This is a genomic window from Microvirga arsenatis (assembly GCF_009910705.1).
In the GTDB taxonomy this organism is placed as follows: Bacteria; Pseudomonadota; Alphaproteobacteria; order Rhizobiales; family Beijerinckiaceae; genus Microvirga; species Microvirga arsenatis.
Genome location: NZ_JAAAXJ010000019.1, coordinates 1 through 56,415, shown reverse-complemented (window position 1 = coordinate 56,415; position 56,415 = coordinate 1). Strand labels below are relative to the sequence as shown.

Below are 56,415 nucleotides of genomic sequence, written 5' to 3'. Positions count from 1 at the left end.
TGATGGGCGAAAACCAGTTGCCGAAGGTGATCGCCGGTGTCAGATTCCAGGACGGCGCCGAGATTACAACGATGCCATCACACAACGTCGCCTGATCAGCCTCGTCACCCAAAATCCGTCATAGCTCGGCCATGCTTCATCGAACCAAGGAGCCATCCGCCTTACTCCGCCATGACCGACTTCAGATCAAGGGTCACCATCCGCAGCAGATCCTCGTCCTTCATTTCGGTCAGGTTGATCTCGTCTCCACCAGCCAGCAGATCGTCCGACAGGCCCTTCTTCGCCTCGATCAGCGCGTCGATCTTCTCCTCCACTGTACCCTGACAGACGAATTTGTGGACCAGCACGTTGTTCGTCTGTCCGATCCGGAAGGCGCGGTCCGTGGCCTGGTTCTCCACCGCCGGGTTCCACCACCGATCGAAGTGGACGACGTGAGACGCCGCAGTCAGCGTCAGTCCTGAGCCTCCCGCCTTCAACGACAGGACGAAGAACGGCACTGTCTCATCCTCCTGGAAGGTTCGGACCAGTGCCCGGCGGTGCTTGACCGCGGTGTCGCCATGCAGGATCAACCCGGGCCGGCCGAAGATCCTGCCCAGATACGCCGCCAGAGGCGCCGTCATCTCGCGGAACTGGGTGAAGACCAGCATCTTCTCCTGGCGGGCAGCCACCACCTCGGCGATCTCGCGCAGGCGGGCCCACTTGCCGCTGTCTGCCTCGGCCCACTTGCCATCGTTGAGCCACTGTGAAGGGTGATTGCAGATCTGCTTCAGCCGCATCAGTGTCGCCAGCACGATCCCCTTGCGCCGGATCCCCTCAGCATCCTGCAGGGCCTCAGTCAGATCCGCCACTGTCCTGGCGTAGAGGGCGGCTTGCTTGCGGCTTAGCAGGCACAGCGCCTTGACCTCCGTCTTGTCCGGCAGGTCGGTGATGACAGTCTTGTCGGTTTTCATTCGCCGCAGGATGTAGGGCCGGACCAGATCACGCAGCGGGCCATAGGGGTTGTGCGGCCGCTCGGCCATGGCCTTGGTGGTGCGGCCGAACTCCTTTGCGCTGCCGAGCAGGCCGGGATTGATGAAGTCGAAGATCGACCACAGGTCGCCGAGGTGGTTTTCCACCGGCGTTCCGGTCAGGGCGATCCGGGATTCAGCCTGCAGGGCCTTGGCCGCCCGGGTCTGCTTGGCGTTGGGGTTCTTGATCGCCTGCGCCTCGTCCAGCACCACGAAGCGCCAGGACGTTGCGCCCAGCACCGGCAGGCGCAGCAGCGAGCCATAGCTCGTGATCACCAGGTCCAGATTAGCTAATCCCTCGGCTGCCATCTGATTGAGGTCTTCAGCCGACATCGCCGAGGGATGCACGATCCTCGCGTTCAGCCCGGGGGCGAAGCGCTCGATCTCCGCCGCCCAGTTGGCCAGCAGTGAGGCCGGAGCGACCAACAGGCTCGGCTTGCACGCGGCTCCCTTTCGCTTCTGGATCAGCAGTAGCGACAGGACCTGGATCGTCTTGCCCAGCCCCATGTCGTCGGCCAGGCAGGCGCCAAGCCCAAGCCCGCTCAGGAGATGGAGCCATTCGACGCCGGCTTGCTGGTACGGGCGCAAGCGTCCCTTCAGGGCCGGGCCAGGATCAACACCGGCACCGTCAGGGTTGCGCAGCGCCGTCAGCGTCTCAGTCAGCCACGCTCCGGCCGTGATCTGCGACCACTCGGCAGCTACGGCAGGCTCGTCGTCCCCGGTGGCCTCAGTGCCGGCCAACAGGCGCATGGCCTCGGCAAAGGTGAGCCCCTCCTGCTCGGCAAGGTCCTGCACCTCCTTGAAGCGGCGCATCGCGCGGTCCAAACGCGGACGATCGATCTCGACCCATTGGCCGCGCAGCAACACCAGGGTCTCGGTGCCAGCAAGCAAGGTGGCCATCTCCTTTGCGGTGAGCGGCTCACCCTCCAGGGTCACGTCCATGTGGAAGTCGAGCAGAGCGTCAAGGCCTGTCCCGGATGGCGGGCGGGCGCCAACCGTAGCGGTGACCTGCGGGCGGGATGGGCGGCCTTCGCGCCAGTGAGCGGGCAGGCGCACGATTACACCGGCGCTTTCCAGGTCGGGCACGCTGTTCAGGAGCCGTGCGGCCTCCGCTGAGCTCCAGCGTACGGGATGAAAGATCTCTCCGGTATCGACCATGGCCTTGAGCCAGCCAAAGTGCTCCGCCGCCCGCTGCACAGGCACCAGCAGCGACAACAGCTTGTCCCGATTGGCAGCGCCGGCGTATTCGCGCAAGGCCTGACCGAGCGGCACATGCTGGGCTCTCGCCTGGGCCGACAGGCGCGTGGTGTAGGTGGCCAGGAAGGCAAAGGGCCATTCCGGGTCGCGGCGGTTCTCCGCCAGATTGAAGTGGACACGGCCGATCAGGTTCCAAGCCGGGTTCAGCATCTTGAGGAAAGCCTGCAGATCAGTTCCGGCTGCTATGAACGACGCCGTAAACGCGGTGCCAAGATCGACCCACAGCCGACGCAGGACATCAGCAGTCAGGTATTCTGCCCCCGGCATCATCGGGGCCGTCAGCACGAGCGTTGCGAGTTCAGCCTCGGCCGGCAGGGCAATGGCGGACAGGAAAGCGGCGGACCGTCCCTCTCCTGCCCCACCCGACCCATGAAGACAGACCGCCTCCAGATAGCGGACGGCGAAATCGCGCCACCAGATGAAAGCTGGTGGTAAGGATTGGCCGATCGCGCCCGCGCCAAGCTGCAACAACCCATACCCGGGACTACGGCCAAAAGCCTCGGTCAGCCGTAAGGCTACTTTGTCATCCAGGATGGGCGCGTCGTCTGCTTCCTCCAGCAGGAGGTGCCCACGCGGGGTGAGACGCAACTGCATCCGGGGCATGATGGCTGAGCGAGCTCCGAAACGATTCAATTCGCGCTGTCCGTTCTACAAAAACCACAGGAGCCAGTGAACCCGGCTGAGGGCCCTTCACAAGAAGCACGAGAATTTGACGGGCAGTTGGCGCCGCTGAAAAGGGCATGGCACCATGGCTCACAGGAATGCGCCACAAATGCTCATGCTCTCCGCCTGTCGCACGAGGCTTCACCCTGTCGCGCCATGATCGTCCTGTCCCGCGGCGGGTGTCTCGGCGGCACGTCGCAGGATCCCGTGCTGCCGATCAAAAAGGAGCATGATTTTATCTGGTGCCAGCGCGTCCGGCCAGAAGGTAAAGCCGGCGTGCTGCTGCAGGAACGGATCCCGTCCGCATTCCGGGACCAGGCATTCCCGCTTGCCCTTCGGGCAGTGCGAGAAGGGGCAGAGCCAGCCGCGATAGGGCGTCCTCGTCCTGGCAGCGGCCTTCCTGGCGCGGGAGACCCTGAGTTTGATGACAGGAGAAAGCGCATCGAAAGAGGTCCTCAACCGGGCCCGCTCCGTTATCGCCTCAGATCAGCGCGTCAACAAAATCGAGGAGGTGCCGTCCAACAGGTGCTGGACTTTTGAGAGGGTGGCGTAGTCTCCGGGTGCTGCAACCCACACAGCGGGATTCGGGCGTAGGAGCGCTCCGGCTCCGCGGGAGACCGCGCCATGACGGACCTTTCAGCAAGACCCATTCTGTGCATCCGGCCGGCCAGCCCGAGGCCCGGCTTTTCGACAAATGGATCGAGACGGGCGTGCGCGAGCGGGTGCGGGACTGGATCGTGGCCCTCATCAATGCCGAACGGGAGGCGCTCTCGCCGCCCTACTATGGCCGCAAGGGGCATCACGACCAACCCGCCGGTGCTTGCGGCTGTTGCCATGGCCGCCGCTCGCGCACGCTCACCGGCACCTTCGGCTCCACCGAGATTACCTGCCGCAGGCGCGCCTGCAGGGCGAGGATGGCCGCACCAGCGAGCGGAGGAGCGCCACCCTGCGCGCCTATCAGCGCCGCACCAAGGCTGCCGATGCGCTGATTGCCTCGGCCTATCTGGTCAGCACCAACACCCGGCAGGTGCGCCGGGCGGTGGCTGCCCTGTTCGGCGGCGTCAGCAAGGACACGGTCAGCTGAGTCTGGCGCAAGGTGCAGGCCGACTGGCACGCCTGGAATCAGTGCTCGCTTGCCGGCGAGCCGATCGTGCGGCTGATCCTCGACGACACGGTGGTGCGCGTCCTGCGCGTCCGGCTCGACAAGGAGGCCACCTCCATCTCGCTCCTGGTGGTGATCGGCGTCCGTAAGGACGGGCAGAAGGTGCTGCTGTCGGTCAGGAACATGGGCGGCGAGACCACGTCTGGCGCGCCGTGCTCGACGATCTGGTCGCGCGCTAGCTGCGCCGGCCGGCCTCTGTCATCGTGGATGGCACGCTCGGCCTGGAGCAGGCGCTCGCGGCGGCGTGGGAGGGCGTTCCCGGCAGCGCTGCACGGTACAAGCACCGCAACCGGCTCGCCTATGCCCGAAGCACCTCTCTGACGGAATCACGGCGGATTACACCGCCATGATCTATGCCGCCACAGTCGAGGAGATCCAGGAGCGCCGCCGAGCCGTCCTCCACAAGTGGCGGCTGCGGCATCGGGCGGTGGCCGACAGCCTCGAAAAGGCGGATGAGGCGCTGTTTGCCTTCACGAAGCTGCCGCCATGCTGTTCTGGGCTCTGCTGTCGTCGCGTCAGATCCCCATGAAGGTCGACGGCTGGAAGACGCTTTCCCAGGCCTCAGCCCCAAAGGAGCCGATTGACCTCGCGGCCTGCCCCAATACGATGTTCATGCCGGAGATCGCGCGACCCGAGTTTCCACACGACTCGCGGCGGCACCCGCCTCAGAGCCCAAGCTAAGCCACTGAAATTATCACATCACCTGTCTCACACCAAAGTGCCCAGTGACACGGCCGGCTGTTCCGAGAGTGCTTTGTAGCGGGAACCGCGTGGGCCAGGGCGCGTTGCACCGTGACAAGGCAACAAGCGTTAGGAACAAGTGATGCAGATGCGCAAGCTTGGCTCGGAGGGGCTCGAGGTCTCTGCGCTTGGCCTTGGGTGCATGGGGATGTCCGAATTTTATGGCGGTCGCGACGAGGCCGAGGCAGTCGCGACGATCCATCGCGCACTCGAGCTTGGCGTTACATTCCTCGACACCGCCGACATGTATGGCCCCTTCACCAACGAAATACTGGTTGGCAAGGCGATTGCCGATCGCCGCGACCAGGCTGTGCTTGCGACCAAGTTCGGGAACGTCCGCAGTGAGAACGGCGAATATCTCGGCATTCGCGGAGATAAGGAATATGTACGCCAGGCCTGCGACGCGTCACTGAAGCGGCTGGGGGGCGACCACATCGACCTTTACTACCAGCACCGGGTCGACCCCAACACGCCGATCGAGGAAACGGTGGGCGCCATGGCCGAACTTGTGAACGCCGGGAAGGTCCGCTACCTCGGGCTGTCGGAGGCCGCGCCGGAGACGATCCGCCGTGCCCATGCCGTGCATCCGATCTCGGCTCTCCAGACCGAGTATTCGCTCTGGAGCCGCGAGCCGGAGGAGGAGATCCTGCCGACCGTGCGCGAACTCGGCATCGGCTACGTCGCTTACAGCCCGCTCGGACGCGGCTTTCTCACCGGCCAGATCCGCCGCATCGAGGATCTCGCCGAGGACGACTACCGCCGCAACGCGCCGCGCTTCCAGGGCGAGAACTTCCAGAAGAACCTTGATTTGGTGGCCGAGATCGAGACGATGGCACGCGAGAAGGGCTGCACGCCCTCCCAACTGGCGCTCGCGTGGCTCCTCGCCCAAGGAGACGACATCGTTCCGATCCCGGGGACCAAGAAGCGCGCGCGGCTCGAGGAAAACGTGGGGGCGATCGACGTGCGGATCACGGCTGAGGATCGCGTCCGGATCGACCGCATCCTGCCGCCCGGGGCTGCCGCAGGGACGCGCTATGCCGCACCTCAGATGCAGGCGCTGAACCGTTGAGCGGCGGGCGTCTCGAGGGCAAGGTGGCAATCGTCACCGGCGGCGGGCGCGGGCTCGGCCGAGCCATGGTGCTAGGCCTCGCGGCGGCGGGCGCGCGGGTCGTCGCGACTGCAGCGCGCGAGGCGGCAGAGATCGAAGCGGTGGCTGGCGAGAGCGGGAGCAGCCGCGTCATTCCGATGATCGCTGATGTCGCACGCGAGGAAGACTGCGCTCGCATCGTCGCGCTGGCGCGCGACAGGTTCGGTCGGCTCGATATGCTCGTCAACAACGCCGGTCGCGGGATGAAGTATATCAGCGAGCGCTTTCTGACCGAGCCCACCCGGTTCTGGGAGATCGATCCGGACGTCTGGCGCATGGTGATCGACACCAACGTGAACGGGCCGTTCCTCATGGCCCGGGCAGCGGCGCCGGCGATGATCGACGCCGGTCGCGGGCGGATCGTCAACATCAGCATGAATCACGCCACCATGCGACGGCGCGGTTTTTCGCCCTACGGCCCCTCCAAGGCGGCGCTGGAGTCCGAGACCATCATTTGGGCGCAGGATCTTGACGGCACAGGCGTCACAGTGAACGCTCTGCTTCCGGGCGGCGCGACGGCGACCGGCATGATACCGGAAGGCCTCCCGCAGGAGGCGAGAACCGGACTGCTCGATCCCGCAATCGTTGTCCCACCACTTCTCTGGCTTGCCTCGGAGGCCTCCGATGGGGTGACGGGGCGGCGCCTCGACGCCTCCCGATGGAGGCGAGAGCTATCGGAAGCCGAGGCGGCCAAGGCGGCAATGGACGATGCCGGATGGGCCATCGCCTGACGCCGGGAGGTTCGTCTCCCGCCGACGCGGTGCGTCCACCGCGGTCAGTGGTCGCGGCGGTGAGCAGGGCGGTTTGACCGGGGAGCGGGGCTGATGGAGCACAGGAAGGTTTCGAAGCGGATCCTCACGGCGGCGGGTCTGGTCACCATGGTCTCCCCTTGGATCGCCGACATGGGGCGCACGCACATGCGCAATCCGCACTGGCCCCCACACGCCAAGCAGCACGATGCGCAGACCATCGCGCTTGGGACGGTGCTGGGCGCCGCCAGCGTGTAATTTCGTCCATCGCCGGACCGGCGACTGGCGAACGAACCTTGCGGCCATCGGCACCCTCGGCGCGGCTTTCTGGATCGGACAGGCGGCGAGCATCCTTTTTCCGGGCACGGCGCCCGCCGATCCGGACTCGGAAAGCGACGGGCGGGTGGCCGGAATTCCCGGCCAGCTGATCGCCGACGCCGTCATGGTGCCGCTCGTCGCCCTTGCCTGCCTGATCGGGGCGCGAGACGAGGGAACCTGAACGGAACGCAGCCGCCGGCAGGATGCTTCGTGACCTCCCGGCTCCCGCGGAACCCAGGCTTGCTCAATCCTGAGAGCGGGCACTGTCGGTTGTCGCCTCGGCAGCCGCGAACAGCTCGTCGTCACTGATCTCCTGTCTCGCGGCCAGAAGGCTGCATTGCAATCGGTCCGCCAATGCTGCGGTCACCGAGGGATTGAGCCAGCGGCGCACGAACCCGTAGCGATGGTGTCCAACCACGACGAGGTCGGCCTGCACATCCGTTGCAACTGCGACGATGCGGTCAACCGGCTCGCCCGCTTCCAGACGCGCGCGCGGCGAAAGCCCCATTCGCCTCAGTCGCGAAAGTCCTTCGTCGAGAATCCTGCGGTAATCGTCCATGTCGTAAGGCGGTGCATATGGAACCGCGATTCCCGCCATCGACACGCCGACGCTCATGTCGACGACCGCCAGCAGCACGACGTTTGCCCCGCAGATCTGCGCCAGCCGGGCGCCCTCCCGTAGCGCAAGCCGGCCCTCCGTCGAGCCATCGTAAGCCAGAACGATCGTGCGGTACATCCGATGGGGTCCTGCTTGCCAATCGACGCCTCGGCACATATATAGCATCCTATTTGATAGGGAGCAATCAAGGTGCATGACGGAAGACGTGGAATTCGCAATGGAGCTCGGGAAGGTGGCCCGCCGCTGGCGGACCCGGCTGGACTCGCGCCTGCGCGCCAGGGGACTCACCCAAGCGCGCTGGGTGGCGCTTCTGGCGCTCTCGCGGGCGGACGGCCTGACCCAGCGCGACCTCGCTGCAACACTGGGCGTTGAAGGACCGACGCTGGTCCGAATCCTCGACGGGCTCGAGGCGCAGGGGCTGATCGAGCGTCAATCCTGCCCGGATGATCGGCGGGCGAAGCGCGTCCGCCTGACCGAGGCCGCGGATCCGGTGCTGCGGGAGATCCGAAAGATCGCCGATGCGACACGGAGGGAGCTTCTCGAAGGGATCGCCACCGACGACCTGTCCGTCGCCCGACGGGTTCTTGCGCTCATTGCCGAACGGTTGGAGCAGACCGAGTGAACAAGATTACTGAACTCCGCAGGGACGCCGACGAGAGAAAGCTCGACCGTACTGAGCCAATGCCGGAGGTCGCGCCCGCTGTGCCGCTCGAGGCGGCGGAGGCACCGCCTGCCCGGTGGCGCAGGCGCCCGCTGCGCATCGGCATTCTCCTGATGGCAATCGCGGCGCTCGCCGTCTTCGGCGGTCGCTGGCTCGTGGCGCGCTGGTCCCATGTCTCGATTGATGATGCTCGCATTGCCGCCAGCCTTGTCACGGTTTCCAGCGAAGTCAGCGGCGAGGTACTGGCGATTCCGGTCACGGCGGGCGAGCGCATCGAGGCAGGCGAACTGCTGGTGTCCCTTGATCCCGAGCCGGCCGAGCTCGTCATTGCCGGCACGGAGGCGCGAATCGCCGCGCTCGACGCGCAGGTCGAGCAGCTTCGTGCCCAAAAGGACATGATCCGCTCGCAGATCGAGAGCCGCCTTGCCGCAGCGCGGGCCCAGATCACCGCCGCCGAGGCGAACCACGCCGCGAGCGAGGCGGAATTGCGCAACGTACAGAGCCATTTCGACCGGATCGCCACGCTGGCAAGCCGGCGGATCGCGACGCCGCAGGCCAAGGAGGACGCGCAGGCTAGGCTCGATACCGCGCGTCAGCAGGAGCTGGCGGCGGCGGCCGCCATCGAAACCGCCCGGGCCAATCTGGACGTAGTCCAGTCCGACGCCGGTCAGCTCGCCATCATAGACCGCCAGATCGCAAAGTTGGCGGCCGAGAAGACCGGCCTGGAGGCGGAGCGGGCGCAAAAGCTGATCGACCTGCGAAGCAGTAAGGTGTCGGCGGCGTTCGCCGGCGTGGTGGATGCGACCTTCGTCGATCAGGGCGAATACGTCACGCCGGGCACCCGGCTTCTCATCTACCACCGGCCGGACGAGGTCTGGGTGGACGCGAATGTGAAAGAAACGGACTTCCGCAAGATACGCGTCGGCGCGCCCGCGACGATCTCGGTCGACGCCTACCCTGGCCGTGAGTTCCGCGGCGAAGTCGAGCGCGTCGGCGGCGCCGCAACCAGCCAGCTCGCGCTGCTCCCAAGCCCCAACCCCAGCGGTAATTTCACAAAGGTGACACAGCGGGTGCCGATCCGAGTCTCGATTGACACCGGGGGCGAGGTTCTGTCGCCTGGAATGATGGTGGTGTTGAGCATCGATGTCGGCAACTGAGGCACTTTTCCAACGCTACGGTCCGGTCTACCGGGCCTATGCGACCGGCACGGTGATGATTGCGACGATTTCGGTCGTGCTCTCGACGACGATCGTGAATGTCGCGATACCTGACGTGATGGGCGCCTTCGGTATCAGTGCTGTGCAGGCGCAGTGGCTCTCGACCGGCTTTCTCGCGGCGATGACCGCGACGATGCTGCTCGGCGACTGGGCCGACCGGGCCTTTGGGCTGCGGCTGTCGCTGAACGTGGCGCTCGCGGTTTTCCTCGGAGGATCGGTGCTCGGGGGGCTCGCGCCGAATCAGGGCGTCCTGACGCTGGCGCGCGTGGTGCAGGGAGCGGCCGCGGGCGTGGTGCAGCCATTGAGCATGATCCTGCTCTTCCGCGTCTTTCCGCCCGACAAGCGCGGCGCTGCGATGGGCATCTTCGGCATCGGCGTGGTGCTGGCCCCGGCGCTCGGCCCCTGGCTCGGCGGCCTGCTGATCGACGCGTTCGACTGGCGCTGGGTGTTCTATCTCGGCCTGCCGCCGAGCGTCATGGCGATTGTGCTCGCGAACCTGTTCGTGCCGGGCCGCGATGCGGTTGGGCCGCGCCCTGGCTTCGACTGGACCGGCCTCGGGCTGCTTGTGGTGTTTCTCGCCTCTCTGCTGAACGCGCTCACCAACGCGCAGCGGCTCGGGTGGAGTTCGGACCCGATCCTGCTCCAGTTCGCCATCTCTGCTGCTGCCGCGGTCGGCTTCGTCGCCTGGGAGCTGCGTACGGCGAAGCCGATGCTCGACCTGCGGCTCTTCCGCAACGTGCCCTTCGCCTCGGCTTCCGTTGTCGCCTTCGTCATGGGCGCCGGGCTCTTCGGCTCGACCTACCTGGTGCCGCTGTTCGTGCAGACGATCCAGGGCCTCACGCCGACCCAGGCGGGGCTCCTGCTTATGCCCTCGGGTTTCGTGCTGGTGTTCATCTTTCCGCTGGCGGGGCAGCTCTCCGACAAGCTGCCGGCCACGCTGCTTATCGGGGGCGGCATGGCGCTCTTCGCTTGGTCGTCCTGGCTGACCGCCGCCGTCGAGATCAATACCGGATTCTGGACGTTGGCGTGGTGGACGATCCTGTCGCGGGTCGGGCTCGGCTTCGTCTTCCCGGCCATCTCGGCCGGGCCGCTGAAGACGCTCCCCCGCGAGCTGATCGGGCAGGGCTCGGGCGCTATGAATTTCATCCGACAGCTCGGCGGCGCCTTTGGTGTCAACCTGCTCGCGGTGTTTATGGAGCGCCGCACGATGCTGCACGCCGACGCCTTCGCAGCGACGCAGACGAGCGACAATCCCGCCACAATGGCGCTCCTGCAGGAGGTCGGCAGCATCGTGCACACCGCGGGCCTGCCCGACACCCAGGCGATGGCGGCAGCCTCGCAGTTCCTAGCGCAGATGGTCGTCATCCAGGCGAACACCGCAGCATTTCGCGACGGGTTCCTGGTGGTGACCCTGATCTTTGTGATTGCGCTGATCCCAACCGCCATCATGCACTACGCCTCTACGCGAGCGACGTCCTCCCGAGCGGTACACCCGCCCTCCGGAGGCGGGCCCAGTGATCCTGTCCAGCAGCAGAGCCGCACTCCATTGCCCGATTGAAAACTGACTGCTCCTTTCGAGGAGCCGGCCACGGCGGCCGGCGACCTCGTTTAGGCGACACCATTGCATTGGTACTGTCAAGTTGGCCAGAGTTCTGGTCTATGGCAGGATCTCGGGCATGAGCACGACTGGACTTGCACCGCGAAAGATACTGCTGGCGAATGCGTTGGAGCGGTTGAGGGGAGGTCTGCGTTCAGGCTGTAGGGGCTTGGGTCCAGACCTGGAGGGTTCCATGTCGCTTCGCCCCACCGTGAGTGGTGATGTTCCAACTTCGACCGCGACCGTCGCCCGTGCAGCCTTTCCCCAAGGCAATCCCTATCTGCGCTTGCGCGACCACCTTGGGACGATCTTCACCGACGCCCAGTTCGCGCCGCTCTTCGCCCATCGCGGACAACCGGCGGAATGCCCATGGCGGCTGGCGCTGGTGACCCTGCTCCAGTTCGCCGAGAACCTGTCCGACCGGCGGGCGGCCGATGCTGTCCGCGGTCGCATCGACTGGAAGTATCTCCTGGGATTGGAGCTGACCGATCCTGGTTTCGACGCTTCGGTTCTAAGCGAGTTCCGCGGCCGTCTCGTGGCAGGAGGCGCGGAAGAGCAACTGCTCGACACTCTCCTGGCGCTGTGCCGTGACCTGAAGCTACTGAACGCCCGGGGCCGGCAGCGCACCGACTCCACCCATGTGCTCGGAGCCGTCCGCTTCCTGAACCGCCTCGAATGCGTGACCGAGACCCTGCGGGCTGCCCTGAATGCCTTGGCGATCGCGGCCCCCGAGTGGCTGCGCGCTGAGGCGGATCCTGCCTGGCTGGAGCGCTATGACCGGCGGGCTGGCGATCACGAGGTGCCGCAAGGCGAGGCGAAGCGGCGCGCCCACGCCGAGCAGATTGGTCGTGATGGTCATCAGTTGCTTGCGGCCATCATGGCTCCTGGTGCGCCAATTTGGCTGCGACAGATCCCGGCTGTTGAGTTGTTGCGGCAGGCCTGGGTCCAGAACTTCTGCCTGATGGACGATGTTCCGACCACAGGGACGGAGGCGCCACTTCGGGTGCGGTGGCGGACCGACCAGGAGGGGTTTCCACCCTCCTTGCTGATGGTCGCCTTGAACGAAACTGACAAACCGTGCATTTTCCGGACCAATGCACCCCCAAAGCACACGTGAGGCGACAAGGGCGGCAGCAAGATAACCAGTCCAAGTGTGAAGCCACAGAGGCTGGTCTGTGTACCAGTTGAAGAGGACCGCAGCGGCGAGCAGCCAGTGGATAATGCGGATAATCGGATCCCAAACCGAAATTTTGGCGGCCGTCATGAGGATCTCCTGACTCCAAGATCCTATAGACGTCAGGCCCACCGGTATGAAGCAGCTACTGAACACAGCGATGCAAGGTGTCGCGGCAGGCTTGGCTGCAGATTGTCGCAGATCCAATGAGATTTCCCATTTACACTGCTTGACCTTACCACGGTGGGAAGCCTTAAGCACTTCGGGAATGTTGCAGAGCTGAGGATTTGGATGCTCTTACGCGCCATTCCGTCCGGTTGGATCCCGACCCAAACCTAGTCCGGTTCCCGCTTGTCGAATCCGAACTTTCGTGACACATATCTACCCCTAGTAAACAGGAGCTCCCCTCACTTGCGACTGATGGGCACCATCATTGTTGCGCTGCTTGCGATCACCATGGCGATCCTTCCGATCTCTGGGCCGCAGGGGGCTGCACAAGCTGCACATCAGCACACTGTGTTGACCGCGATTGGGCATTCGCATGGAGAAGCGGACGGAGATCATTCACACGCTGATCAGCAGGTGTCTTTCGACACTGGTGCTTTAGGCATTTCAGATGATCAAGATCCCGACACCCAAGACTGCACGGGTGTGATCTGCTGCAGCATGGGCACTTGCCATGCCTTTCAGATCCCTGCACCACAGAACCTCCACTCTCCGGCCGTCTCGCAGGTCTCTATGGCTATGACCCGCGACGAGCAGGTTGAGGAAATCACCATCGGCGGCCTCGACAGGCCCCCCCGAACCGTCTGAGCCAGGCGCGGGCCGCTAGGGCCCGCACGAATCGGCGCGCCCGCTCCTGAGAGCTGGCTGCGACCGTCCTGAAGCTCGAACCGGTCACCCTTTCCAGAACGCGATCAGAACGTCAGGCCCGTGATGGATGGACCCGTTGTCCGCCAGCAGGCGACCCCGATTCAGAGCCGCCCTGTAGAGGTCCGCCCGGAGATAGACCCCATGATTAAGCTAATTCCCTTTGTCGCCCTTGGCCTCGGCCTTGGCGCGTGCGTGCCCACCACCCCTCCCGCTTACCTGGCCGCGCCCGCCGATCCCGCCGTTGGCACCCGAAGCCCCGGCTACACCGCCGTGACGGCCGGTATCCGCAGTTACGACGTCGTTGAGCCTGGCGACTGGCGCGAGCTCAACCGGCGGGTCGCACCCGGAGCCGGGACTGATCCCGAGCGGGGCGACTCGGACGACGCCGCCCGGCGGGGACGATGACCCATGCCCAGAACCATCACGACATCAGCCGCCCGGGGGCGGCGCGGCAAGGCACGCGCAAGGAAGGCACCAGAATGAATCAACAAGAGTGCACAAGGGGATCGATATCACGGCCAGGGCTGCTTGCGGGCGTTGCCCTCAGCCTGCTTCTCGGGGGCTGCGTCTCGTTCTCGGCGGATGGTGGGCTGTCGACGGCACAAACGCTCGCCTACACCGAACTCAACAAGGACGTCGTCAAGGTTTCCACCGAGGCTGAGGCTCTCGCAATCCAGCAACGCGTTGAAGACCTCCTGAAACGCCCTCTCACCGCGGACAGTGCCGTCCAGATTGCCCTCCTGAAGAACCGCGGCCTGCAGGTTGCCTTCAACGAGCTTGGCGTCTCAGAGGCCGAATTCATCCGGGCCACCTTACCGCCGAACCCGACCGTGTCCCTGTCGCGTCTCGGCGGCAGCCTGGAACTCGAGATCGAGCGGCAGATACTGATCGGGCTGTTCGAGCTGGCGACCCTTCCGGCGCGAGCCGCCATCGCCGAACAGCGCTTCCGAGCGGCCCAGTTCCGGACCGCCGAGGCCGTCCTGCGGCTCGCTGCCGAAACCCGCCGCGAATACTATCGTGCGATCGCGGCCAACCAGCAGGTCGCCTTCATGCAGCAGGCGCTCGGAACGGCGGAGACGGCGTCCGAACTCGCCAAGCAGCTCGGCGAGAGCGGCGCCCTCAACAAGCTGGAGCAGGCCCGCGAGCACGCCTTCTACCAGGAGCTGGGAGCCCAGCTCGCCCGCGCCCGCATCGAGCAGAAGGTCGCCCGCGAACGCCTGATCCGGCAGCTCGGCCTCTGGGGACGCGACATCGACTTCCGCCTGCCGAACTCGTTGCCGCCCCTGCCGGCCCGCATCGCCAGTGCCAAGGACATCGAGCGCCGGGCCTTGGAGCAACGCGTCGACCTGCAGGCCCTGCGTCACGACCTGAATGCGGTCGCAGGGCAGTACGGCCTGACCAACGCGACCCGCTTCGTGACCGATATCGAGCTCGCCGGCCTCTCCAGCTACGAGCGCGCGAAGTCCGTCTCGGTCGACCACGGGGAGGTCGAGATCGAGAAGGAGAAGATCAACAGGCGTGGGCTCGAGGTCGAGTTCACGATCCCGATCTTCGACTTTGGGGCCACGGCGACGCGCGGCGCGCAGGAAGCATACATGGCGGCAGCCAACCGTCTCGCGGAGCGAGCCGTCAACGTCCGTTCGGAGGCCCGCGAGGCCTACCTGCGCTACCGCGGCAACTACGATCTTGCCCGCCATTACCAGAGCCGGGTCCTGCCGTTGCAGAAGAGGATCCAAGACGAGGCCCTGCTTCAATACAGCGGCATGCTTGTTGACGTGAGCCAGCTCATCCTCGACGCGCGTGCCCGCATTCTCAGCAACGTCGACGCCATCAACGCCCGCCGCGACTTCTGGATTGCCGCGACCGATCTCAAGGCCGCCCTCGTGGGTGGCGGGGTGAGCGGCGGCGAAGGAGGCGGGGAAGCCACTACCGCTGCGGCCGGCGGTGCGGCCGCCGGCGGCGGACACTGAACCCTTGAGGACGAACCCATGACCGACTTTTCGCGAAGAGGTTTCCTTGGCGCCGGGGGCTTGGCCCTCGCCGGAGCCAGCATGATCAGCGGACGCACGCAAGCGGCGAGCCTGCCCGAGGCGCCGATCATGACCGAGGCCACGATGCAGCCGCCGCTGTACCCGAAGAGCGGGCCGGACTACCAGCCCGTCGTCACCCTCAACGGCTGGACCCTGCCCTGGCGGCAGAACGGCGACTGGAAGGAGTTCCACCTGGTCGCCGAACCCGTCGTGCGCGAACTCGCCCCCGGCATGAAGGCGCATCTGTGGGGCTATAACGGCCAGTCGCCCGGCCCAACGATCGAAGCGGTCGAGGGAGACAAGGTGCGCATCTTCGTGACCAACAAGCTGCCGGAGAACACGGCGGTGCACTGGCACGGCCAGCTCCTGCCGAACGGCATGGACGGCGTGGGCGGCCTGACCCAGCCGCACATCCCGCCGGGCAAGACCTTCGTGTACGAGTTCATCTGTCAGAAGTCCGGCACCTTCATGTATCACCCGCATTCCGACGAGATGGTCCAGATGGCGATGGGCATGATGGGCTTCTTCGTCGTGCACCCGCGCGATCCGGCCTTCCGCCGTGTCGACCGCGACTTCGTGTTCCTGCTCAATGCGTTCGACATCGAGGCCGGAAGCTACGTCCCGAAGGTCAACACGATGCTCGACTTCAACCTCTGGTGCTGGAACTCGCGCGTCTTCCCCGGCATCGACCCGCTCGTGGTGCGTCAGGGCGACAAGGTGCGCATTCGGTTCGGCAATCTCACCATGACGAACCACCCGATCCACATGCACGGCTACGACTTCAAGGTCACGTGCACGGACGGCGGCTGGGTGCCGGAGGCAGCGCAGTGGCCGGAAGTCTCCGTGGACGTGGCCGTCGGGCAGATGCGCGCCTTCGAGTTCGTGGCCGACGCGCCAGGCGACTGGGCGATTCACTGCCATAAGTCGCACCACACCATGAACGCCATGGGCCACGACGTGAAGACCTATATCGGCGTGAACATGAAGAAGACGGCGGCGGCCATCAAGAAGGTCGCGCCGGGCTACATGCCGATGGGCTCGGCCGGCATGGGCGAGATGGGCTCGATGGAGATGCCGCTGCCCGACAACACGCTGCCGATGATGACGGGGTTCGCCCAGTTCGGGCCTGTTGAGATGGGCGGCATGTTCTCGGTCGTGAAGGTGCGGCCCGGTCTGGCGGCCGACGACTACAAGGATCCGGGTTGGTACAAGCACCCGGAGGGAACCGTTGCCTATGAGTGGACCGGCGAGAAGCTCGCCGAGCCGGCTCGGGCGACCTCACCCGACAGCGGCGTCAAGGCGACGGAGTTCCGCGCCATCGACCGCCGCAAGCGACCGGTCCGCGCAGCCAACGCAACCGGCCACGAAAATCACTGATCCCTACAAGAACCAACGCCGAAGGAGCAACAATCATGGTTCGTACACTTACCCTCGCGGGCGCGCTGGGCGCGCTCGCCCTCTCCTCCACGCTCGCGTTCGCCGGGCCTGGAGAAGCCGGCCACAGCCACAAGTCGTTTGCAGCGGGCGAGCCGGGCGACCCGAAGAAGCCCGTCGCCCGGACCATTGAGGTCACCATGAAGGAGACCGAGGACGCCAAGATGCTGTTCGAGCCCGACCGGGTTGAGATCAAGCGCGGCGAGCAGGTGAAGTTCGTGCTCAAGAACACCGGGAAGGTGGACCATGAGTTCATGCTCGACTCGGTCCAGAACAATGCCAAGCACAAGGTGGCGATGGAGCAGAACCCGGATATGGAGCATGACGATCCGAACGGGAAGCGGCTCGCACCGAGCACCTCCAACGAGATCGTCTGGCGCTTCACCAAGGCCGGCACGTTTGAGTACGCCTGCCTGATCCCGGGCCACTACGAGTCCGGCATGAAAGCCACCGTCATCGTCAAGTGACGGCGCCATCTCCCACCACAACCCTCCATAGGAGTTCGACATGAAGCGTATCACTATCAGCCTCATTGCCACTCTCGCCCTGACGGGCGCTGCCCTCGCCCAGAGCCTGCCGACGGTCTCCGGCACCGTCGAGAAGGTGGACACCGCGCAGGGCAAGATCACCATCGACCATGGCGCCATCCCGAACCTCAACATGGATGCCATGACAATGGTGTTCCGGGCCCAAGACCCGGCCCTGCTCAAGGATGTGAAGGCTGGAGATAAGGTCCAGTTCACCGCCGACCGCGTGAACGGCCAGATCTCCGTCACCTCGATTAAGAAGGGCAAATAAGGCCCCAGCCGCCCCGCAATCGGTGCCCGAGACCCATCGATGCGGGGCGGCTCACCCGCTTTAGGAGAACTGCGATGAAACGCATGATCGCCACCCTCACGGCCACTGCATTGGTTTTTGTCGGCCCAATCCTTTCTGCGCAGGCCCAGCCTGCCAAAGGGGCACCGGCCGCCTATGAACGCGTCCGTGAGGTCATGAACGACCGGTTCAAGGACATGAAGCTCACCGGCGATCCCGATAAGGATTTCGCCGCGATTCTCATTGCCCACCATGAAGACCTGATCTTCCTCGCCCGAACCCAGCTAGAGCACGGCGCGGACGAGCAGCTCCGCCGGGTCGCACAGAAGATCCTTGATGAGGAGCAAAAGCAGATTTCCGAACTGAAGGAATGGCAGGTCCGCAATCGGCAGGCGGATTATCGCGCCCGCCTGGACCAGCCGCCTCATGGATCCGGACCACTGGATCAGCGCGGGGCCCAAACAGCGCAGGCCACTCCGGCTCCAACTGCACCGGCACCCGCAGCCGCACCGGCGCAACCCGCGCCAGCCGCAAGCCAAGCCCCGATGGTTTCCGGAACGGTCGAGAAGGTCGACACGGCCCAGAACAAGATCACGCTTGATCACGGTGCGATCCCGAATCTCAACATGGATGCGATGACGATGGTGTTTCGCGTCCAGGATCCCGCACTCCTGAAGGGCGTGAAGGCCGGCGACAAGGTTCAGTTTCAGGCTGACCGCGTCAATGGTCAGATCTCCGTGATCAGCATCCGGAAAGGTCGCTAGCCACCTTGTTCCGCCTGCTCATATCAGGCGGGTCGCCGGCCGCTGCGTTAATGGAACCACCGCAGTGGCCGGCGACAACCAACAGTAGAATCAGGATATTTTCAGTGCTTACATTGCGTAATTTTGTTGTTGGAGCTGCCGCCGCCGCTGCAGTCTCAACCGTTTCCATTTTCCTGCCTTGCTCCGCGGTTGCTGATGACGAGGGCGCCGTTCTCGGCGAGGTTGCGCTTTCCAATATCGCGGCCACTCCGGCCCGCGCCGGTGAAACAACCATCATCACCTTCTCGATTGAAAACGCAGGGACCGACCGCATCCTCATCACCGGACTGCAAATGCCAGGTGGCGAGCCGGCGCGGATCATGGGATCCTTTGGACAAGCCCAAAGCGGTGACATCGGATCGTTGCCGGTCAGGGCCGGCGCAACTGAGCAATTGGATGGCAGAAGGATCTGGATCGAGGTCGGCCCACTGACCCAGGATCTTGAGCCGGATTCCACCATCAACGCGCGGCTCGTTCTCGACACCTTTGAGAGCCCGCTGTCGCTCCACGTTGGGCCGGTGGCCACAGGCTCGACTGCCAAAGCTAACACTCCGAGCATTGTGGGGGCAGCCGAAACTCCTGCAACGACTTCAGACCGCCGCGTTGGATGCTGAACCTGTCCCGCCTCGTCGGCCCGTACGTACCGGAGGCTTGGTTGGCGACTGGAGCCAGCCAAGCGAGCAAGGATCAACGGCGATCCGACGACCTGCCGGAGTATTTGGAGAATGACTTCGACCGGCAGGCACTCGTGCCGCGGTTTCTGGTTCTGGCGATCCTCGGCGCGGCGGCGTTGCTGGAGTATGGCCATGGCCACCGGGAAGGTCATTGGATCGTCCTGGCAATCTACTGGCTGACGACAATCGCACTGGCGCTATCGTCACGTCTCACCGCCAGTTGGGCGTGGTTGCCGTGGGTTGCCACGGTGACGGATGCAGGACTGGCGGTCTACGTGATCGCTGATCATCTGCCCCGCGATGCGCATGACATGCTTCTTGCGACCGACGCTGTCAGTCTGTTCCCCGCCTTCCTGCTTCTCATCCAAACAGGCTTGCGGTTGCGGCGTGACCTTGTGGCCGCATTCGCTGGCATTGTACTCCTTGGATGGATCGCATCGTTCACGCTGCTCGTCGGACCTGAGGCCCTGCCAGCCCCAAGAAGCCCAAGCGCGTTAGCCGCGCGGCAGGCACTTGCATTCATCTCGTTTGCAGCAGCGGCTGGGTTTGTTTTTTATGCCGTGCGCCGAATGCGGATGGCCTGGTCCACCATTCTGCGGGCTCAATGGGACCAAATGCTCCTGTCACGTTTCCTGCCTGAAGGCGTGGCGACCGAAGTGGTCACAGGCGATGAGGCGGCGGAAATCGCGGAGCGTCATGCCTGTCTCCTGCTGGTTGATATCCGTGGTTTCTCCGCGTTGACCCAAAGTCGACCAAGCCAGGAGGTCATCAGCGATCTCATGGCCTTCAGACGTTTCGTCCATGGAGCCGTTTCTCGCCATAACGGCATTGTCGACAAGTATCTCGGCGATGGCGTGCTTGCCGTCTTCCTCCATGGAACACCCGAACAGCAAGCTGCTCATGCGTTTGAGGCAGCATGCGAGATCCTGCGCCCGTTGGACACATGGAAGAGCCACGCGCATGCTCCAGCCGGCGTTCACGTCATCGCGACGCTGCACTGCGGCTCCGTTCTTGCTGGTGTTTTCGATGACGGCAGGCGCGCTGAGTTCACAGTGCTGGGGCCGGCAATGAACGCGCTGCCACGCATGGAACGGCGGTCCAAAGAAGCCAACCTCGGTGTGGTCGTGTCCAAACGGTTCTTGCGCCTTCTGCCACCGTCCGCTCAGGCCAGGATTGACGCTCGACCGGTGGAAAGACGTCCAGGAGACGAACAATTACCCGATATTCTCTCAGTGCGCTTCATGCACCCAGGTGCTGGGGTTCATCGGGGCACATCGGGTTGAACCACGTCTTGGAATATGGCGGTCTTCTGCTCGCAGCGTTCCTGTCGGCGACGGTTCTGCCGTTCCAATCCGAAGTCGTTTTGTTCGGGCTCCTTATCACGGAGCATTACCAGTGGTGGCTTCTTATCCTGGTGGCCAGTGTCGGGAACACCCTTGGTTCGGCCGTGAACTGGCTCTTGGGACGCCTGTTGTCCCAATTTGAGAGTCGCCCGTGGTTCCCGCTCAAGCGCGAGACGATTGCGCGGGCCGAAGGGTGGTACCATCGCTATGGACGCTGGTCCCTGCTCCTGAGCTGGCTCCCCTTTGTCGGTGATCCCCTCACAATTGTGGCCGGCGTGTTGCGCGAGCCGTTCCTGATCTTCGTCGCCATCGTGGCTGTCGCCAAGACAGCCCGATATTTCGCTGTGGCAGCCATGACGTTCGGCTGGTTCTGAGATGGTGCATTCCACGCGAGCAAGCAGAGACGGTGAAACGGGAACAAAACCGCACAACAAACGCGAACTGATCGGCACCAGGCGACTGTGGGCAGTGATTGAGACCCGAACGCCCTGTTGTCCGACTTGCTCTCGGCGGCCTCCGGCGTGCGGCGGCCAAGAGCAAAATTTGGCCACGCCTCTTCAACGAAGGAGAAGTTCATGCGCTCTATTGCTATGTCCGTTGCCCTGCTGCTCGTCGGGCTCAGCCATGCCCAGGCTCAGGATGCTGCCGCCGGCGAGAAGGTGTTTGCGCAATGCAGAGCCTGCCACCAGATCGGAGAAAGTGCAAAAAACGCCGTAGGGCCCATGCTGAACGGGCTTATCGGGCGTCATTCGGGTTCTGTCGAGGGCTACAACTACTCTCCTGCTAACAAGAATTCAGGCCTGACCTGGGATGAAGCCACTTTCCGGGATTACATCAAAGATCCTCGCGCCAAGGTACCAGGCACCAAAATGATCTATGCAGGCCTGAAGGACGAGCAGAGGGTTAATGATTTGATCGCCTATCTCAAGCAGTTCGATGCGAGTGGAAAAAAGGTCACTCAGTAGCCTCAATCGACTTTCATATCGAACGGCAAAGCTACAGACCAGATCGGGCGAGGAGTAGGCCCGATCTGGGCCCCGGTTCAAGTGCGTCAGCCAATCACCGGGAAGCCCTCATGTCACATCGTGCAATCCTCAGGCTTGTTTCGTCAGTGATCACCTTAGGCCTCTCCGGGGCCATGGCACACGACTGGTACCCGGTCGCCTGCTGCAGCCAGAGGGACTGCAGGCATCTGGAAGAAGCCAAGGGTGAGACAGTTCTTGAAACACCTGGAGGATGGCAGCTGTGGGACGGCCGGACCGTGGCAAGAGGTACGGCGAGGCTCTCGCCCGACAGCCTGTTCCATCTCTGTGAGCTCCCCGACAGGCGCATCATTTGCTTCTTCGCTCCGCCAGGAGCCTCCTAAAGGTGAAAAGCCCTGTTCGGATCGGTTGGATGCGGCTCAAAATGTTCTTGCGAAGTCGTTTCCACTTGCGCCAGATCAAGGCCTCCCAGCATGCAACCTGTTCTACTGCGACCCCGAACACGAAGAGTGAGGGCTATGGCACTGAACGAACTTGAATTGACGTCTGCTGAGCTCCCGCTCCAGGCCGTTGACAAACCGACAGTCGGGTCGCGCGACCTTCCGTTCTTGACGCAACAAGCGGGCCACTGGCAGGAACCCACACTGAACCTTCAGCCGGTCGGCGTGCAAATGGCACAGCGCGATTTCTGGATGTACATGAAAGACGTCGGTGAGCGGTCAATCCTGTTCCTGGACACGCTCCGGCAGCGGGCCGACAACATGCTGGCCCACGACCGTGCCGGCAAGCCCCCTCTTCTTGATTTCGACTACGAGATCATACTCGATGCTGGCCACTTCAAACCTCCAACAAACTATTCACTCCTGCGTATCACCCGGGTGGGCGGGGATTGCCTCGCGGACTGCGTCGACTCGACGAAACCCCCAGTCGTCGTCTTCGACCCGCGTGCCGGGCATGGTCCCGGGATCGGTGGCTTCAAGCGCGACTCCGAGGTTGGTTTGGCGCTCCGCGCTGGGCACCCGGTGTACTTCGTGGCATTCGCGCCTGAGCCGGTCCTGGGCCAGACCCTGCTCGATGTCCTGCACACGCTCCGACGCTTCGTGGAGGAGGTCGCCAACCGTCATCCGGGCCGAGCGCCCATCCTGTACGGCAACTGCCAGGCCGGATGGGCGATCACGATCTTGGCCGCCGACTGCGCCGGCTTGGTCGGTCCAGCGGTCCTGAACGGTTCGCCGTTGTCGTACTGGGCAGGGGAAGCGGGCATCAACCCGATGCGGATCGCCGGTGGCTTCGTCGGCGGCGCTTGGCTCGCCCATCTGCTGGGTGACCTCGGCCAGGGGCGCTTCGACGGCGCCTGGCTCGTCCAGAATTTCGAGAACCTTAAGCCAGAGGCAGTCTGGGAGAAGTACGCCAACCTGTTCGCTAACATCGAGACGGAACGCGAGCGGTTCCTGGAGTTCGAGCGCTGGTGGAACGGCTTCTACTTCCTGAGCCGGGAGGAGATCGTCGCCATCGTCGAGAACCTCTTCGTCGGCAACCGGCTGGAGGAAGGCCTCGTGCAGGTCTGCGACGGGTGCCATGTCGACCTGCGGCAGATCGGGAATCCGCTGGTGATCTTCGCTTCCTACGGCGACAACATCACCCCGCCGCATCAGGCGCTCGGCTGGATCCCCGCCGTGTATGCCAGCACCGAGGACCTGAAGCAGGCAGGGCAGAGGATCGTCTACCTGACCAACCCGCACATCGGGCATCTCGGGATCTTCGTCTCTGCCAAAGTGGCCAACCTGGAGCACCGCGCGATCCTTGAGAACCTCTCCCGGGTCGGGGAGTTGGAGCCAGGTCTTTACGAGATGCGGATCGGATTGCCCGCGACCAATGCCGAACAACAGGGCACCCGCGAGGTTACCTTCGAGGAGCGGCGCGTCGAAGATCTCGACTTTGGATATCCGCGCCGTTCGTTCGAGCACGTCCGTGAGATATCGGAGGCGAACGAGGCAGCCTACCGGATGCTCTGGAGCTCCTGGATCCAGGCCGCTGTAACGCCCTGGTCCGCGGCCATGGCCGAGGTGTTGCATCCCATGCGCGTGAGCCGCACGATGTTTTCCGAGGACTTCAGCCCCTGGATGCGAGGCGTCCGCATGCTGGCGGCAATGGAGCAGGATCACACGGCGCTCCCGTCGGAGAACCCGTTTAAGGCGGCCGAGGCGGCCTGGTTTTACGACGTCACCCGCATGATTGAGGCCGGTCGAAGGATCCGGGACGCTTGGGCGGAGCGCCTGTTCGCGACCGCCTTCGGCGGAGGGCTCTCCTCCCCGCCGCCGGCCCGTAGGCACTCTGACCAGAACGCTTGACCTTCCCATCGTGGGAAACCTTAGGCTTCCCGTATCGCATAGAGGCACCAGCGGAGAACCGCCATGACCCACAGCCCAACCACCAAAGAGCACGGTCGCGAGGGGCATTCCCACCATCATGACCATGGCGCTCACGCCGGTCACCACCATCACCGTGAGCCTGGGGCGGCTGCCGGGAAGGTAAAGGATCCGGTCTGCGGGATGATGGTCGATCCGCATACGACCGTGCATCGGGCCCAGTACGAGGGCAAACCGTATTACTTCTGCTCGTCGGGCTGTCAGTCGAAGTTCATGGCTGAGCCCGCCAAGTATGTTGAGCCGGCAACAGCCCGGAAGGCAGAGGCCGTGCCCGAGGGCACGACCTACACATGCCCGATGCATCCCCAGATCCGCCAAGCCGGTCCCGGCTCCTGCCCGATCTGCGGCATGGCGCTCGAACCCGTCCTCGCCACCGCGGAGACGGGACCCAGCCACGAGCTCGTCGACATGACGCGCCGCTTCTGGATCGGCCTTGCCCTGTCACTGCCCGTGGTGGCGTTGGAGATGGGCGGCCATCTGTCCGGCCTTGGCCACTACATCAGCCAGCAGACCTCGAACTGGATCCAGATGCTGCTCGCGACCCCAGTCGTGCTGTGGGCCGGCTGGCCCTTCTTCGTGCGCGGCTGGCAATCGGTTGTCACGCGCAACCTGAACATGTTCACCCTGATCGCCATGGGCACGGGCGTGGCCTGGGTCTACAGCATGGTTGCGACCCTGGTGCCCGACGTCTTCCCGGCGGCCTTCCGCGGCCATGATGGCTCGGTCGCCGTGTACTTCGAGGCGGCATCCGTGATCACGGTGCTCGTCCTGCTCGGGCAGGTGCTCGAACTGCGCGCCCGCGAGACCACCAGCGGGGCCATCCGCGCCCTGCTCGACCTCGCGCCGAAGACGGCCCGCAAGATCCTGCCCGACGGCACAGAGCAGGAGGTCCAGCTCGATACCGTGCAGGCGGGTGATCGCCTGCGGGTGCGCCCGGGCGAGAAGGTTCCGGTGGACGGTGCCGTCCTGGAGGGGCGCAGTGCCGTCGACGAGTCGATGGTGACCGGCGAGTCGATGCCGGTGACCAAGGAGGTCGGTGCAAAGGTGATCGGCGGCACCATGAACCAGTCCGGCGGCCTGGTCATCGAGGCCCAGAAGGTCGGCCGTGACACGATGCTGTCGCAGATCGTGCAGCTCGTGGCCGAGGCCCAGCGCAGCCGCGCCCCGATCCAGCGCCTGGCGGACCAGGTCTCGGGCTACTTCGTGCCGGCCGTGATCGGGGTGGCGGTCCTGGCCTTCATCACCTGGGCGATCTGGGGACCTGAACCGCAGTTCTCCTATGGCCTCGTGGCCGCCGTGGCGGTGCTGATCATCGCCTGCCCATGCGCACTAGGCCTTGCCACGCCAATGTCGATCATGGTGGGCGTCGGGCGCGGCGCCGGGGCTGGAGTGCTGATCAAGAACGCGGAAGCCCTGGAGCACATGGAGAAGGTCGATACGCTGGTCGTCGACAAGACCGGCACGCTCACCGAGGGCAGGCCTGCCGTAACGGCCATCGTGCCGGCACAGGGCTTCACCGAGGCCGAGGTGCTGCGCCTGTCGGCCAGCGCCGAGCGCCCGAGCGAACACCCGCTCGCCCTGGCCATCGTCGAGGCGGCCGACAAGCGGGGGATCCCGACCGCCCCAGTCTCGGACTTCGACTCTCCCACGGGCAAGGGTGCGCTCGGCACCGTAGAGGGCCGGCGCATCGTGCTCGGCAGCGCCAAGTTCCTGGCCGAACACGGCATCGACGTCAGCCCCCTCGCCGAGCAGGCCGACAGGCTGCGCGAGGACGGCGCCACGGCGATCTTCGCGGGCATCGACGGGAAGGTGGCAGGCGCCATCGCCATCGCCGACCCGGTGAAGGCGACAACGCCCGAGGCGCTGGCTGGCCTGAAGGAAGAGGGCATCCGCGTCGTGATGCTGACCGGCGACAACTGGACGACCGCGAGAGCGGTGGCGCGCCGGCTTGGGATCGACGAGGTTGAGGCCGAGGTCCTGCCCGACCAGAAGAGTGCCGTGGTCGACAAGTTTAAGCGCGAGGGCCGCGTCGTCGCCATGGCGGGCGATGGCGTCAACGACGCTCCGGCGCTGGCTGCGGCCGATGTCGGCATCGCGATGGGCACCGGCACCGATGTGGCGATGGAAAGCGCGGGCGTGACCCTGCTCAAGGGAGACCTGACTGGCATTGTGCGGGCGCGGCGGCTGTCGCGGGCGACCATGCGCAACATCCGCCAGAACCTGTTCTTCGCCTTCATCTACAACGCCTTGGGCGTGCCGGTGGCGGCCGGCGTGCTGTACCCGTTCTTCGGCATCCTGCTGTCGCCGATCATCGCGGCCGCGGCCATGGCGCTGTCGTCGGTCAGCGTGATCGGCAACGCGATCCGTCTCCGCGCAGTGCGGCTGTGATGGCCCGGCCGGGCGGGTCTGCTCAGGATCCGCCCGGGCCTTCCCGCAGTTTGACTTGGCGCAATGTTCCCGGCGCCTGGCCTGCTAGTATTTCCGGCATGAACTGGATTCGGAACCAATCCTGGCTTGTGCTGGTGGCCATGCTCCTGCTGGCAGCCAACACGATTGTTCTGGCCGCCGGCCAGGCTGCCGCCCCGGATCCCTCGTTGCCGGCGCACGCTGCGCATCTGTCGTCAGGCTCTCTGGGTCACGACGCCGCCGGCCCGGCCGCTGATCGTCACCATGACAGCGCACGGTCGGAGGGGGCTGATGCGGCCCACATGCTGGGTGGCCTGCCTTGCAATGCGGTCTGCCCAGTCGGCTCTTCGGGCTGCGGTCCGGCGCCATTGGCCTGCCATGCCAGCAGCCTTCTCCAGCGGGACGCCGGAACGCTCTGCATCCGGCACAGGGATGACCTGATGCTGTCCGGGCTGGATCCGGATGCACAACTCAGACCGCCCAAGCCAATCGCGTGACACTCCTGAATCCTTGGTTTCCGGGCGCTCCCTGCGGAGTATCCCGCAGCAGAGACCAAGGGCCGCTTCGACCGAACTCCAGAAGGACAACCCGATGTCCACACGCATCTTTCAGATTGCACTCGCCCTCACGGTCTCCCTCGGCGCCGCCGGCGCCCGGGCCGACACGATCTTCGTCGCCAACGAGAATGGGCAGAGCGTCTCCATCATCGACACCGAGACCTCCAAGACCACCACGGTCGCAATCCCGATCTCGCCGCACAACGTCGACCTCACCCGGGATGGCCGGCTTCTGCTGGCGACGGGCATGGCGGCAGGCGGCTCCGGTGGCCATGCCGCCCACGGCGCGGCGGGCGGCGGGCAGCTCGTTCTCATGGACGTGTCGGATGGCGCGCCGGCCTCCCCGACCGTCGTGACGGTGGGAGGGCACCCGGCGCACGTGGTCCCTGACGCTCAGGGGCGTTTCGCCTACCTGAGCGATGCCGAAACCAACTCGGTGGTGGTGGTCGATCTTGCCGCCCGCAAGGTTGCAGCGCGCATCCCCGTGCAGAACTACCCGCACGGGCTGCGCCTGTCGCCGGACGGTAGCCTGCTGGCTGTCGCGAACATGAAAAGCGGCACGGTCTCCTTGGTGGACCCACGCAACCCGGAGAAGGTCGAGCATGTCGCCGTCGGCGAGCGCCCGGTCCAGGTCGCGTTCGCCCCGAGCGGCCGCGTCCTCGTGGTCTCCCTCAACGGCGAGGACAAGGTCGCCATCGTCGACGTCGCCTCCCGCAAGGTGCTCCGGAAGGCCTCCGTCGGGCGCGGGCCGGTGCAGGTCTTCGTCACGCCGGACGCCAAGACCGCCCTCGTCGCGAACCAGGGCTCGGCGGCGAAGCCGGACAACCGGGTGTCGGTGATCGCCCTGGAGACCGGCAGGTCGGTCAAGAACCTGACGGTTGGCAAAGGCGCCCACAGCATCGTGATCGACCCCGACGGGGACACCGCCTACGTCACCAACACTTACGCGGACACCATTTCAGCGGTCGATCTCGACACCCTCTCGGTCGGGAAAGCCTATCCGGTCGGAAAGGGACCGAACGGCATCGCGGCCCGCTAGGCCTCTTCGGAATGGATGGCGGGCCGGGCAGGCGGATTTCGAGGCACTGCCGGCACCGCCGGGCGCGAACCTGGCCTTGAGCCAAATCAAGGCAGCCTTCGCGCTCAAGGTTCAAAGTCAGCATCGTCTGGATCGGGAGATCTCACATGACCACCACGCCAACGGTCACCTCAACGCCGCCCAAGACCTGGAGGACACGCCTGGTCGGCACCCCCTTGGGATGGGCCCTCGCGCTCGCGGCAGCCGCGCTCGGCGTCTACCTCTTCGTGAGCCACACGGGCCACGTCGTGGCCGCCCTGCCTTACCTCCTCTTGATGGCCTGTCCGCTGATGCACCTGTTCATGCATCGGGGCCACGGCCATCATCACGGCAAGCGCGAGTGACCGTCGTCAAGTCTGAGCGGCTGCGGCTGGCCGAGCTCACGTCGGGCGTGGGCGCGGTCGTCCTCGGCATCGGGCTTGGGGTCCTGGCTGCCGACCACCTCGACCGCGTCGGCCTCCCGCTCCTGCTGGTTGGCGCGGCGGTCCACGCCTGGGGCATGTTCGACAAGCACCGGCTGGAGCGCCAAGCCGACGCCCCGGCCGTCTGGTGGGCGCCCGTTGCCTATTGGACCTGTTGGGGCCTTCTTGGATTGGCAGGGCTGGGTGCGGCAGGACGCGCCTCTGGGTTGTTGTGATCCCTGCACCGCCACCACAAGGAGGATGCTCCACCGCCGTGTGAGCGGTGGCACGCACCGCCCGCGCAGCTTGACAGAAATGCCATCCGTTTGATCCAGCGCAATCACGGCATCCCGGGGTCCGGGTAGGATCGGCGCAAAGGAGAGATTCATTGAAGGCTGTGTGGACCCACTTACGCCGCTATGTCACGGGCCTTGTGCTCGTGGCCATGGCCTCGTTCGTGCTGCACGGCGGGGTCCTGGCAGGCTTGGGGGGGCCATGATGCGGGCCACACGCGAACTGAAGCGCATGCCAGCCACACGAAAACGGCCGATCAGCCGCACCAGGACTGCGCCGGCGGCTTTGTCGTCGAAGCGCCCGACGGTTGCGCCCCTGGGGCCGACGGCGGGGCCGATGGCCCCCATAGCCTCCATTGCGGCAGCGTCTGCGGGCTTGTCTTGCCCACCGCCGCCGGCCCTGCCGCCGTCCTGGCTGCTGACACCGTTCCCCTGAGCCTGGAGAGCCAGCTGGGATCGGGCATCGACCCGACTGGCCTGAAGCGTCCCCCACGAACCCCCGGCATCGCCTGATTGAGCGACCGGCCTGAGCCGTGTCGCTTCCCACGACGTGCTCATGACTGGGGTTCTTCCAATGCTTACCCGTTTCACCGGCGCCCTGCCGCGCCTCCAGGCTGTCCTGTGTGGCCTGGGCTTCCTGACTACCCTCGTTCTCGCTCCGGCGGCGCTGGCCCACGGCGGACACGACCATGGTGCTCCGCCGCCAACGGCGGTGGCCACCTCCAATCCGCGCATCGCCGTGCAATCGGACGCCTACGAGCTGGTCGGCATCCTGCGCGGCGAGCGGCTCGGGCTTTACCTCGACCGGTTCGGCACCAATGAACCGGTGGCCGATGCCAGGATCACCGTCACCGTCGGCGGCCAGGACGTGGAGGCCGAGAAGGCGTCGGACGGCACCTACGCCGTCACGTCGCCGGACTTTACCAGCGAGGGGCCACTTGAGCTTGTGTTCGCCGTGAGCGCTCCAGCCGGGGACGATCTCCTGATCGGGACCCTTGTCCTTCCCATCAGGCCCGTAACCGCCGCGGCCCTTCCCGCAGACACCACAGCAGCTCTGGCCCTCCGGGCGGCGCCGGGCCTGCGGGTCGGCGGCGTGGAGATCGGGCAGCCCTACGCTGTGGCCGGCGTCGTCGGACTCGGGTTCCTGCTCGGCCTGGCCGCCCGGAGCCGCAGCCGGCTGGTTCCGGTGACCAGCCTCGCGCTCATCGCCGTCCTGGCGACCACCGCCTACGCCTTCAGCCACGAAGGTGAGGATCATGGCGCTGGGGACGCCAAGGCCGCCCTGCCCGCGGGCGACACCCCGCGCCGCCTGCCCGACGGCACGGTGTTCGTGCCGAAGCCGAGCCAGCGCCTGCTCAACGTGCGGACCAGCGTCACAACGCCCGAGGAGGCGCAGAAGGCGATCACCCTGGTCGGCCGTGTGATTGCCGACCCGAACCGCTCAGGTCTCGTGCAGAGCATCAACGGCGGGCGGATCATTGCCCCGGAGGGCGGGCTGCCGCGCCTTGGCCAGACAGTCAGGAAAGGCGATGTGCTCGCGCTCGTTGAGCAGGCTGTGGGCCAGGCGGATCGCACGACCCTCTCCGAGCGGATCGGCGAGATCGAGCAGGAGATCGCCGTCGCCGAGACCAAGCTCAAGCGCGTGCGCCAGCTTTCGGATCGCGGCGTCGCGCCGCCGAGCCAGGTCACCGACGCCGAGATCGAGCTGGAGGGGCTGCGCCGCCGACGCGAGATCGTGCGCCAGACCCGGATCGAATCAGAGGTCCTGCGCGCCCCCATCGACGGCACCATCGCCGCCGCACGGGTGGTCCCCGGCCAGGTGGTCGCCTCCCAGGACGTGGTCTTCCAGGTCCTCGACCCGAAGGGCCTCTGGGTCGAGGCGCTCGTCTACGGCGAGATCGATCCCGCCAAGGTCACCGCCGCCAGCGCCACTGCCGTCGACGGCACGCCCCTGAGGCTCGCCTTCCAGGGGTTCAGCAAGGCGCTCCAGCAGCAGGCCACAGTCGTTCAGTTCGCCGTCGAGAACCCGCCGGGCAACCTGTCGGTCGGCTCGCCGGTCACGGTCTTCGCGCAGAACGGGGCTTCCGTCAGGGACATCATCATGCCCCGGGATGCCGTCGTGCGCGGCGCCAACGGCGAGGCGGTCGTCTGGCGCCACACGGATCCCGAGCGCTTCGAGGCGCGGCCGGTGCGAACCGAACCCTTCGATGCCACCCGTCTCGTGATCCGGGCCGGCGTCGCCGAGGGCGAGCGGATCGTGATCCGCGGCTCCGAACTCATCAACCAGATCCGGTGAGGCGGCGATGTTCAACTTCCTCGTCAGCAGCAGCCTCAAGAATCGCCTCTTCGTCATCGCGGCGGCGCTCGTCCTCGTCGCCTACGGCTCGTGGATCCTGCCGCGGGTGCCGGTCGATGTGTTCCCCGACCTCAACCGGCCGACCGTCACCCTTATGACCGAGGCGGAGGGCCTCGCACCACAGGAGGTGGAGCAGCTCGTCACCTACCCGCTCGAAACAGCCATGAACGGTATGCCGGGCGTCACGCGCGTCCGGTCCGTCTCGGGTGTCGGCCTGTCCATCGTCTATGTCGAGTTCGACTGGAGCACGGACATCTACCGGTCGCGCCAGCTCGTGGCCGAGCGCCTGGCGCTCGTGGGCGAGCAACTCCCAACCGGCGTCACCCCGCAGATGGGGCCGGTCACCTCGATCATGGGCGAGATCATGCTGGTCGCCGTCACCAGCGACACGGTCTCACCCATGGAGGTGCGCGAGATCGCCGACTTCATCATCCGGCCCCAGCTCCTCACCATCGCGGGCGTCGCCCAGGTGATCCCCATCGGCGGTGAGGTCCGGCAGTACCGGATCGTGCCGAACATCGCGGCCCTGCAGGCGCTTGAAGTCTCGCACGAGCAGATCGAAGCCGCGGTCACGCGCTTTGGCACCAACACCGGCGGCGGCTTTGTCGACCAGCACGGGCGCGAGTACCTGATCCGCAACGTTGGGCTCACCAAGCGCCTGGAGGACCTGCGCAACACGGTGGTCGTCCACCGGGACGGTCAGCCGGTCTTCCTGCACCAAGTGGCGCAGGTCGACTTCGCCCCGCGCGTGAAGCGCGGCGACGCGGGCTTCCAGGGCAAGCCCGCCGTGATCGTGTCGATCCAGAAGCAGCCCGGCGCCGACACGGTCGACCTTACCGGCAAGATCGAAGCCGCGCTGGCCGAGATCCAGAAGACGCTGCCGCAGGGCGTGTCGGCCACGAACCTGCAGTTCCGGCAGGCCACCTTCATCGAGACCTCCATCGGCAACGTCAAGCGGGTCCTGCTGGAGGCCGCCGCCGTTGTGGCCGTGATCCTCGTCCTGTTCCTGATGAATGCCCGGGCGACGGCCATCTCGCTCTCAGCAATCCCGATCTCCATCCTGGTGACAGTCGTGGTGTTTCAGGCCTTCGGGCTCACCATCAACACGATGACCCTGGGCGGGCTCGCCATTGCCATCGGCGAACTCGTCGACGACGCGGTGGTCGATGTCGAGAACATCCTCCGCCGGCTCAAGGAGAACCGGGAGCTTCCAGACCCCAGGCCCGCGCTGGAGGTAATCGCGGCCGCAAGCCAGGAGGTCCGTTCCGGCATCGTCTACGCCACGATGATCATCATCCTGGTGTTCATCCCGCTCTTCGCCCTGTCGGGTATCGAGGGGCGCCTCTTCGCCCCGCTCGGCGTGGCCTACATCGTGTCGATCCTGGCCTCGCTCGTCACCTCGATCACCGTGACGCCGGTGCTCGCCTACTACCTGCTCTCCGGACGGGTGAAGGGCCACGAGCACGACAGCCTCATTGTGCGGCACCTCAAGCGCGGCAACGCCGCCCTGCTGCGCTGGGCCTTCGGGCACCGGGGTTTCCTGTTCACCACCGTGCTGGTCGGCGTTGGCGCGGCCGCCTACGGCACCACCCTGCTGCCGCGGGCCTTCCTGCCGCCGTTCAACGAGGGCACTCTCACCATCAGCCTCGCCTACAACCCCGGCATCGCGCTGGGGGAGAGCAACCGCCTCGGGCTAGTGGCCGAAGGTCTGATAAAGGACGTGCCCGAGGTGATCTCGGTCGGACGCCGCACGGGGCGGGCCGAACTCGACGAGCATGCGGAGGGCGTGCACTCCTCCGAGATCGACGTCGACCTGAAGCGGTCGGAGCGCTCGAAGGAACAGGTGATGGGCGACATCCGCGCCCGCCTGGCCGTCCTGCCGGCGACGCTCAACGTCGGCCAGCCGATCTCGCACCGTCTCGATCACATGCTCTCGGGTGTGCGCGCCGAAATCGCGCTGAAGATCTACGGCGAGGACATCGACACGCTGCGCACCCTGGCGGAAGGCCTGCGCGAGCGGCTGTCGGGCGTGGAGGGGCTCGTCGACCTCCAGGTCGAGAAGCAGGTGCGCATCCCGCAGCTGCGCATCGACGTCGACTACGAGAAGGCCGCCCTCTACGGCCTGACCCCGGCGACGGTGACGCAAGGTCTGGAGACGATGTCGAACGGGCGCACGGTGTCACAGATCGTCGAGGGCAGCCGCCGCTTCGACGTGGTGATGCGCCTGTCCGACCAGGACCGCTCCACCACCGGCCTCGGCGACCTGCTCATCGCCACTCCGACCGGCCACGTGCCGCTGCGCATGATCGCCGCCGTCCAGGAGACGGACGGACCGAACCAGCTGCTGCGCGAGAACGGCCAGCGGCGGATCGCGGTCCTGGGCAACACGGACGGCCGGCGCGACATGGCGGCCATCATCGCCGACATCCGCCGCATCACCGGAGAGACGCAGTGGCCGCAGGGCTACGTCACCCGCCTGGAGGGCACCTTCCAAGCGCAGGAGGAGGCCACGCTCCGGATCGGGGCGCTCTCCCTCCTGTCGCTCGCGATGGTGTTCGTGGTGCTCTACAGCCGCTACCAGTCGCCGGCGCTGGCGCTGATCATCATGGGCAACATCCCGCTGGCGCTGATCGGCAGCGTGATCGCGCTCAACATCGCCGGGCAGCCGCTCTCGGTCGCCTCGATGATCGGCTTCATCACCCTTGCCGGCATCTCGGCCCGCAACGGCATCCTGAAGGTCTCGCACTACATCAACCTCGCGCTCTACGAGGGCGAGCAGTTCGGCAAGGACCTGGTGATCCGCGGCAGCCTGGAGCGGCTGACCCCGGTGCTGATGACGGCGCTCTCGGCCGGCCTCGCGCTCATCCCGCTCCTGATCGGAGCGGACGAGCCCGGACGCGAGATCCTGCACCCGGTGGCGGTGACGATCTTCGGCGGGCTGATCTCGGCGACCCTGCTCGACACCTTCCTCACCCCGGTCCTGTTTCTGACCTTCGGCCGTAAGGCCCTGGAGCGCATCCAGACCAGCCGCGAGGGCAAGGCAGGAGCCCTCACCCCTGCGGAAGCCTTCTGATCCACAACACAAGGAGAACCACTGTGAAGCATCTCATCCTCGCCCTGGCCATTGCAGCCTCGCCACTGGCGGCCGCTGCTCATGAGACTGCGAAGGGCCCGAACGGCGGCCCGGTCGTCGACAGTTCCGGCCACCACGTCGAGATGGTCGCCAAGGATACCAGCCTCGTCGTCTACCTCACCGAAGGGGCTGACAAGCCGCTCGCGTCCGCGGGCACCAAGAACGCCCGCGCCATCGTGCAGGACGGCGGCAACACGGCGACCGTCCCGCTCCAGCCGGCCGAGCCCAACAAGCTCGTCGGCGCCCTGGCCCAGCCGCTCGGGTCGGGCGCCCGCGTGGTCGTCTCGGCCACCATGGCCGACGGCCACACCGTCCAGGCCCGCTTTGCCGGCAACTGATGCCTCAGCCTCAACCGAACGTCTCACGCGCAACGGAGCCCTGCGATCCGCAGGGCTCCATCACCGGACTGGTTGAAGGTGCGAGACCGGCGTCGATGCACCCGCCCTGGTCAAGTCGTCGCCGCGCGGCGGGCTGACCGGAGGCCAGCTCCCGCAGCACGCGGCCTCAGAACCCGTCCCCGACTAACCTGCGCATCCTGCTCCGTTTCCCCGCTCCCCGGCGTGGCCAGGTCATCGAGGATCGGGCACTCGGGACGCGCGTCGCCATGGCAGTGGCTTGCCAGATGGCGCAGCGTGCGCGTCATGGCCTGGAGCTCCGAAATCTTGGTCTCCAGATCGCTCACGTGCTGCATGGCAAATGCCTTCACGTCGGCGCTCGCGCGGCTCTTGTCGCGCCACAAGGCAAGCAGCTCGCCGGTGGCTTCGACCGAAAAGCCCAAGTTCCGCGCCCGCTTGATGAAGCGCAGGTCGTGGACGTCGCGCTCGTCGTAGTCCCGGTAGCCGTTCTCGCGTCGGGCCGCCTTGGCGAGCAGCCCGATGGACTCGTAGTAGCGGATCATCTTGGCCGAGACGCCCGAGGCCTCGGCGGCTTTTCCGATGTTCATCTTCACCTCCCCCTTATTCCGCCGGCGCCAGGCGGGCCGGCACCGTCCGTGATGTCGTGCTGCCTGCCGGAAGCGGCGGCACGAAGCGGCGCAGGCGCAGGGCGTTCGTGAGCACGCTGACGCTGGAGAACGCCATCGCCAGGCCGGCGAAGATCGGCGACATCAGGATCCCGAAAGCCGGATAGAGCGCGCCTGCCGCGACGGGGATCAGCACCACGTTGTAGCCGAAGGCCCAGAACAGGTTCTGCTGGATGTTGCGGATCGTGGCCTGGCTGAGCGCGATGGCATTCGCCACGTTGCGCAGGTCGCCCGACATCAGGACCACGTCGGCGGCTTCGATGGCGATGTCCGTCCCCGTACCGATGGCAAGACCGACGTCGGCCTGCGCCAACGCCGGCGCGTCGTTGATACCGTCGCCGACGAAGGCGACCTTGACCGATCCGCCCGCCTGAAGGCGCTTCACCACCTCGGCCTTGTCCGTCGGCAGGACCTCCGCAACGACGTCATCGATCCCGAGCCGCCTGGCGATGGCCCCGGCGGTGCGTCGGTTGTCGCCGGTGATCATCACTACCTTCAGGCCCAGCCTGTGCAAGGCCTCGATGGCGGCGGGCGTGGTGTCCTTGATCGGATCCGCGACAGCGATCACGGCGGCCAGCTGCCCGCCGACCGCGGCGTAGAGCGGCGTCTTGCCCTCATCGGCGAGGCGTGCGGCCACATCGGCAAAGATCGAGATGTCCAAGCCGAGCTGACGCATCAGGCGGTCGGCCCCGACCTCGATGCGGCGTCCCTCGACCTCGGCCCGCACGCCGAAGCCGGGCTCCGCCTCGAACGATGCCGGCCCGGGCAAATCGAGCCCACGCCGGCGCGCCTCGGCAACGATGGCCTCCGCGACGGGGTGCTCGGAGCGGGTCTCGACGGCCGCCACCAGCCGCAGGACGTCGGCCTCGACGAAGCCGGGCGCAGCCTGGATGTCGGTGAGCTCGGGGCGCCCCTTGGTAAGCGTGCCGGTCTTGTCGAGGGCGACAACGCTGGCGTCCTTGAGGGCCTGGAGGGCCTCGCCGCGACGGAACAGGACGCCCATCTCCGCGGCCTTGCCGGTTCCGACCATGATGGAGGTCGGGGTGGCCAGGCCCATGGCGCACGGGCAGGCGATGATCAGGACCGCAACCGCGTTCACAAGGGCATAGGTGAGCGCGGGCGATGGACCGAAGACCAACCACGCGAGGAAGGTCAGCGCGGCGGCTGCGATCACGGCGGGCACGAACCACGTGGTGACCCGGTCGACGAGCTCCTGGATCGGGAGCTTCGAGCCCTGGGCCTCCTCGACCGTGCGGACGATCTGGGCCAGCAGGGTGTCGGCGCCGACCTTGGTGGCGCGGAAGCGGAAGGCGCCGGTTTTGTTGATCGTCCCGCCGACCACGCCGGATCCCAGGCTTTTCTGGGCCGGGACCGGCTCGCCGGTGATCATCGACTCGTCGACGTAGGAGGCGCCCTCGACCACCTCGCCGTCGACGGGGACCTTCTCGCCCGGACGGACGGCGACGATGTCGCCGGGGCGGACCGCCTCGATGCCGACCTCGACCTCCTGCCCGTCGCGAACGACGCGGGCCGTCTTGGCCTGCAGGGTCATCAGGCGGCGGATGGCCTCGCTGGTGCGCCCCTTGGCCCTGGCCTCGAAGTAGCGGCCCAGGAGGATGAGGGTGACGATCACCGCGCCGGCCTCGAAATAAGTGTAGTCGGTGCCCTCCGGCAGGAGGCCGGGGGCGAAGGTCGAGACCACGGAATAGCCGTAGGCCGCGCTGGTGCCGAGCATCACCAGCGAGTTCATGTCGGGCGCGCCGCGCAACAGCGCCGGCCAGCCCTTGGCGTAGAAGCGCAGGCCCGGACCGAACTGGACGATGCTGGCCAGGACGAAGGATGCGATCCGGACATTGTCCATGCCGAACCGCCCGGCCAGGAAGTGGTGGATGTCCTCGAAGAAGTGCGCGCCCATCTCGAAGACCAGCAGCGGCAGCGTCAGGCTGGCTGCCAGGATCACGGACCAGCGCAGGGACGTGAGCTCGGCCTCGCGCGCAGCGCGCTCGCGGTCGCTCTGCTCCGTCCCGCTGCGCACCGGCTCGGCCTCATAGCCGGTCCGTTCGATGGCGGCGATGAGCACCGCCGTCATATCGGGGCCGCCCAGGCTGCGGACCGAAGCCCGCTCGGTCGCGAGATTGACCGTGGCGTCAACGACGCCCGGCACCCGTTTCAGGGCCTTTTCGACGCGTCCGACGCAGGAGGCGCAGGTCATGCCAGTGACCTTCAGGTCGACCGTCTCCTCACCGGGCTCGTAGCCGACCTTGCGGATGGCATCGGCGATGGCCGAAGTGTCTGTCATGCCTGGCTTCAGCGAGACGCGGGCGCGTTCGGTCGCCAAGTTGACGCTGGCGGCATCAACGCCGTCAACGGCGCGTATCGCTTTCTCAACCCGCCCCACGCAGGAGGCACAGGTCATGCCCTGAACGGGGATGTCGATGGTCGTGCCAGAGGTGGGCTGTTGTTTCGCAGGTGTTGGATACGCCATTTGCCGTCTCCTCGGAGATCTGTCTGGCCACCTCTGTAGACCTTGCCATCGTGGGAAGGTCAAGCGGCCGTATCAGGTTGCCGGAGCGGCAGGGCCGCATCCCACGCGAAACCACGGCCATGGTCAAAATGCCTCTTGACCTTGCCACCGTGGGAAGCCCCACCTTCCCGGGACCATCAACACCTGAAAGGAGCGAAAGATCATGTGTGGATGTGCGACTCATCAGGCCCAGACAGACACTGGAGCCCTGAAGCAGAGCCCCGACGCGCTGACCCTGCGGGTCGAGGACATGACCTGCGGCCATTGCGCGGGCACCATCACGAAGGCCATCGAAACCGGTCTCCCCGGGGCGACGGTGCACGCGGATCCCGCGACGAAGCTCGTTTCCGTCCACGGCACCGCGGACCTGGCGAAGGTCAAGGACCTCGTGGCCGCGGCTGGCTACACGCCGAGCAAGCCGCCGGCCCGCGCCTGAACCGGGCCGAGGCCACGTCCGGACACGTGCCCTGGCGGGACGCCACCATGCCAGGGCCGCAGGCTTGGCCCAGAGGTTGCGTCGTGAGGCTCAACCTGCTCTACGGGGTGCGGCCGGTATGCCGGGCGGTGGCCGACGGGCCGCCGCGCCCCGGCTCCAGGTTTCCCGGAAGGAGGCGGATTTGTCCGGAAGCACAGAGTCCCCGTATCCCGACAAGCTGCGCGTCGCCATCCATGAGGTCGGCCACATCGCGGTCGGATTTTATGGGCTCGGGCTGACGGTCACGGCCGGCATCTATGAACTGGAGCCTGGCAAGGGTGACTGGCGCGGCAACATCCCGCCCGGAACGGCCCTCGCCGGCTTCCATCCGACCACGGCGGACGACTGGGGGCAGCTCGTCGCGTTCGAGTGCGGGGGATGGGCCGCCGTCCATCTCGCCACCCTGCGGGGCGACCTGCCGTCGGCACCCCATCTCGGCGAGCAGATGCCCGGCGACGCGGGCGTCCTTGGGCCACCGCCGAGCGACGAGGCGAATGCCCGCAAATGGTGCCAGATGTCGGGGCACGCCGATCCGGTGCAGCTCTACAACGAGGCCCGCGCCCTCGCGGTGGACATGGTCAGGTCGCATTACGCGCAGGTGATGGCCTTGGCCCGCGCGTTGCATGACCGCGAGTTCGTGGCCGACGACGACGTCATCGACGCTTTGTCCTGAGGCGGCCCTGGACCGCGCAGCCTCCGCGGTCAGCCGAGAACCAACTGCCTGCGGTAGCCGCGCCGCAGCAACAGCGGGATCCAGGGCTGGTCCTGGTACAGGCCGGGGCACCACAGCGCCGTGATCGTGTGCGAGGGGGCGCTGAACGGGGTCACCATGATCGATGCGGTGCCGCCGTAGCCGAGGGCGTCCGCCCGCAGGCTGTCCTCCTGCTCGCTGGTCAGCGTCAGCGGCTCGCCGTCGTCCCGATGGTGCCGGGCCCGCTTCAGGAGCTCGTATCCGACCCGGGCGAGGAAATCCCTCAGGTCGGCCGACATCGGAATAGGCTCGGGACGGATCTCCGTCTTGAAGAGGACCTGCAGGTTCGGGAAGCCCAGTTCCCGGGCGGTCCGTTCGACACGCGCCTTGCCGGCGCTGGTCCCGAAACTGAAGGCGAGGGCGACATTCCCGCTCCCAAAGACCTCGCGGGTCTTCTGACCCAAGGGGGCATTGTCGATGTTCTGCTCGCTGCGGAGCTCCGCGGGCCACTCCCCGCGCGGCTTGCCGGCCCAGTGCAGGAGCTGGGCGCAGGCCTGGCCGCCGGTGGCGAACTGGTCGTCGACGAACACGATGCAGGCGGGCGAGACCTCCGCGAGCTGCTGTTCGAGATCGGCGAGGTTGCGGGCGAAGACATGGCCGGCCTGCTGGTAGTCCTGCCGGCGCTCCTGCTCCAGGATCATGCCGGTGAAGCTGCCGCTGTTGGGCGAGAACCGGCAGAAGACCAGAGGACGTCCGAGCTGCTGCTCCAGTTCCAGCGCCACCTGGTCCATGGCGCTGCGGGTCACGCCGCGGCCGATGAACTCGCCCTGCAGCAGAAGCCGCAGCATCTCGGACCGGAGCGCCACCGGGAACTGGCGCACGAAGGCGGCGACGGACCGCTCGGTGACATGCCAGCCGCGTTCGCCGAGGAACGACGAGTAGTGCTGCGCCACCTCCTCGCAGGAGCGGAACTGCGCCCGGTCGAGCGGAACCACGCGCTCGGCCGCCCCGAAGTAGCGGCCCCGGGCCGCGCGCGTCATCTCCGTGACGATGTGGCCGTAGTCGACGCCGATGCGGCTGCAGATGTCCTCCAGGCGCAGGTGAAGCCGCGGCCGGACCGCGATGGGGGCCGAGTCGTAGGCGCTCTGCGCCGCAGTGCCGTCCTGGATGAACTCCGTCCGGCGGCCCGCGTGGAAGTCGTACAAAACCTTGGTGCAGGCGATGGTGACATAGGGCAGCCAGTCGGCGTCCGCATGCACGTAGTCGACGCCGCGGCCGATGTTGTCCGCCGTCGTCAGCTCCTCCGATTTGGTCCACTGGCTGCTGTAGCCGATGGAGTTCTTCTCGCGGACGAGCACCTCGCTGATCGGCTTCAACACGACACGGGGCGAGATGCCGATGTAGGGCTCGTCGACCCGCAGGCGCTCCCGCCGGAAGCCTGGGTCGAGCACGGCCCTGGCCTCGACCGCCTCCCGGCGCACGGCGTCTCTGAGCTCCTCGATGCGCTGCGGCCGGTCGCTCGGGTCCATCGGAACGACCTGGTCGAACTGGCGCCAGGCGGTCCGTCGGGCGTAGAGCGACTGCGTCTCGCTCAGGCGCCCCGCGCCGGCGTCCCCCCATTCCCCCGGATCAAACAGATCCGGCAGGGCGACGAACGGCTCGCACACGTCCCGGAACAGGGCGAAGGCCCGTTTCGGCAGGTCGCGGGAGATGAGGCGCGAGGCGAGCGGCTTCGAGGCCGGGTCCCGGGACAGGTGCGCGAGCAGCTCGTCGTCCCCGTACTCGAACCAGGACAGGACGTCCCCGGGATGGGGGCCCTCGGCCGGGGGCGCGGCGTTCATGGCGGCATGAAGGGCCCCCGCCAGCACCTGCTCCGCGTTCCGGGTCAGCTGGTGGAGATACACCCGCTGATAAAGGACGGCCTTGGCGTTGGCGAGCTCGTCGTAGGTGTCGATGCCGGTCGAGTTGACGATGAAGTGCGTGCCCGGAGTGAAGCGCATCTGCTCGGCGTGCCGGCCACGGGAGCGGCTCAGCATCGCCGCCTGGGCCTCCTGGATCTCGACCAGGGCGGAGTTCAGGAAGATGCGGGATACGTCCACGCCGGCCGGGATGCCGCACTCCAGCGCGTCACGGTTCAGGTAGTCGATCTTGTCCGCGTCGATGGCCGCCCCCGAGATGATGTTGGCGAGGCCGGGATAGGCGGGATGGTGCGGAACGCCGCCGATGAAGGAGCAGACGTATCCGATCCTCCGGTCCAGTTCGTGGGGGCCGGTGATCTTCTCGTAGAACGCCTTGAAGCGCGGCGACAGGCACACGGCTATCGACAGGCACTCGGACAACCCCGACTCGAAGGACGCCTCGCGGAAGACCTGGATGAAGTCCTCCAGGTCCATGCCGCCGACGGTGACCCCGTGGGAGTGGGCCATGAACGCCGATTCGCCGGCATGGGAGAAGGCCAGATGGCCGGTGTCGTGCAGCAGCGCGGCATGCGTCAGGCTGCGCATGAGCGCCTGTTCGCTGCGCCCGTCCGGGTTGTAGTAGGTGTACTCCTCGCCTCCGGCCCGCAGCTTGACGTCGCGCTGCGCCACCTCGCCGATGGACCGGAGCAGGCGCTTGACGACATGCGTGACCCCGAGGGTGTGGACGAAGCGGCTGTGCTCCGCGCCCGGGTAGGTCAGGAAGGTCAGGCCGAGCTGGCTGATCCGGCGCAGCCTCTGCAGCAGCGGGGAGTCGATGATGGCGAGCTCGTCGGGGGCGAACTCCATCATGCCCCAGACCTTGTCCTTGATGTACTTCGAGCGGGCGTCGGGCGAGACGGGCGGCAGGCGGCGGACAAAGGCCTCGTCGAAACCCAGGAGGTCGAAGGCCCGGTGCAGGTCGGACCAGAACCTCGGCTGCGCGTTCAGCGTGTCGCGGATGCTGTCGATGGCCATCAGGGCGGCTTCGCAAGGCGCGGCCTAGCCGGCCGCCAGGTATTCCTTGACGCTGCCGGAGACGAGGTCGGACACGGGCTGGTCGAGGTCGTCGATGATCTGCCGCGCCGAGACCGTCGGCATCCGGATCAGGATGTCCTGGTAGTAGGGGTTCGGATGGTCGGTCAGGTAGACCTGCTTGGCGCGCATCAGGGCCTCGAAGCGGTCGAAGGATCCGATGGCGCTGGGCTGGAACACGTTGCGGATGTTGACGAGCGAGCGCCGCCAGTCCTTGTCGGCGGCCTGGCCCTGCTGGTCCAGGTGCCGCGCCAGGAACTTGTAGACGCGGTAAAGCCCGTCCCGGACATTGGGGTCGTTGAGGCGCACCATGTGCTGCCCCTTCGTGACCAATTGCGCCGAGAAGGCCTCAATGAAGTCGTCGAGAGTGACTCGTGCCATGACGGAGGTTTACCTGATTTGCGCGCGCCGGCCTATGCCGCAGGGACGGAATGGGACGCGAATCCCCAGTTTACCTTCGGCACATCGTTAACGCCATGGTGCCGTGGAGGTTCGGCGGGCCGGCGTGCCGAGTCCGGTCCCTCAGGCGGTTCCCATCCGTGCCAGGATCGGGACCGCCCGCAACGGACGCGCGATGGCCAGGACGCCCTTGAGACCGGAGCCGAAGCGCGCGATGGCCTCGCGGTGGGCGCGAAGCTCGCTGTAGGGCAGGTAGCGAAGATCCAGTTCGCCGACCCGGGAGAAGGCCGGCCGCGCGAACTGGGCGCGCACGTCCGCCTCCCGGTCGTCCGGCGCCACCAGGAAGAAGTTGCGGGCCGCGGCGCCCTCGATGCCGAGCGCCAGGTCGAGCATGCGCACGATGCCGGAGTAGATGCTGGTCGTGTGCTCGACCTCGAAGGCCGCCACCACGGCGGCGGCGGCCCGGTCGACCCAGAGCACGTCGATGAGCCGGATCGCATCGGCCGAGGCGCTGCGGTCCAGCGGTTCGGGCAGCCGCTCCAGGCATCCGTCCGACAGGCGGCCGCCGCCATAGGGGCGGCCGCCGTCGTTGGCGGCGACCCACACGCCGTAGCCGAGCGCCAGCCCCAGGTCGCGCAGCCAGCCCTGGACCTCGGTGTGGGTGTGATCGGCCTCGCGCGCCGCCTGCGCGGCCTTGCTGGCCGCCGCCGACTCCGCCCGCACCTCGTCGAGGTCGCGGCGCCAGCGCTCCAGCGGCACCGAGCCGTCCCGCTCCGGAAGCGGGTAGCGCCCGGAGCCGACGTCGAACAGGAAGGCCGCGGCCGCGCCCAGGTCGTTCGACAGGAGCGAGCGGTGGGCAGCATTGAGCTCCAGGATGCCCTTGCGCATCGCAAGGTACTGGTCCCAGCGTCCCAACTTCACGTTGGCGCCCGTCAGGGCGTTGTAGCCCTTTACGATGGCGGTGTTGAAGGGCGGCACCCACGTCGGGTGCAGGAAGTACAGCAGGTTGGCGGCCGCCGGGCCGAGGCCTTTGATGGCCACCTTGTCCAAGTCGTGGATCGCGCTGACGATCTGGCCCTCGCCGTTGCAGCACAGGCAGACGTCGAGGAAGCGACCAAATGCAGTTTGGTTGTCCCGGTTCTCGTAGATGTCCGGAATGCGCAGCTTCGGCTTCCACATGAAGGCGTGATCGGCCCCCTTGAACACCTGCCGCTGCTCCGCAATCGAGTCGAGCACGGTCTCCAGCGACGAGCCCCGGTACGCGTTGCCGAAGCGGTCGGCGCGGATCTCGTCGATCACCACCTGGATGCCGCGCCGGATCGAGCGAAAATTCTTGATCCGCTCCTCCCAGAGAAACCACGTGCGGTAGGTCCCGCCGGGATCGTCGCGCCAATGCCGGATCAGATCCCCCGTCCAGGTTTGCCCTTGTTCCACCGTCTGCCCCCATGGCTATCGTCAGCCTGCAAACACCCAAGACCTTTGCAGGCCCGAATCGCACGTCCCTGTCATTCCCAAGCGCGATCTTTGGGTGTGTAAACCTGCCGACGCAAGTGAGGCGGGCGATCAAGCAAACCCGCAGGATCCAGGCGCATGCCCTTTCAATTGTAGACGCTTTCAACCACGTACCCAGCACCCTCTATGGCAAAAGCAACGATCTGCGGATCGGCGGATGCGCTGATCCGAACCTCTCCCCTTGCCTGCGTCCACCTCGACCGGGAGCCCTCGCCAAGTTGCCGCTTGATCGCCCGGGTGACCGCCGTTTCGCAGCCGCCGCACGGCATGCCTGTCACCTTGTCGGTCCTCACGATGCCCTCCGTTCATCCAGGAGGAGCCGATCCGCTGCCGTCGCCTGATGGGCTTCCCGTCAGCGTAAGTCGGGCGAGTTCGGTTGCGGCTTTGCGAACCTCGTCCTCCACGTAGTCGGCGGCATTGGCTTGGGCGGGCGCAACGGAAGGTTCGGACAATCGGCTTTCGGTGGCTGGGAAGGTGTAGGAACGCCCGTCGGGCGTGAACGTCACGACGAGCGTGTCGCCGGTCCGTTCGAGCCGGAAGTCATCGATCCTCGGGGATTCGGGTTGGCCCTGCATCGCATGCTCCGTTTTGATAGCATCCGTCTGGCGATCCTCAGGAGGCTCCAGCCGCGCCCCTCGGCCCAGTTCGCTCCAGCTCCTGAATGAGGCCGCGCATCTCGTCGATTTCCCGGCGCTGGGCGCTGATGATGTCGTCCGCAAGTTTCCTGACGCGCGGGTCGGAGATGTTGGCCCGCTCGCTCGTCAGGATGGCAATGGAATGATGCGGGATCATGGCCTTCATCCACGCGACGTCCTCAACGGTGGCCTGGCTGCGGACGAGGTAAAGGGCCAACGCGAACACCGCCAAACCCCCAAGGAAGATCGCGCGGTTGACCTTGGTGTTTGTGTACATGCCGAGCATAAAGGCCAGCATGATCACGGCCATGGTCGCGCCCATGACCAGGGCCATGTAGGCCCGCGTCTCACTGACATAGACATGGTCGAAGCTGTAGACGTTCAGATACATCAGCCCGAACATCACAAGGGTCGATGTCGCAACCATCGCGCCGAATCGCACGTACTTGGGCATAGTCCGATACTCCTGATCAATCACGCTGGGCGAGCCTCGTCAGGCGGCAGCCGGCGGCTCCCCATCCGTGGTGGTGAGGAACCGCTGGTCTCCCGCTGCAGAACCAGGCGCGGCTATTGTTTCGTGGAGCCGGTGACTTCATTCTTGTTCTCGCTCTGGGCATGCTTCTCCACCCAGGCGGTGAGTTCCTTCAGGCTCTTCTCATTCTCCTCAATCGTCTTCTCGGCGAGCTTCTTCGATTCCGCGTTGTCGGCGCCCTTGAGACCGGCCCGGGCCATGTCGATTGCGCCCTGGTGGTGCGGGATCATGGAGCAGATCCAGGCCACGTCCGCATCCTTGGCCATCATGCCCATCATCATGGGGCGATTCATCTTCATCATGGCCTCATGCAGGCCCTTTTGGGTCTCGTTCATCTGACCCATCATGCTCTGCATGCCGTTCTGCATGGTCTGGGACATGTTGCCTTGCATGCCTTGCATCTTCTGCATCATGTCGCCTTGAGCGCTCGCCTGAACGGCGGTGCGGCACGCCTCAGGAAGGTCTGCGGTCTGTTGCATCTGACCGGCCGTTGAGCCGCCCTGGTTCTGTTGGGCGATGGCACCCGAAGCGGCAAGCGAGGCGACGGTGCTCAGGACAAGAAGAAGACGGTTGTTCATGACAGTTCTCCTGTGAGTTGTGACAAAGGGCAGGTCGCCATGTTGCGCCACCCGCCATGAGGCGACCTGCTCGACCTGGACGGCATCGGTTGTGCCGGCCCAGAGGAATGTGCCAAGGGGCGGAGCCCGTCCCTCGGCGGCTTCAGAATGAATCCGGCTACAGCATGTAGTAGCCGGCCGATGCGACGGTCTCATCCTGGAAGATTAGCTGGGAGCCATCGTAGGTAATAGCGTCATCGCTGATGAAGCCGCCCTCCCGGGCATCGGCCGCATCGAACATAAAGTCGTCCTGTGCCATTTGGTTCTTCGACAGCCCGACCAGGAAGATCGACCCTTCCGCGGCGGCATCCGCGTCGGTGTTCCAGCTGACGAGCACGCCCGCTTGACCACCCCGCGACGTGTCCTGCACGGTCACCTGATCGGGAGTGATGTCGCGCAACGCGATGTGATCGAAGGCGCCTGGGCCGGCATCGAAGCCGCCGACCACGACGTCATTGCCGCTGTCGGGGGCGACGATGAAGGCATCGGCCCCGTCCCCGCCATCGAGGGTGTCGTCGCCCATGCCACCGTCCAGCATGTCGTGACCGGCTCCCGCCGCGAGGGCGTCGTCGCCGGCCTCGCCCATGAGGGAGTCAGCCATCGCGCCGCCGAAGAGGTGGTCGTTGCCGTCCTCGCCCTTCAGATGGTCCATGCCGTCTCCGCCCACGAGGGTGTCGTTGCCGGCGCCGCCGCGCAAGTCGTCGTCCCCTCCCTTGCCGGAAAGCTGGTCATCGCCCCCCAGCCCGACGAAGTAGTCGCGTTTGGACGTGCCGAGGAGAGTGTCGCTTCCGGCACCGCCGAACTCGATGTTGAAGTCATCGAAACGGAACCAGGCATCGGGACGCTCGTCCGCACCGAGGGCGGGTGGCGTGAGCGCCTCACCCTCGTTCTTGATGAACTCCACCGCGGTGACCCGTTCCGCGTCGGCGCTGGTCGGCTGGATCACCTTGCGGTCGTCTGCGAACATGAAGTCGTCCTGCGCCAGCTCGGTCTTTTTGACGCCTTCGAGCAGCACGGAGCCCTCACCATCGTTCCAGCTGATCAGGACGCCCCGTTCGGTATCCTCGAACCGAAGATCCTCGGGTTCGATGTCGCGGATCGCCAAGTGGTCAAGGATGCCGGGCCCTGCGTCGAAATCCTTGATGACGTCGTGGCCGCTGTCCGGGGAGATCACAAAGGCATCACCGCCGGGGCCGCCCACCAGGGTATCGTCGCCCCTGCCGCCCTCCAGGTCGCCGTGACCGACGCCTTCGTTGAGGTAGTCGTCGCCGTCGCCGCCCCGGAGGGCATCGGCCTCAAGGCCGCCGATCACGCGGTCGTCGCCGCGGCCGCCGTCGAGGTGGTCCATTCCGGCTCCGCCCCTGAGGACATCGTTACCTTTGCCGCCGAGCAGATCATCGTCCATACCGCCGCCGCGCAGGGTATCGGGACCACCTCGCCCAAAAACGAGGTCCTGTAAGTCTGTTCCTGAATAAAGATCACGATGACCCTTGCCGATGTAGAGATTCACGTCGCCGAAGGTTTTGACCGTTGCTCCACGAGAGTGCGAGCTCTCAGAAGCGTGGTCGTTGTGCTGAGCTGATTTCTTTGCCATGGGGTATCATCCTGTGATGCCGGGACAGTGTATGAGCCCGGGTTGAGCTACTGGTTGCATGCAGCGGAATTCGTTCTCCGGATCCCGCCAGGGTCCTCATGCGGCCATTCGGCGGCAACTCTCGGCACACCGGCGGCAGGCATCCACGCACTCCTGCATGTCTCCAACCTGCTCGCAGGAGCGGGCGCACTCCTCGCAGATCTCGGCACATTCGCGGCAGGTGTGCTTGTGGTGCGGCGAGTTCATCAGCATGAAGTTAGCTGAGGTCTTGCAGATCTCGGCGCAGGCGATCATGAGCCGGAAATGGCCTGGCTCCACGTGCTTGCCGCCCTGCTCCAGGCAGTGGGTCATCGCCATGCCGTAGCAGGATTGGTAACAACGCAGGCATTCATCGATGCAAGACTGCATCTCAGGGGACATCTGGTGCATGTCCGTCTCCAAGGTTGGACTAAGCGTCCGCGTGAGTTGCGGCATGGCGGGGGACGCGGGACCGTGTGCCGAGCCGCTCGCTAAGAAAGGTCCTGGCCGACAGGCCTAAAGGGCAGAAGGCCGATAGGACGCAGGCGCGCGGTCACACTGCAGGTGCAGTGTGCTGAGGCGCGAGATGTCAAACGAGCTTTGGGGGACGGTCGAGCCCGGACGAAAATCTGGGCAGGGGGATGCGATCAGGGGCAACCCGCAGCGGAGCCGAGAGCAGGAATGCCTGTGCGGGAACGCCCGGGGATGGAGCGGCCGCCATCGTGCAGGCAGGATGGCAACAAATCTGTCCTGCCCCGTGCGCCTTGGCCGGCGCGAAATGCTTGTGGTCCGGCCGGCGATGCACCGCTTGCTTGTGCCCGCCCTGCATGACGTCCGAATGCCATGCGGGATCCTGGACGGCGGCCTGCGCGGCTCCATGCCAAGACGCGCTCGCGGGCGCGATGGCGATCATCGCGATCAGGAGGCGGGTCAGCACAAGGCGAAGCAGGTTGGCCACGGCACCGTCCGTTGCAGGGGTCTCGGCGCCAACGACAGCCGCTTTGATTTGTTCCCCTGCCAGGCTTGAACGTGCCACGTTCGCCCGGCTCAAATTTTGTGCAGCGGCCGCACAGCGTTCCTCTCTCCTTTTCAGGTTTCAGGTCCGGTGGGCAGCATGCCTGTCGCCCAACGCGAGATTGCGGGCGCTGTTGGCGAGGGCGAGATGGCTGAACGCCTGCGGAAAGTTCCCGACCTGGCGACCCGCAACAGGATCGTACTCCTCAGCCAGCAGTCCGACGTCGTTGCGCAAGGCCAGCAGACGTTCGAACATCCCACGAGCCTCCTCGCGACGGCCCTGCAGGACGAGATTGTCAACCAGCCAGAAGCTGCAGGCCAGAAATGCTCCCTCGCCCGGCGGCAGGCCGTCAGCCGCCTCTGCCGTGTCGTAGCGAAGGACGAACGTGCCATCGACAAGCAGGCGCTGCTCGATGGCCCTGACGGTTCCCTGGACCCTCGGATCGCTTGGCGGCAGGAATCCGACCAATGGAAGCAAAAGCAGACTCGCGTCGAGGTGCTTGGACCCGTACGACTGAACGAAACTACCCAGCTCAGGATCGAAGCCTGTGCCGCACACGTCCTCATGAATCCGCTGCCGGAGCTGACGCCATCGGTCGAGGGGACCTTCCAACCCAAACTCCTCAGCGCTGCGGATCATGCGGTCGAAGGCAACCCAGGCCATGACCTTGGAGTGCGTGAAGTGCCGCTGTTCACCTCGAACCTCCCAGATCCCTTCATCGGGTTGGTCCCAAATACTCTCCAGGTGGCCGGCCAGGTCTCTTTGCAGCGCCCAGCCGGCCTCCAGTGTGGGGAGCCCACCACGTCGGCCCTGGTACAGGGCGTCCATCACTTCACCGAACACATCGATCTGGCGCTGGCTGTAAGCGGCGTTGCCGATGCGAACCGGTCCAGAGGACTCGTAGCCTGGGAGCCAGGAGGGCTCCCACTCGCTGAGGCGCCGCTCGCCCGCGATGCCGTACATGATCTGCATCTGCCGCGGACTGCCCGCGACAGCTCGCAGCAGCCAGGCCCTCCAGGCCTCGGCCTCGTCCCTGTACCCGGCATCCATCAGGGACAGGAGCGTCAGCGTCGCGTCCCGCAACCAGCAGAAGCGGTAATCCCAGTTGCGGGCACCACCGAGCTGCTCCGGCAGCGAGGTTGTGGGCGCCGCCACAATCCCGCCGGTGGGCCGATAGGTCAGGGCTTTGAGGGTGATGTGCGAGCGCAGCACGGCGTCCCGCCAAGGACCCGTGTGCTGGCAACGGCTTGACCACTCCTGCCAGAACGCCTCGGTGTTACGCAGTGCAGCCAGCGGGTCTATCGCCTCGGGAGGCGGGAGATGGGACGGGCCATAGGAGAGGACGAAGGGGACCACCTCGCCCTCAGACACGGTGAACTCGCCGACAGTCCGAAAATCCTTGCCCTGCACCGGGACCGGCGTGCGCAAGATGACCAGATCAGGCCCGGCGATGGCCTGGAGCGCTGCTCCATCCTCTGTCCGGCTGACCCAGGGGACGGCGGAGCCGTAGTCGAACCGAAGCACCAGCTCCGTGTGCATGGCAACCTGCCCCCGGCGCCCGAGGACGATCCGCAACAGGTCGGAGGCGGTGCCGCGGGGCGGCATGAAGTCCATGATCGTGGCGGCACCGTCGGCGGTCTCGTAGTCGGTTTCCAGGACCAGTGTCCCGTCCCGGTAGCGCCGGCGCACGCGTGGCGCCGGATCAGACGGGGCGAGAAGCCAGCGTCCGTGCTCAGGGGTCCCGAGCATGGCCGCGAAGCAGGCGCTCGAATCGAAACGGGGCCAGCACAGCCAGTCGATGGAGCCGTCGCGCGCGACCAGGGCCGCCGTCTCGCAGTCGCCGATCAGGGCGTAATCCTCGATGCGGGATGGCATCAGCTCTCCTCCTGCCTAACCGTTCTCCCGGAAACCCGGATAGAGCGTCATCCCGCCATCGACGAAGAGGGTGGTGCCGACGACGTAATCAGAGGCGTCGGAGGCCAGCCACACGGCCGCCCTGGCGATGTCCTCCGGCTCCCCGACCCGGGCATAGGGGATCAGTTCGAGCAGCTTGCGTTCCGCCTCGGGCGTTTCCCAGGCCTCCCGGTTGATCGGGGTCCTGATGGCGCCCGGCGCAATGCCGTTCACCCGGATGCCGGCCTGCGCCACCTCCTGCGCGAGGCTTTTCATCATCAGCATCACCCCGCCCTTCGAGGCTGCGTAATTGACATGCCCCGCCCATGGGATGACCTCGTGCACCGACGACATGCAGATGATCTTGCCCGTCGCCCGCGAGACCGACGGGTCCGGAGCTTGGGCCAGGAACCGGCGCACCGCCTCGCGGGCACAAAGGAACTGGCCGGTGAGGTTGACGTCGATGACCCGGCGCCACTGGTCCAGCGTCATCTCGGCGAAGGCGGCGTCCCGCTGGACGCCGGAGTTCGCGACCAGGACGTCGAGGCGGCCGAACGCGTCGCCGAAGGCGTCGAACATCGTGCGCACCTCGTCCTCGCGCGATACGTCGGCCTTGAGCGCCATGGCCTCGCCGCCGGCGCCGCGGATCGCCTCGACGATCCGCCCGGCCTCCTCGGGATGCGAACGGTAGTTGACGCCGACGGCGGCTCCGGCGGCACCGAACGCGCTGGCGATAGCGGCGCCAATGCCGGAGCTGGCGCCGGTGACAAGGGCCTTTTGGCCCCGAAGCGGAAGGCGAGGGTCAAAGGTCATGGGGCACTCCTCAGATGATGTAGCGGTCCCAGCTGGCGTAGTGCTCGGCTGTCCGGCGTCCGCGTGGCAGGCTGAGCCCGATCAGCGCGAGCCCCAGGATCACGCCAGCGACAGCGGCAATCCCGGATCCTCCGTCGAGAAGCCAAGGCGCGATCACCAGCCAAGCGCCGAGCGGCACGTTGATGAAACGAAGCACCCGGGCGACCTCCGCCGTCGCGATGATCGCAACCGTGATGGCTAAGGCCCCAATGACGTGGTCGCTGTTGGCCATCGCTCCCGCGGTGCCGAGGACCACCCGGGTCAGCATCAGGAAGGCGCCGATCAGGATCGTGAGCCCGAGCGTCCATGGCAGGGTGATGCCACGGGTCGTGTCCGCCCAGAACTTGGCCGGGCTCGCCAGATTGTCGGACCGGTCCTCCCGGCCGCCGTCCACGGCATCGCCCTGGAAGAAGGTGCGCAGCAGCGGCTTGCCCTGCCGGTGGGCCCAGTACAGGAACTGCCCCATCGCAATCACCTCGTCGAGGGCGAACGGGATCATGACCAGCATCGCCAACGCGGCAATGAGCGCCGGCGTGCTCCAGGTGCCGATCATGATGGGCTGGATGATGATGAAGTAGACGCTCACCACCCCGAGCGGGATGACGAGGATACCGAAGAAGGTCACCATCCAGGGCATGGTGCGCCAGCGGTCGCGGGTGCCCATGACCGCCATCAGGATCTCAAGCATGTAGCTCACCGCGCCGAGGCCGGCGTCCGGGATCGGCCAGGCCCGTGAGACGTCGGACGTGATGATCTCCTCGGTGCCGTTCTTGGGGTCGGCCGGGTTGCCCAGGAAGAACGGCTCCCAGGCATAGTCGACATGGCCGAGCTGGTAGGCGGTGAGCATGCGCGCAATCAGAAGCCCGATGAGCCCCATCGCGGCGATGGGAAGCCGCTGCGCGCCGGTTGAAGGACAATAAGTCCACCCCGGCGGTACGACCTTGGGGTCCATCATGCCCGCCATGCTCATGCCGGGCATCATCGGCACGAGCACCGCGAAGGCGATCACCAGGGAGCCGACGAGAAGGTCGTTCTGGTATTGGGCGGCGCTCGGGCTCCAGAACAGCAGCGGCGCGAACAGAAGCCAGATGCCAATGAACGCGTTCGCCCACTGCGCGAACCACGCCGTGCGCCTGGACAGCGAAAGGGCGCCGAACAGGGCGATCAATAGGCCGCTGACGACATCGCTCGCCATCAGAGCGCCCGCCCGCCATTCGACCGACGGCAGCCCGCGCTCGGCCGTGATCGCCCGCACGGCGGCGCTCACCGTCTCGCTCGTCACCGAATCGTACACGAGGGGACTGGCCGCGAGCCACAAGCCCAGCCCGACGTTGGCGAAGTGCGCCCAGCGGGTGCGACGGGCGTCCTCCTCCATCATCGCCATGTGGTCATGGCCGCCCCGAGCCGTCATCCCGCCATGGCCGGTATGATCCGCATGGGCGCCCTTGCCCGCCGGCGGGAGCTCCATGGCGGCGTGATCATGCGTGGCAGGAGCCTTCTGCGCGGCGCGCGCCCCCTCGCCCATGCCGCCGTCCGCCGCCACGGCGTGTGACGGCCGCTGCCCGTACCAGGCGACGAGCGCCCGATTGAGCTTGTTCGCCTTGTACCAGCCTGTGGGATCACGCTTGAGGGCAGCCACCATCTTCGGCAGCGTCTCCCGCAGCGAACGCTTCGGCTCCCAGCCGAGAAGCCGGCGCGCCCGGGTGATGTCGAGCACGTAATGGGCGCTCGATTGCTCGACCATCCAGGGCTTGATGAACTCGTCGCCGCCCAGCACCTCGCTCTGGACCCATGTGCCCGCCATGGCGAGGGACTTTGGGATCCGAACCGTCGTCCAGTCCTCGCCGTGCATCGCCTCGCCGATGATGTTCTGCACCTCGGCGTATCCGAGCGCCTCGGGCTCGCCGACGAGAAGCGGCAGCTCCGGCGGGAGCTCCCGCCGGCGGTCGATGACCCGGGCGAAGGCGTCGGCGAGGTCGTCAACATGAACAAACGACTGCCCCGCGCAGAGCATGCCAGGGTAGAAGTGGGCGATGAGCCGGTGCTCGTAGATGCGCGCCACCTGCTCGGCGACGAACGGCGAGTGGCCGAGGTCATCGTAGACGCCGGCGATGCGGAGCATGACCACCGGAATGCGGCCATGCCGCTCGCGCAGCAGGGCTTCCGTGCGCACCTTCGACTCCGGATAGGCCCAGGACGGGTCGACGGGCGAGTCCTCATTGATGGTCTCGTCCGGCCGGTCGGTGGGCCTGTGGACCAGCATCGTGCTGGCGAACACGAACTGCTCCACCTCGAATGCCTGGAACCCGTCGATGAGACGGCGGGTGCCCTGAACCGTGACCTTGTCGTAAAGCGGGTTCGGCTCGCCCGAGACGTCATAGTAGGCGGCAAGGTGGATGACGGAGGCAATCCGGGTGCCAAAGCGCCGACGGATCTCGTCCAGCGCCGCCGCGATCCTCTCGTCGGAGCCCAGGTCGAAGTCGACGGCATGCGCCGGCGCGGGCGGATCCGGGGGGCCGGCCCGGTCGAGGGCGACCAGCGTGTAGCGGTCGGCGAGCCGCTTGATCAGGGCACGGCCAATGAAGCCGCTCGCACCCGTCAGAACGACGACATCTTCATGGTCTGGCATGTTTAACTCTCCCGTTGTCTCGCATCGGTGCTGGGCAGGCGTCCGATTCGCGACGGCATGGCTGCGGGGATGCCAATTGGTTCACCGAGCCGCTCGCGCTGAAACGGTCTGGGCCTCGGGGCCCGCCTGAGGGGCGGCCACCCGCGCCTGGCCGAGCGAACCTGCCGCTCAGACACAGGAACAGGCACAAAACGTCAGGCGAATTTCGGGGGGCGGTCGAGGCCGGACGGCACATTCGGCGCCGGCATCAGGTCAGGGGCGCCGTGAACGGAAGCTGAGACAAGGCAGGCCTGCATAGGGCCAGGGGAACATGGAACGACCGCCATGGTGCAGGAGGGATGGCAGCAGCCCTGGCCCGCCGCATGGGCCTTCGCCGGGGGGGCATGGTTGTGGTCCCCTTGATGGAGGACCCGAGCATGGGGAAATTCCACTGCAGACGCCTGACCGGCCGCCAGGGCCACGCCATGCCAAGGCGTGGCCACGAGGCCGAAGGCGACCAGTGCGACCAAAAGGCGTCTGAACATGAAACGGTGCAGGTAAGCCAACGCGTCACCTGTTTTGTGGTCAAGGTCCCAACGGCAGCACCTCGATCTTGTTCCGGCGGGCCTTGCCCGGGCTTGTCCGGAAAGTGGCCAAAATCCGCTCCTCAGCCCTGGTCCTGTGAGAAGGATCGCGCTTGCACGATCCCATGCGAACGGGAACGTCCGGGATGGTGTACCAGGACGTGCGCATCCGTGGACGCATGCGCGCTCCACCGCCCGGCTCCGCGGATTCGCTTCGCCACGCTTGCATTCGGTCGGGGACACCATAGATCGATCCTGGAGATCCATCCTGGTCGAGGCTCAACGCGGCGTCCGGAAGCTGCCTATCGTGCACCTCAAACAAGGCAGGCTGCCGGTTTGATCCAGCGCAATGCGGGCGGTGGGCGAGCAAGTAGATTGTCAGGGGTTAGGAGCAATTCATTGAACTCTGTGTGGACCCACGTACGACGCCTTGCCACCAGCCTCATGTTGGTGGCGATGGCTGCGTTCGCGCTGCACAGCGGTGCCTTGGCCGGCATCAAGGTCCACAACACTGTTTCGCACCATGCCGAAGGACGCATCCACACGGGCGTGTCACAGCCTTCGCACCATGAGAGTGGCGAAGGCGTCGCCCTCGTGAAAGCCTCCGACAGTTGCACCCACTGTCTCAATTCCGGTGAGCCCGACGGCGCAGGCACGACTTACGGGTCCCATTGCGCCAATGCCTGCGGAGTGGCCCTGCCGTTCGGCGTACCGGGCGAACCCGCTCGTACCGCAACGGCCGGCATCCAGGCGCTCGTGAGCCAGGGGGGCGCCGGCATTGACCCGGCTGGCCTGAAGCGTCCGCCACGAACTTCCTTCATCGTCTGAAAGCGCGACCGGCTCCGCCCGTTTGTCGCTCCCCAAGTCTTGTTCCGTCATCCCAGGGATTTTCACCGCTTGTCCAGCTCTGGGCGTGCGATGCCCCAGGCCGCCCGTCAGCCCGGGTCCCTGGTCCCTTACCCGATGATCCATAGGCGCCGTTCGCTTGGCATCATCAGCGAAAACGTCATCCAAGCATGCGCCGTCAACAACCGACGTCCATGTCGTACCGAGGAGAACCTGTTATGAAGTCGCTCATTCTCATTGTAACTGCTGCCGTTGCCATTGCTGGACCCGCTTTGGCTCAGGCACAAAGCAGCAGTCAGCAGCACCACACCACCGGAGCACCCGCAGCGACAGCCCAGGGGCAGATGATGCATGGCAGTGGCATGATGCAGGGGGCCGGAGCGCAGGCCGGCAATCAGTCCGAAGCGACAAAGGCTTATTCGGCGGCGGTGGACAAGATGCATGCGCCGATGGCGCAGGCCATCCAGAACGCTGACCCGGACATCGCCTTCGTGAAGGGCATGATCCCGCACCACCAGAGCGCCGTCGACATGGCCAAGGTCGTCTTGCAGTACGGCAAGGACGAACAGGCCAAGAAGTGGGCCACCGATGTCATCCGCGAACAGGAGCGTGAGATCGGCGAGATGAGGGCTTGGCTCAGGGCGAAGGGAGCCGAGTGAAACGAAAGCGCGAAAGTCGAATCCCCGGCCATCCGAGTGGAGGTGCGCCCGTGGCGCACCTCCATCCAGCCTGTGCTCCCTGGACGGAGCTCCGCCCTTCACTGGGATACTTGGACGCTGTAGGCGCACCCGCGCAGGCGTCAGGCATTTTCCCGTCACCGTTTCGATAGAGAAGCCCCATGAGTTCTTTGCTTTTCACCCGTCGTGCCATTCTTGCAGGGCTCACGACTTCAGTGGTTGTTGGCTATCCCCACCACTCGCGCGCGCAACCCTTGCCAAGAGTCGTCGTGACCAAGGATCCGTCATGCGGATGCTGCTCCGGTTGGGCTGACCATATCCGGGCGGCAGGCTTCCCTGTCGAGATCAGGGAGACCTCCGAGGTCAATCGCCTCAAGATCAAACTCGGCGTGCCTCAGGCCCTCGCCTCCTGCCACACCGCGGAAGTGGGCGGCTACGTGGTCGAGGGGCATGTGCCGGCGGATGCCATCAAGCGGCTGTTGTCCGAGAAGCCTCAAGCGAAGGGGATTGCCGTCCCTGGCATGCCGGTCGGCTCGCCTGGCATGGAGGTCGAGGGCACCGCACCTGACACCTACGAGGTTGTGCTGTTCGGACCCCGTGGGCTCACAACCTTTGCACGCTACCAGGGGCTGCGGGCGCTTTGACGCGACGGCCTTAGGGGCCTCGAGTCTCGGAGACCGTTTCCTGGCTGAGCTGTGCTGTGAAGAGAGCGTTCCGCAGCGGCTCGGTCTTTGTCGGACTGCTGAAGCGGTCCCTCTAATTTGGAATAACAGGATTTCTTCCAGTGCTTGACTTTGTTGCATGGCGCGTTTTTGGATTGTGCTCGGCTTCATCGGTGTCGGAGCGGCGCTGACCTTCCCTCCAAGCCGCGATGTGTCGGACCACGAGCTATGGCGGAATCTAGGTGATGACGGTTTGAGAAAGGCGGCGTACCGAGGCGGGTGACAAGCCTTGCCAGAACCTCTTCGAGAAGAGCGATACGCCTATGACCGAGACTACCAATGTTTTACG

Annotated in this window: 47 protein-coding genes and 2 pseudogenes; 32 read left to right on the top strand and 17 right to left on the bottom strand. The window is 66.0% G+C overall.

Going from position 1 to position 56,415, the window contains the following annotated elements; all coding sequences use genetic code 11:
* Positions 1-161: 161 nt before the first annotated feature.
* Positions 162-2,858, bottom strand: coding sequence for a DEAD/DEAH box helicase (locus GR303_RS21095; protein WP_246726467.1), 2,697 nt, complete (start codon positions 2,856-2,858; stop codon positions 162-164).
* Positions 2,859-3,580: 722 nt separating this feature from the next.
* Between GR303_RS21095 and GR303_RS21090 the strand changes: the two are divergent.
* The 5 genes and pseudogenes from GR303_RS21090 to GR303_RS21070 all read left to right on the top strand — a co-directional run.
* A pseudogene (locus GR303_RS21090) lies at positions 3,581-4,683 on the top strand (transposase); the annotation flags it as partial.
* A 229-nt stretch (positions 4,684-4,912) separates the two neighbouring features.
* On the top strand, positions 4,913-5,899 hold the full coding sequence (locus GR303_RS21085) for an aldo/keto reductase (protein WP_161725598.1): 987 nt from the start codon (positions 4,913-4,915) through the stop codon (positions 5,897-5,899).
* A gap of 23 nt (positions 5,900-5,922) precedes the next feature.
* Positions 5,923-6,708 (top strand): SDR family NAD(P)-dependent oxidoreductase, encoded by a 786-nt coding sequence (locus tag GR303_RS21080; RefSeq protein ID WP_201752173.1) that lies wholly within the window; start codon positions 5,923-5,925, stop codon positions 6,706-6,708.
* Positions 6,709-6,801: 93 nt separating this feature from the next.
* Positions 6,802-6,984, top strand: coding sequence for a DUF6640 family protein (locus GR303_RS21075; RefSeq protein WP_161725601.1), 183 nt, complete (start codon positions 6,802-6,804; stop codon positions 6,982-6,984).
* On the top strand, positions 6,935-7,225 hold the full coding sequence (locus tag GR303_RS21070) for a hypothetical protein (protein WP_161725602.1): 291 nt from the start codon (positions 6,935-6,937) through the stop codon (positions 7,223-7,225). Before GR303_RS21075 ends, GR303_RS21070 begins: the two co-directional genes overlap by 50 nt.
* A gap of 63 nt (positions 7,226-7,288) precedes the next feature.
* On the opposite strand, the gene GR303_RS21065 is transcribed toward GR303_RS21070, so the two are convergent.
* Complete coding sequence (locus tag GR303_RS21065; protein WP_161725604.1) at positions 7,289-7,780, bottom strand: universal stress protein; 492 nt, start codon at positions 7,778-7,780, stop codon at positions 7,289-7,291.
* 76 nt (positions 7,781-7,856) lie between these two features.
* Between GR303_RS21065 and slyA the strand changes: the two genes are divergently transcribed.
* The 22 genes and pseudogenes from slyA to GR303_RS20955 all read left to right on the top strand — a co-directional run bounded on the left by slyA (position 7,857) and on the right by GR303_RS20955 (position 34,259).
* Positions 7,857-8,285, top strand: coding sequence for a transcriptional regulator SlyA (gene slyA, locus GR303_RS21060; RefSeq protein ID WP_161725605.1), 429 nt, complete (start codon positions 7,857-7,859; stop codon positions 8,283-8,285).
* A complete protein-coding gene (locus GR303_RS21055) occupies positions 8,282-9,481 on the top strand; it encodes an efflux RND transporter periplasmic adaptor subunit (protein WP_161725607.1) in 1,200 nt (399 codons plus the stop codon). Before slyA ends, GR303_RS21055 begins: the two co-directional genes overlap by 4 nt.
* Positions 9,468-11,099, top strand: coding sequence for a DHA2 family efflux MFS transporter permease subunit (locus GR303_RS21050; protein WP_161725608.1), 1,632 nt, complete (start codon positions 9,468-9,470; stop codon positions 11,097-11,099). The genes GR303_RS21055 and GR303_RS21050 overlap by 14 nt, the downstream gene beginning before the upstream one ends.
* A 232-nt stretch (positions 11,100-11,331) precedes the next feature.
* Positions 11,332-12,093, top strand: a pseudogene (locus GR303_RS21045) (transposase); the annotation flags it as partial.
* Positions 12,094-12,732: 639 nt separating this feature from the next.
* The gene (locus GR303_RS21040; protein ID WP_161725610.1) at positions 12,733-13,125 is read left to right on the top strand and encodes a hypothetical protein; all 393 of its coding nucleotides are present in this window, start codon (positions 12,733-12,735) and stop codon (positions 13,123-13,125) included.
* A 539-nt stretch (positions 13,126-13,664) separates the two neighbouring features.
* Positions 13,665-15,155, top strand: coding sequence for a TolC family protein (locus GR303_RS21035; protein WP_246205741.1), 1,491 nt, complete (start codon positions 13,665-13,667; stop codon positions 15,153-15,155).
* An 18-nt stretch (positions 15,156-15,173) separates the two neighbouring features.
* Positions 15,174-16,592 (top strand): multicopper oxidase family protein, encoded by a 1,419-nt coding sequence (locus GR303_RS21030; RefSeq protein ID WP_161725612.1) that lies wholly within the window; start codon positions 15,174-15,176, stop codon positions 16,590-16,592.
* A 35-nt stretch (positions 16,593-16,627) separates the two neighbouring features.
* Positions 16,628-17,116, top strand: coding sequence for a cupredoxin domain-containing protein (locus GR303_RS21025; RefSeq protein WP_161725614.1), 489 nt, complete (start codon positions 16,628-16,630; stop codon positions 17,114-17,116).
* A gap of 40 nt (positions 17,117-17,156) precedes the next feature.
* Positions 17,157-17,447 carry a copper-binding protein gene (locus tag GR303_RS21020; RefSeq protein ID WP_161725616.1) on the top strand — a complete coding sequence of 97 codons (291 nt, stop codon included), beginning with the start codon at positions 17,157-17,159 and terminating at the stop codon, positions 17,445-17,447.
* A gap of 74 nt (positions 17,448-17,521) precedes the next feature.
* Positions 17,522-18,229 carry a copper-binding protein gene (locus GR303_RS21015; protein WP_161725617.1) on the top strand — a complete coding sequence of 236 codons (708 nt, stop codon included), beginning with the start codon at positions 17,522-17,524 and terminating at the stop codon, positions 18,227-18,229.
* A gap of 104 nt (positions 18,230-18,333) precedes the next feature.
* Positions 18,334-18,882 (top strand): hypothetical protein, encoded by a 549-nt coding sequence (locus tag GR303_RS21010; protein WP_161725619.1) that lies wholly within the window; start codon positions 18,334-18,336, stop codon positions 18,880-18,882.
* Entirely contained in the window at positions 18,876-20,225 is a 1,350-nt protein-coding gene (locus GR303_RS21005) for an adenylate/guanylate cyclase domain-containing protein (protein ID WP_161725620.1), read from the top strand. Before GR303_RS21010 ends, GR303_RS21005 begins: the two co-directional genes overlap by 7 nt.
* Positions 20,222-20,659, top strand: coding sequence for a YqaA family protein (locus tag GR303_RS21000; RefSeq protein WP_161725622.1), 438 nt, complete (start codon positions 20,222-20,224; stop codon positions 20,657-20,659). Before GR303_RS21005 ends, GR303_RS21000 begins: the two co-directional genes overlap by 4 nt.
* Before the next feature lie 201 nt (positions 20,660-20,860).
* Positions 20,861-21,250, top strand: coding sequence for a c-type cytochrome (locus tag GR303_RS20995; RefSeq protein ID WP_161725623.1), 390 nt, complete (start codon positions 20,861-20,863; stop codon positions 21,248-21,250).
* Positions 21,251-21,939: 689 nt separating this feature from the next.
* Positions 21,940-23,619 (top strand): DUF3141 domain-containing protein, encoded by a 1,680-nt coding sequence (locus tag GR303_RS20990; protein WP_246205747.1) that lies wholly within the window; start codon positions 21,940-21,942, stop codon positions 23,617-23,619.
* Between the two features lie 63 nt (positions 23,620-23,682).
* The gene (locus tag GR303_RS20985) at positions 23,683-26,085 is read left to right on the top strand and encodes a heavy metal translocating P-type ATPase (RefSeq protein WP_161725626.1); all 2,403 of its coding nucleotides are present in this window, start codon (positions 23,683-23,685) and stop codon (positions 26,083-26,085) included.
* 609 nt (positions 26,086-26,694) lie between these two features.
* A complete protein-coding gene (locus GR303_RS20980) occupies positions 26,695-27,699 on the top strand; it encodes a YVTN family beta-propeller repeat protein (protein WP_161725628.1) in 1,005 nt (334 codons plus the stop codon).
* Positions 27,700-27,845: 146 nt separating this feature from the next.
* Positions 27,846-28,082, top strand: a complete 237-nt coding sequence (locus tag GR303_RS24925; RefSeq protein WP_161725630.1) for a DUF2933 domain-containing protein — start codon at positions 27,846-27,848, stop codon at positions 28,080-28,082.
* Positions 28,079-28,375 (top strand): hypothetical protein, encoded by a 297-nt coding sequence (locus GR303_RS20970; RefSeq protein ID WP_161725631.1) that lies wholly within the window; start codon positions 28,079-28,081, stop codon positions 28,373-28,375. The genes GR303_RS24925 and GR303_RS20970 overlap by 4 nt, the downstream gene beginning before the upstream one ends.
* Before the next feature lie 631 nt (positions 28,376-29,006).
* On the top strand, positions 29,007-30,728 hold the full coding sequence (locus tag GR303_RS20965) for an efflux RND transporter periplasmic adaptor subunit (protein ID WP_161725632.1): 1,722 nt from the start codon (positions 29,007-29,009) through the stop codon (positions 30,726-30,728).
* Positions 30,729-30,735: 7 nt separating this feature from the next.
* A complete protein-coding gene (locus GR303_RS20960) occupies positions 30,736-33,861 on the top strand; it encodes an efflux RND transporter permease subunit (protein ID WP_161725633.1) in 3,126 nt (1,041 codons plus the stop codon).
* 23 nt (positions 33,862-33,884) lie between these two features.
* Complete coding sequence (locus GR303_RS20955) at positions 33,885-34,259, top strand: hypothetical protein (protein ID WP_343038487.1); 375 nt, start codon at positions 33,885-33,887, stop codon at positions 34,257-34,259.
* 110 nt (positions 34,260-34,369) lie between these two features.
* On the opposite strand, the gene cueR is transcribed toward GR303_RS20955, so the two are convergent.
* Together cueR and GR303_RS20945 are read right to left on the bottom strand one after the other, a co-directional pair.
* Positions 34,370-34,864, bottom strand: a complete 495-nt coding sequence (cueR, locus tag GR303_RS20950) for a Cu(I)-responsive transcriptional regulator (RefSeq protein WP_161725634.1) — start codon at positions 34,862-34,864, stop codon at positions 34,370-34,372.
* A gap of 13 nt (positions 34,865-34,877) precedes the next feature.
* The gene (locus GR303_RS20945; protein ID WP_161725635.1) at positions 34,878-37,427 is read right to left on the bottom strand and encodes a heavy metal translocating P-type ATPase; all 2,550 of its coding nucleotides are present in this window, start codon (positions 37,425-37,427) and stop codon (positions 34,878-34,880) included.
* A gap of 202 nt (positions 37,428-37,629) precedes the next feature.
* On the opposite strand from GR303_RS20945, the gene GR303_RS20940 reads away from it, so the two are divergent.
* Both GR303_RS20940 and GR303_RS20935 read left to right on the top strand, forming a co-directional pair.
* Positions 37,630-37,902, top strand: a complete 273-nt coding sequence (locus GR303_RS20940) for a heavy-metal-associated domain-containing protein (protein ID WP_161725636.1) — start codon at positions 37,630-37,632, stop codon at positions 37,900-37,902.
* 181 nt (positions 37,903-38,083) lie between these two features.
* Complete coding sequence (locus GR303_RS20935; RefSeq protein WP_161725638.1) at positions 38,084-38,614, top strand: hypothetical protein; 531 nt, start codon at positions 38,084-38,086, stop codon at positions 38,612-38,614.
* A gap of 29 nt (positions 38,615-38,643) precedes the next feature.
* Here GR303_RS20935 and GR303_RS20930 read toward each other — a convergent pair whose 3' ends face one another.
* From GR303_RS20930 to GR303_RS20870, 13 genes are all read right to left on the bottom strand, one after another.
* Complete coding sequence (locus GR303_RS20930) at positions 38,644-41,565, bottom strand: phosphoribosyltransferase-like protein (protein ID WP_161725639.1); 2,922 nt, start codon at positions 41,563-41,565, stop codon at positions 38,644-38,646.
* Between the two features lie 24 nt (positions 41,566-41,589).
* Positions 41,590-42,003: a hypothetical protein gene (locus tag GR303_RS20925; protein WP_161725640.1), complete on the bottom strand. Its 414-nt coding sequence runs from the start codon at positions 42,001-42,003 to the stop codon at positions 41,590-41,592.
* A gap of 141 nt (positions 42,004-42,144) precedes the next feature.
* Positions 42,145-43,455 carry a type II restriction endonuclease gene (locus tag GR303_RS20920; RefSeq protein WP_161725642.1) on the bottom strand — a complete coding sequence of 437 codons (1,311 nt, stop codon included), beginning with the start codon at positions 43,453-43,455 and terminating at the stop codon, positions 42,145-42,147.
* Positions 43,456-43,619: 164 nt separating this feature from the next.
* Positions 43,620-43,826, bottom strand: coding sequence for a heavy-metal-associated domain-containing protein (locus GR303_RS20915; RefSeq protein ID WP_161725643.1), 207 nt, complete (start codon positions 43,824-43,826; stop codon positions 43,620-43,622).
* Between the two features lie 12 nt (positions 43,827-43,838).
* The gene (locus tag GR303_RS20910; protein WP_161725645.1) at positions 43,839-44,108 is read right to left on the bottom strand and encodes a hypothetical protein; all 270 of its coding nucleotides are present in this window, start codon (positions 44,106-44,108) and stop codon (positions 43,839-43,841) included.
* A gap of 37 nt (positions 44,109-44,145) precedes the next feature.
* Positions 44,146-44,622, bottom strand: coding sequence for a DUF305 domain-containing protein (locus GR303_RS20905; RefSeq protein ID WP_161725646.1), 477 nt, complete (start codon positions 44,620-44,622; stop codon positions 44,146-44,148).
* 113 nt (positions 44,623-44,735) lie between these two features.
* A complete protein-coding gene (locus tag GR303_RS20900) occupies positions 44,736-45,278 on the bottom strand; it encodes a DUF305 domain-containing protein (protein ID WP_161725648.1) in 543 nt (180 codons plus the stop codon).
* A 157-nt stretch (positions 45,279-45,435) separates the two neighbouring features.
* Positions 45,436-46,911: a calcium-binding protein gene (locus tag GR303_RS20895; protein ID WP_161725649.1), complete on the bottom strand. Its 1,476-nt coding sequence runs from the start codon at positions 46,909-46,911 to the stop codon at positions 45,436-45,438.
* A 96-nt stretch (positions 46,912-47,007) separates the two neighbouring features.
* Positions 47,008-47,340 carry a four-helix bundle copper-binding protein gene (locus tag GR303_RS20890; protein WP_161725651.1) on the bottom strand — a complete coding sequence of 111 codons (333 nt, stop codon included), beginning with the start codon at positions 47,338-47,340 and terminating at the stop codon, positions 47,008-47,010.
* 178 nt (positions 47,341-47,518) lie between these two features.
* Positions 47,519-47,887, bottom strand: coding sequence for a hypothetical protein (locus tag GR303_RS20885; protein WP_161725652.1), 369 nt, complete (start codon positions 47,885-47,887; stop codon positions 47,519-47,521).
* A 138-nt stretch (positions 47,888-48,025) separates the two neighbouring features.
* A complete protein-coding gene (locus tag GR303_RS20880; protein ID WP_161725653.1) occupies positions 48,026-49,819 on the bottom strand; it encodes a glycoside hydrolase family 15 protein in 1,794 nt (597 codons plus the stop codon).
* Between the two features lie 15 nt (positions 49,820-49,834).
* Positions 49,835-50,650, bottom strand: coding sequence for an SDR family oxidoreductase (locus tag GR303_RS20875; RefSeq protein WP_161725655.1), 816 nt, complete (start codon positions 50,648-50,650; stop codon positions 49,835-49,837).
* A 10-nt stretch (positions 50,651-50,660) separates the two neighbouring features.
* Complete coding sequence (locus tag GR303_RS20870) at positions 50,661-53,318, bottom strand: NAD-dependent epimerase/dehydratase family protein (protein ID WP_161725656.1); 2,658 nt, start codon at positions 53,316-53,318, stop codon at positions 50,661-50,663.
* Between the two features lie 1,019 nt (positions 53,319-54,337).
* Here GR303_RS20870 and GR303_RS20865 point away from each other — a divergent pair.
* From GR303_RS20865 to GR303_RS20855, 3 genes are all read left to right on the top strand, one after another.
* Entirely contained in the window at positions 54,338-54,709 is a 372-nt protein-coding gene (locus GR303_RS20865) for a hypothetical protein (RefSeq protein ID WP_210253389.1), read from the top strand.
* 236 nt (positions 54,710-54,945) lie between these two features.
* Entirely contained in the window at positions 54,946-55,386 is a 441-nt protein-coding gene (gene copM / locus GR303_RS20860) for a CopM family metallochaperone (RefSeq protein WP_161725658.1), read from the top strand.
* Between the two features lie 179 nt (positions 55,387-55,565).
* Positions 55,566-56,048 carry a DUF411 domain-containing protein gene (locus tag GR303_RS20855; protein ID WP_161725659.1) on the top strand — a complete coding sequence of 161 codons (483 nt, stop codon included), beginning with the start codon at positions 55,566-55,568 and terminating at the stop codon, positions 56,046-56,048.
* Positions 56,049-56,415: the final 367 nt, after the last annotated feature.

Coding starts and splice junctions, on each gene's coding strand:
- GR303_RS21035 (WP_246205741.1), top strand. CDS start 13,665: ATGAATCAACAAGAGTGCACAAGGGGATCGATATCACGGCCAGGGCTG.
- GR303_RS21040 (WP_161725610.1), top strand. CDS start 12,733: ATGGGCACCATCATTGTTGCGCTGCTTGCGATCACCATGGCGATCCTT.
- GR303_RS20995 (WP_161725623.1), top strand. CDS start 20,861: ATGCGCTCTATTGCTATGTCCGTTGCCCTGCTGCTCGTCGGGCTCAGC.
- GR303_RS20940 (WP_161725636.1), top strand. CDS start 37,630: ATGTGTGGATGTGCGACTCATCAGGCCCAGACAGACACTGGAGCCCTG.
- GR303_RS20965 (WP_161725632.1), top strand. CDS start 29,007: ATGCTTACCCGTTTCACCGGCGCCCTGCCGCGCCTCCAGGCTGTCCTG.
- GR303_RS21075 (WP_161725601.1), top strand. CDS start 6,802: ATGGAGCACAGGAAGGTTTCGAAGCGGATCCTCACGGCGGCGGGTCTG.
- GR303_RS20905 (WP_161725646.1), bottom strand. CDS start 44,622: ATGCCCAAGTACGTGCGATTCGGCGCGATGGTTGCGACATCGACCCTT.
- GR303_RS20895 (WP_161725649.1), bottom strand. CDS start 46,911: ATGGCAAAGAAATCAGCTCAGCACAACGACCACGCTTCTGAGAGCTCG.
- GR303_RS20900 (WP_161725648.1), bottom strand. CDS start 45,278: ATGAACAACCGTCTTCTTCTTGTCCTGAGCACCGTCGCCTCGCTTGCC.
- GR303_RS20875 (WP_161725655.1), bottom strand. CDS start 50,650: ATGACCTTTGACCCTCGCCTTCCGCTTCGGGGCCAAAAGGCCCTTGTC.
- GR303_RS20985 (WP_161725626.1), top strand. CDS start 23,683: ATGACCCACAGCCCAACCACCAAAGAGCACGGTCGCGAGGGGCATTCC.
- GR303_RS20890 (WP_161725651.1), bottom strand. CDS start 47,340: ATGCACCAGATGTCCCCTGAGATGCAGTCTTGCATCGATGAATGCCTG.
- cueR (WP_161725634.1), bottom strand. CDS start 34,864: ATGAACATCGGAAAAGCCGCCGAGGCCTCGGGCGTCTCGGCCAAGATG.
- GR303_RS20910 (WP_161725645.1), bottom strand. CDS start 44,108: ATGCAGGGCCAACCCGAATCCCCGAGGATCGATGACTTCCGGCTCGAA.
- GR303_RS24925 (WP_161725630.1), top strand. CDS start 27,846: ATGACCACCACGCCAACGGTCACCTCAACGCCGCCCAAGACCTGGAGG.
- GR303_RS20865 (WP_210253389.1), top strand. CDS start 54,338: ATGGCTGCGTTCGCGCTGCACAGCGGTGCCTTGGCCGGCATCAAGGTC.
- GR303_RS20930 (WP_161725639.1), bottom strand. CDS start 41,565: ATGGCCATCGACAGCATCCGCGACACGCTGAACGCGCAGCCGAGGTTC.
- GR303_RS21025 (WP_161725614.1), top strand. CDS start 16,628: ATGGTTCGTACACTTACCCTCGCGGGCGCGCTGGGCGCGCTCGCCCTC.
- GR303_RS20925 (WP_161725640.1), bottom strand. CDS start 42,003: ATGGCACGAGTCACTCTCGACGACTTCATTGAGGCCTTCTCGGCGCAA.
- GR303_RS21030 (WP_161725612.1), top strand. CDS start 15,174: ATGACCGACTTTTCGCGAAGAGGTTTCCTTGGCGCCGGGGGCTTGGCC.
- GR303_RS21005 (WP_161725620.1), top strand. CDS start 18,876: ATGCTGAACCTGTCCCGCCTCGTCGGCCCGTACGTACCGGAGGCTTGG.
- GR303_RS21085 (WP_161725598.1), top strand. CDS start 4,913: ATGCAGATGCGCAAGCTTGGCTCGGAGGGGCTCGAGGTCTCTGCGCTT.
- GR303_RS20880 (WP_161725653.1), bottom strand. CDS start 49,819: ATGCCATCCCGCATCGAGGATTACGCCCTGATCGGCGACTGCGAGACG.
- GR303_RS20945 (WP_161725635.1), bottom strand. CDS start 37,427: ATGGCGTATCCAACACCTGCGAAACAACAGCCCACCTCTGGCACGACC.
- GR303_RS20960 (WP_161725633.1), top strand. CDS start 30,736: ATGTTCAACTTCCTCGTCAGCAGCAGCCTCAAGAATCGCCTCTTCGTC.
- GR303_RS21050 (WP_161725608.1), top strand. CDS start 9,468: ATGTCGGCAACTGAGGCACTTTTCCAACGCTACGGTCCGGTCTACCGG.
- GR303_RS20855 (WP_161725659.1), top strand. CDS start 55,566: ATGAGTTCTTTGCTTTTCACCCGTCGTGCCATTCTTGCAGGGCTCACG.
- slyA (WP_161725605.1), top strand. CDS start 7,857: ATGACGGAAGACGTGGAATTCGCAATGGAGCTCGGGAAGGTGGCCCGC.
- GR303_RS20980 (WP_161725628.1), top strand. CDS start 26,695: ATGTCCACACGCATCTTTCAGATTGCACTCGCCCTCACGGTCTCCCTC.
- GR303_RS21065 (WP_161725604.1), bottom strand. CDS start 7,780: ATGTACCGCACGATCGTTCTGGCTTACGATGGCTCGACGGAGGGCCGG.
- GR303_RS21015 (WP_161725617.1), top strand. CDS start 17,522: ATGAAACGCATGATCGCCACCCTCACGGCCACTGCATTGGTTTTTGTC.
- copM (WP_161725658.1), top strand. CDS start 54,946: ATGAAGTCGCTCATTCTCATTGTAACTGCTGCCGTTGCCATTGCTGGA.
- GR303_RS20870 (WP_161725656.1), bottom strand. CDS start 53,318: ATGCCAGACCATGAAGATGTCGTCGTTCTGACGGGTGCGAGCGGCTTC.
- GR303_RS21020 (WP_161725616.1), top strand. CDS start 17,157: ATGAAGCGTATCACTATCAGCCTCATTGCCACTCTCGCCCTGACGGGC.
- GR303_RS21095 (WP_246726467.1), bottom strand. CDS start 2,858: ATGCAGTTGCGTCTCACCCCGCGTGGGCACCTCCTGCTGGAGGAAGCA.
- GR303_RS20990 (WP_246205747.1), top strand. CDS start 21,940: ATGGCACAGCGCGATTTCTGGATGTACATGAAAGACGTCGGTGAGCGG.
- GR303_RS21070 (WP_161725602.1), top strand. CDS start 6,935: ATGCGCAGACCATCGCGCTTGGGACGGTGCTGGGCGCCGCCAGCGTGT.